The sequence below is a fragment of the Microbacterium sp. A8/3-1 genome, assembly GCF_040267695.1.
In the GTDB taxonomy this organism is placed as follows: domain Bacteria; phylum Actinomycetota; class Actinomycetes; order Actinomycetales; family Microbacteriaceae; genus Microbacterium; species Microbacterium luteolum.
This window is the reverse complement of sequence record NZ_CP158357.1, coordinates 2,767,913-2,823,281: the sequence shown is the minus strand read 5'-3', so window position 1 is coordinate 2,823,281 and position 55,369 is coordinate 2,767,913. Positions and strand designations below refer to the sequence as shown.

At 69.2% G+C, this 55,369-nt stretch carries 58 protein-coding genes and 1 pseudogene (2 of these 59 cut by a window edge); 24 read left to right on the top strand and 35 right to left on the bottom strand.

Annotation, left to right across the window (positions count from 1 at the left end):
- From ABS642_RS13840 to ABS642_RS13805, 8 genes are all read right to left on the bottom strand, one after another.
- On the bottom strand, positions 1-223 hold the 5' portion of the coding sequence (locus ABS642_RS13840; protein WP_350350552.1) for an ABC transporter ATP-binding protein. It extends 695 nt beyond the left edge of the window; the window shows 223 of its 918 coding nt (coding positions 1-223); the start codon lies at positions 221-223; its stop codon lies beyond the left edge, outside the window.
- Complete coding sequence (locus ABS642_RS13835) at positions 220-627, bottom strand: GntR family transcriptional regulator (protein WP_350350551.1); 408 nt, start codon at positions 625-627, stop codon at positions 220-222. Before ABS642_RS13835 ends, ABS642_RS13840 begins: the two co-directional genes overlap by 4 nt.
- A gap of 313 nt (positions 628-940) precedes the next feature.
- On the bottom strand, positions 941-1,651 hold the full coding sequence (locus ABS642_RS13830) for an FCD domain-containing protein (RefSeq protein ID WP_350350550.1): 711 nt from the start codon (positions 1,649-1,651) through the stop codon (positions 941-943).
- 33 nt (positions 1,652-1,684) lie between these two features.
- Positions 1,685-3,127, bottom strand: coding sequence for an APC family permease (locus tag ABS642_RS13825; protein WP_350350549.1), 1,443 nt, complete (start codon positions 3,125-3,127; stop codon positions 1,685-1,687).
- A 50-nt stretch (positions 3,128-3,177) separates the two neighbouring features.
- On the bottom strand, positions 3,178-3,957 hold the full coding sequence (locus ABS642_RS13820; RefSeq protein WP_350350548.1) for a carbon-nitrogen hydrolase family protein: 780 nt from the start codon (positions 3,955-3,957) through the stop codon (positions 3,178-3,180).
- A 115-nt stretch (positions 3,958-4,072) separates the two neighbouring features.
- Entirely contained in the window at positions 4,073-4,579 is a 507-nt protein-coding gene (locus tag ABS642_RS13815; protein ID WP_350350547.1) for a MarR family transcriptional regulator, read from the bottom strand.
- 22 nt (positions 4,580-4,601) lie between these two features.
- Entirely contained in the window at positions 4,602-6,224 is a 1,623-nt protein-coding gene (locus ABS642_RS13810; RefSeq protein ID WP_350350546.1) for a polyketide antibiotic transporter, read from the bottom strand.
- The gene (locus ABS642_RS13805) at positions 6,224-7,216 is read right to left on the bottom strand and encodes an ABC transporter ATP-binding protein (RefSeq protein WP_350350545.1); all 993 of its coding nucleotides are present in this window, start codon (positions 7,214-7,216) and stop codon (positions 6,224-6,226) included. The genes ABS642_RS13810 and ABS642_RS13805 overlap by 1 nt, the downstream gene beginning before the upstream one ends.
- Positions 7,217-7,305: 89 nt before the next feature.
- Here ABS642_RS13805 and ABS642_RS13800 point away from each other — a divergent pair, with 89 nt between their 5' ends.
- From ABS642_RS13800 to ABS642_RS13785, 4 genes are all read left to right on the top strand, one after another.
- The gene (locus ABS642_RS13800; RefSeq protein WP_350350544.1) at positions 7,306-8,604 is read left to right on the top strand and encodes a methyltransferase; all 1,299 of its coding nucleotides are present in this window, start codon (positions 7,306-7,308) and stop codon (positions 8,602-8,604) included.
- A 305-nt stretch (positions 8,605-8,909) separates the two neighbouring features.
- Entirely contained in the window at positions 8,910-10,247 is a 1,338-nt protein-coding gene (locus ABS642_RS13795; protein ID WP_350350543.1) for a glycine betaine/L-proline ABC transporter ATP-binding protein, read from the top strand.
- Positions 10,247-11,200 (top strand): ABC transporter permease subunit, encoded by a 954-nt coding sequence (locus tag ABS642_RS13790; protein WP_350350542.1) that lies wholly within the window; start codon positions 10,247-10,249, stop codon positions 11,198-11,200. Before ABS642_RS13795 ends, ABS642_RS13790 begins: the two co-directional genes overlap by 1 nt.
- Complete coding sequence (locus ABS642_RS13785; RefSeq protein ID WP_350350541.1) at positions 11,193-12,113, top strand: glycine betaine ABC transporter substrate-binding protein; 921 nt, start codon at positions 11,193-11,195, stop codon at positions 12,111-12,113. The genes ABS642_RS13790 and ABS642_RS13785 overlap by 8 nt, the downstream gene beginning before the upstream one ends.
- Positions 12,114-12,349: 236 nt before the next feature.
- On the opposite strand, the gene ABS642_RS13780 is transcribed toward ABS642_RS13785, so the two are convergent.
- Genes ABS642_RS13780 through ABS642_RS13765 form a run of 4 tightly spaced genes read right to left on the bottom strand, consistent with a single transcriptional unit; the run spans position 12,350 to position 14,602 of the window.
- Entirely contained in the window at positions 12,350-13,117 is a 768-nt protein-coding gene (locus tag ABS642_RS13780) for an ABC transporter permease (RefSeq protein WP_350350540.1), read from the bottom strand.
- Positions 13,114-13,887, bottom strand: a complete 774-nt coding sequence (locus ABS642_RS13775) for an ATP-binding cassette domain-containing protein (RefSeq protein WP_350350539.1) — start codon at positions 13,885-13,887, stop codon at positions 13,114-13,116. The genes ABS642_RS13780 and ABS642_RS13775 overlap by 4 nt, the downstream gene beginning before the upstream one ends.
- Complete coding sequence (locus ABS642_RS13770) at positions 13,884-14,255, bottom strand: DUF1048 domain-containing protein (protein WP_282215154.1); 372 nt, start codon at positions 14,253-14,255, stop codon at positions 13,884-13,886. Before ABS642_RS13770 ends, ABS642_RS13775 begins: the two co-directional genes overlap by 4 nt.
- Before the next feature lie 2 nt (positions 14,256-14,257).
- The gene (locus ABS642_RS13765; protein ID WP_350350538.1) at positions 14,258-14,602 is read right to left on the bottom strand and encodes a PadR family transcriptional regulator; all 345 of its coding nucleotides are present in this window, start codon (positions 14,600-14,602) and stop codon (positions 14,258-14,260) included.
- A gap of 138 nt (positions 14,603-14,740) precedes the next feature.
- On the opposite strand from ABS642_RS13765, the gene ABS642_RS13760 reads away from it, so the two are divergent.
- Positions 14,741-15,706: an acetylxylan esterase gene (locus tag ABS642_RS13760; RefSeq protein WP_350350537.1), complete on the top strand. Its 966-nt coding sequence runs from the start codon at positions 14,741-14,743 to the stop codon at positions 15,704-15,706.
- A gap of 7 nt (positions 15,707-15,713) precedes the next feature.
- On the opposite strand, the gene ABS642_RS13755 is transcribed toward ABS642_RS13760, so the two are convergent.
- Genes ABS642_RS13755 through ABS642_RS13745 form a run of 3 tightly spaced genes read right to left on the bottom strand, consistent with a single transcriptional unit; the run spans position 15,714 to position 18,012 of the window.
- Positions 15,714-16,106 (bottom strand): VOC family protein, encoded by a 393-nt coding sequence (locus ABS642_RS13755; protein WP_350350536.1) that lies wholly within the window; start codon positions 16,104-16,106, stop codon positions 15,714-15,716.
- A gap of 44 nt (positions 16,107-16,150) precedes the next feature.
- Positions 16,151-16,789, bottom strand: a complete 639-nt coding sequence (locus ABS642_RS13750) for a response regulator transcription factor (protein WP_350350535.1) — start codon at positions 16,787-16,789, stop codon at positions 16,151-16,153.
- On the bottom strand, positions 16,777-18,012 hold the full coding sequence (locus ABS642_RS13745; protein ID WP_350350534.1) for a sensor histidine kinase: 1,236 nt from the start codon (positions 18,010-18,012) through the stop codon (positions 16,777-16,779). Before ABS642_RS13745 ends, ABS642_RS13750 begins: the two co-directional genes overlap by 13 nt.
- A gap of 108 nt (positions 18,013-18,120) precedes the next feature.
- Here ABS642_RS13745 and ABS642_RS13740 point away from each other — a divergent pair, with 108 nt between their 5' ends.
- The 3 genes from ABS642_RS13740 to ABS642_RS13730 are packed head-to-tail and all read left to right on the top strand — an operon-like array spanning position 18,121 to position 21,933.
- A complete protein-coding gene (locus ABS642_RS13740) occupies positions 18,121-18,888 on the top strand; it encodes an ABC transporter ATP-binding protein (protein WP_350350533.1) in 768 nt (255 codons plus the stop codon).
- Positions 18,888-21,398: an FtsX-like permease family protein gene (locus tag ABS642_RS13735; protein WP_350350532.1), complete on the top strand. Its 2,511-nt coding sequence runs from the start codon at positions 18,888-18,890 to the stop codon at positions 21,396-21,398. The genes ABS642_RS13740 and ABS642_RS13735 overlap by 1 nt, the downstream gene beginning before the upstream one ends.
- Positions 21,399-21,456: 58 nt before the next feature.
- Positions 21,457-21,933, top strand: a complete 477-nt coding sequence (locus tag ABS642_RS13730) for a cytochrome C5 (protein WP_350350531.1) — start codon at positions 21,457-21,459, stop codon at positions 21,931-21,933.
- Between the two features lie 13 nt (positions 21,934-21,946).
- On the opposite strand, the gene ABS642_RS13725 is transcribed toward ABS642_RS13730, so the two are convergent.
- From ABS642_RS13725 to manD, 9 genes are all read right to left on the bottom strand, one after another.
- Positions 21,947-22,939 (bottom strand): HEAT repeat domain-containing protein, encoded by a 993-nt coding sequence (locus ABS642_RS13725; protein WP_350350530.1) that lies wholly within the window; start codon positions 22,937-22,939, stop codon positions 21,947-21,949.
- A gap of 2 nt (positions 22,940-22,941) precedes the next feature.
- Positions 22,942-23,616, bottom strand: coding sequence for a HEAT repeat domain-containing protein (locus ABS642_RS13720; RefSeq protein ID WP_350350529.1), 675 nt, complete (start codon positions 23,614-23,616; stop codon positions 22,942-22,944).
- A gap of 192 nt (positions 23,617-23,808) precedes the next feature.
- Positions 23,809-24,810: a magnesium and cobalt transport protein CorA gene (locus tag ABS642_RS13715; protein WP_282215143.1), complete on the bottom strand. Its 1,002-nt coding sequence runs from the start codon at positions 24,808-24,810 to the stop codon at positions 23,809-23,811.
- Positions 24,811-25,186: 376 nt separating this feature from the next.
- Entirely contained in the window at positions 25,187-25,981 is a 795-nt protein-coding gene (locus ABS642_RS13710) for an SDR family oxidoreductase (RefSeq protein ID WP_350350528.1), read from the bottom strand.
- Between the two features lie 66 nt (positions 25,982-26,047).
- Entirely contained in the window at positions 26,048-26,437 is a 390-nt protein-coding gene (locus ABS642_RS13705) for a hypothetical protein (protein ID WP_350350527.1), read from the bottom strand.
- Positions 26,438-26,540: 103 nt separating this feature from the next.
- Positions 26,541-27,401, bottom strand: coding sequence for an SDR family NAD(P)-dependent oxidoreductase (locus ABS642_RS13700; RefSeq protein WP_350350526.1), 861 nt, complete (start codon positions 27,399-27,401; stop codon positions 26,541-26,543).
- Positions 27,398-28,222 (bottom strand): hypothetical protein, encoded by an 825-nt coding sequence (locus ABS642_RS13695; RefSeq protein ID WP_350350525.1) that lies wholly within the window; start codon positions 28,220-28,222, stop codon positions 27,398-27,400. The genes ABS642_RS13700 and ABS642_RS13695 overlap by 4 nt, the downstream gene beginning before the upstream one ends.
- A gap of 12 nt (positions 28,223-28,234) precedes the next feature.
- Positions 28,235-28,762 carry a gluconokinase gene (locus ABS642_RS13690; protein WP_350350524.1) on the bottom strand — a complete coding sequence of 176 codons (528 nt, stop codon included), beginning with the start codon at positions 28,760-28,762 and terminating at the stop codon, positions 28,235-28,237.
- An 11-nt stretch (positions 28,763-28,773) separates the two neighbouring features.
- Positions 28,774-30,012 (bottom strand): D-mannonate dehydratase ManD, encoded by a 1,239-nt coding sequence (manD, locus tag ABS642_RS13685; protein ID WP_282215137.1) that lies wholly within the window; start codon positions 30,010-30,012, stop codon positions 28,774-28,776.
- Positions 30,013-30,109: 97 nt separating this feature from the next.
- Here manD and ABS642_RS13680 point away from each other — a divergent pair, with 97 nt between their 5' ends.
- The 4 genes from ABS642_RS13680 to ABS642_RS13665 all read left to right on the top strand — a co-directional run bounded on the left by ABS642_RS13680 (position 30,110) and on the right by ABS642_RS13665 (position 33,472).
- Positions 30,110-30,808 (top strand): GntR family transcriptional regulator, encoded by a 699-nt coding sequence (locus ABS642_RS13680; RefSeq protein ID WP_350350523.1) that lies wholly within the window; start codon positions 30,110-30,112, stop codon positions 30,806-30,808.
- A 37-nt stretch (positions 30,809-30,845) separates the two neighbouring features.
- On the top strand, positions 30,846-31,373 hold the full coding sequence (locus tag ABS642_RS13675) for a hypothetical protein (RefSeq protein ID WP_350350522.1): 528 nt from the start codon (positions 30,846-30,848) through the stop codon (positions 31,371-31,373).
- Between the two features lie 132 nt (positions 31,374-31,505).
- Positions 31,506-32,381, top strand: a complete 876-nt coding sequence (locus ABS642_RS13670) for an alpha/beta hydrolase (protein WP_350350521.1) — start codon at positions 31,506-31,508, stop codon at positions 32,379-32,381.
- Positions 32,378-33,472 (top strand): M20 family metallopeptidase, encoded by a 1,095-nt coding sequence (locus ABS642_RS13665; RefSeq protein WP_350350520.1) that lies wholly within the window; start codon positions 32,378-32,380, stop codon positions 33,470-33,472. Before ABS642_RS13670 ends, ABS642_RS13665 begins: the two co-directional genes overlap by 4 nt.
- A 449-nt stretch (positions 33,473-33,921) precedes the next feature.
- On the opposite strand, the gene ABS642_RS13660 is transcribed toward ABS642_RS13665, so the two are convergent.
- Positions 33,922-34,638, bottom strand: a complete 717-nt coding sequence (locus tag ABS642_RS13660) for a helix-turn-helix domain-containing protein (protein WP_350350519.1) — start codon at positions 34,636-34,638, stop codon at positions 33,922-33,924.
- Between the two features lie 168 nt (positions 34,639-34,806).
- On the opposite strand from ABS642_RS13660, the gene ABS642_RS13655 reads away from it, so the two are divergent.
- The 7 genes from ABS642_RS13655 to ABS642_RS13625 all read left to right on the top strand — a co-directional run bounded on the left by ABS642_RS13655 (position 34,807) and on the right by ABS642_RS13625 (position 43,641).
- Positions 34,807-36,666, top strand: a complete 1,860-nt coding sequence (locus tag ABS642_RS13655; RefSeq protein WP_350350518.1) for a prolyl oligopeptidase family serine peptidase — start codon at positions 34,807-34,809, stop codon at positions 36,664-36,666.
- A 107-nt stretch (positions 36,667-36,773) separates the two neighbouring features.
- Positions 36,774-38,486 carry an ABC transporter family substrate-binding protein gene (locus ABS642_RS13650; RefSeq protein WP_350350517.1) on the top strand — a complete coding sequence of 571 codons (1,713 nt, stop codon included), beginning with the start codon at positions 36,774-36,776 and terminating at the stop codon, positions 38,484-38,486.
- 48 nt (positions 38,487-38,534) lie between these two features.
- A complete protein-coding gene (locus tag ABS642_RS13645; RefSeq protein WP_350350516.1) occupies positions 38,535-39,500 on the top strand; it encodes an ABC transporter permease in 966 nt (321 codons plus the stop codon).
- Entirely contained in the window at positions 39,497-40,399 is a 903-nt protein-coding gene (locus ABS642_RS13640; protein WP_350350515.1) for an ABC transporter permease, read from the top strand. Before ABS642_RS13645 ends, ABS642_RS13640 begins: the two co-directional genes overlap by 4 nt.
- Positions 40,396-41,457 carry an ABC transporter ATP-binding protein gene (locus ABS642_RS13635; protein ID WP_350350514.1) on the top strand — a complete coding sequence of 354 codons (1,062 nt, stop codon included), beginning with the start codon at positions 40,396-40,398 and terminating at the stop codon, positions 41,455-41,457. The genes ABS642_RS13640 and ABS642_RS13635 overlap by 4 nt, the downstream gene beginning before the upstream one ends.
- Positions 41,454-42,431, top strand: coding sequence for an oligopeptide/dipeptide ABC transporter ATP-binding protein (locus tag ABS642_RS13630; protein WP_350350513.1), 978 nt, complete (start codon positions 41,454-41,456; stop codon positions 42,429-42,431). The genes ABS642_RS13635 and ABS642_RS13630 overlap by 4 nt, the downstream gene beginning before the upstream one ends.
- Positions 42,432-42,558: 127 nt before the next feature.
- Positions 42,559-43,641 (top strand): tartrate dehydrogenase, encoded by a 1,083-nt coding sequence (locus ABS642_RS13625; protein ID WP_350350512.1) that lies wholly within the window; start codon positions 42,559-42,561, stop codon positions 43,639-43,641.
- Between the two features lie 39 nt (positions 43,642-43,680).
- On the opposite strand, the gene ABS642_RS13620 is transcribed toward ABS642_RS13625, so the two are convergent.
- Entirely contained in the window at positions 43,681-44,304 is a 624-nt protein-coding gene (locus tag ABS642_RS13620) for a hypothetical protein (RefSeq protein ID WP_350350511.1), read from the bottom strand.
- A gap of 148 nt (positions 44,305-44,452) precedes the next feature.
- Between ABS642_RS13620 and phnD the strand changes: the two genes are divergently transcribed.
- The 4 genes from phnD to ABS642_RS13600 are packed head-to-tail and all read left to right on the top strand — an operon-like array spanning position 44,453 to position 48,483.
- Positions 44,453-45,355, top strand: a complete 903-nt coding sequence (phnD, locus tag ABS642_RS13615) for a phosphate/phosphite/phosphonate ABC transporter substrate-binding protein (protein WP_350350510.1) — start codon at positions 44,453-44,455, stop codon at positions 45,353-45,355.
- Entirely contained in the window at positions 45,352-46,263 is a 912-nt protein-coding gene (locus ABS642_RS13610; protein ID WP_350350509.1) for a phosphonate ABC transporter ATP-binding protein, read from the top strand. Before phnD ends, ABS642_RS13610 begins: the two co-directional genes overlap by 4 nt.
- Entirely contained in the window at positions 46,247-47,854 is a 1,608-nt protein-coding gene (locus ABS642_RS13605) for a tyrosine-protein phosphatase (RefSeq protein ID WP_350350508.1), read from the top strand. Before ABS642_RS13610 ends, ABS642_RS13605 begins: the two co-directional genes overlap by 17 nt.
- The gene (locus ABS642_RS13600) at positions 47,851-48,483 is read left to right on the top strand and encodes a TetR/AcrR family transcriptional regulator (RefSeq protein ID WP_350350507.1); all 633 of its coding nucleotides are present in this window, start codon (positions 47,851-47,853) and stop codon (positions 48,481-48,483) included. The genes ABS642_RS13605 and ABS642_RS13600 overlap by 4 nt, the downstream gene beginning before the upstream one ends.
- On the opposite strand, the gene ABS642_RS13595 is transcribed toward ABS642_RS13600, so the two are convergent.
- From ABS642_RS13595 to ABS642_RS13555, 9 genes and pseudogenes are all read right to left on the bottom strand, one after another.
- Entirely contained in the window at positions 48,470-48,907 is a 438-nt protein-coding gene (locus ABS642_RS13595) for a VOC family protein (RefSeq protein ID WP_350350506.1), read from the bottom strand. The genes ABS642_RS13600 and ABS642_RS13595 overlap by 14 nt on opposite strands.
- A gap of 45 nt (positions 48,908-48,952) precedes the next feature.
- Entirely contained in the window at positions 48,953-49,276 is a 324-nt protein-coding gene (locus tag ABS642_RS13590; protein WP_350350505.1) for a cupin domain-containing protein, read from the bottom strand.
- 39 nt (positions 49,277-49,315) lie between these two features.
- On the bottom strand, positions 49,316-49,666 hold the full coding sequence (locus ABS642_RS13585; protein ID WP_350350504.1) for a TraR/DksA C4-type zinc finger protein: 351 nt from the start codon (positions 49,664-49,666) through the stop codon (positions 49,316-49,318).
- Between the two features lie 71 nt (positions 49,667-49,737).
- On the bottom strand, positions 49,738-50,460 hold the full coding sequence (locus ABS642_RS13580) for a DUF2786 domain-containing protein (RefSeq protein ID WP_350350503.1): 723 nt from the start codon (positions 50,458-50,460) through the stop codon (positions 49,738-49,740).
- Positions 50,461-50,603: 143 nt separating this feature from the next.
- Entirely contained in the window at positions 50,604-50,750 is a 147-nt protein-coding gene (locus ABS642_RS13575; RefSeq protein ID WP_165808094.1) for a hypothetical protein, read from the bottom strand.
- Positions 50,747-53,076, bottom strand: a pseudogene (gene purL, locus ABS642_RS13570) (phosphoribosylformylglycinamidine synthase subunit PurL). Before purL ends, ABS642_RS13575 begins: the two are co-directional and overlap by 4 nt.
- Positions 53,077-53,157: 81 nt before the next feature.
- Positions 53,158-53,586 carry a type II toxin-antitoxin system RelE/ParE family toxin gene (locus ABS642_RS13565; protein WP_350350502.1) on the bottom strand — a complete coding sequence of 143 codons (429 nt, stop codon included), beginning with the start codon at positions 53,584-53,586 and terminating at the stop codon, positions 53,158-53,160.
- Positions 53,586-53,828, bottom strand: a complete 243-nt coding sequence (locus ABS642_RS13560) for a type II toxin-antitoxin system ParD family antitoxin (protein ID WP_350350501.1) — start codon at positions 53,826-53,828, stop codon at positions 53,586-53,588. Before ABS642_RS13560 ends, ABS642_RS13565 begins: the two co-directional genes overlap by 1 nt.
- A 123-nt stretch (positions 53,829-53,951) precedes the next feature.
- Positions 53,952-54,908 (bottom strand): YafY family protein, encoded by a 957-nt coding sequence (locus tag ABS642_RS13555; protein WP_350350500.1) that lies wholly within the window; start codon positions 54,906-54,908, stop codon positions 53,952-53,954.
- Positions 54,909-55,008: 100 nt separating this feature from the next.
- Between ABS642_RS13555 and ABS642_RS13550 the strand changes: the two genes are divergently transcribed.
- Positions 55,009-55,369, top strand: partial view of a VOC family protein gene (locus ABS642_RS13550; RefSeq protein WP_350350499.1) — the 5' portion only. The gene runs 95 nt beyond the window's last position; 361 of the gene's 456 nt are visible here — the first part of the coding sequence; it begins with the start codon at positions 55,009-55,011; the stop codon falls past the right edge of the window.

Below are 55,369 nucleotides of genomic sequence, written 5' to 3'. Positions count from 1 at the left end.
GGACGCGCGCATTCTCGTACGGGTGCTCGCCGAACACCTTGATGGAGCCGGAGGACTCGAAGTTCTGGGCGGTGAGGATCGACATGAGCGTGGTCTTGCCGGCGCCGTTGCGGCCGAGGAGGCCGTAGATGGCGTTTCCCTCGATGGTGAGCGAGACGTTGTCGAGCGCTCGCTTCTCCTTGTAGCGCTTGGTGAGGTTCTGCACCTCGATGACGGCGGTCATGCGGGGGTCTTCCCTTCTGCGATGGTGGCCGGGGTTTCTTCGGTGGTCTGTGCGGCGCGCTGTCGGAGCAGCGTCGCGAGGTCGTCAGGGCTGAGGCCGAGCGTGCGGGCCTCGGCGAGGAGCGGCTCGATGTAGCGGTCGGCGAATGCTGAGCGGCGCTCACCGAGGAGCAGGTCCCTGGCGCCCTCTGCGACGAACATGCCGATGCCTCGGCGCTTGTACAGCACTCCCTTGTCGGTGAGCATGGCGACTCCCTTCGCTGCGGTGGCGGGGTTGATCCGGTAGAACGAGGCGAGCTCGTTCGTCGACGGTGCCTGGGCTTCCTCGGCGAGGGAACCGTCGACGATCGAGTCCTCGATCTGTTCGGCGATCTGGAGGAAGAGCGGCTTGCCTTCTTCGATCACGGGTCCTCCGAGGTGGTTGGTGGGTTACTTACATGACTAACTAACCATAGAACCCGAGGGAGTGTCAACCCCTTCCGCGGCGCGCATCATGTCGTCGGCCGGGCACGACTTCGGAGTCGGCGACTGCACGACTTCGGAGCAGGCGACTGCACGACTTCGGAGATTCCCCGCGGCGCGCCGAGACGGCGACCGGGCGGTCGGCGTGTCGCGTCCGGACTCCGAAGCCGTGCACGGCCGACGGATGCCGGGGGCGAGGGACGGATGCCGCGGGGCGAGGGACGGATGACGCGGGGCGAGGGGATGCCGGAGGCCGTCAGGTGCGGGGGAGGCCGACGTACATCGAGGCGTGCAGCTCTGCGACGTGGTCGAAGGCGAGACGGCTCGCGGTGGCGGCATCCTGCGCCCGAAGGGCTGCGACCAAGCGGGCGTGCTCATCGTTCGAGGCGCGGAGGTAGTCGATCCGGTACGGGATGAAGTACGCGTAGAGCTCGTGCGACACCCGGTGGTGCAGCTCGGCTGCGCCGCTGACCCCGGATGCTTCGGCGAGGGCGGCGTGGAAGGCGCTGTCCGCGGTGCGGAAGCCGGTCCAGTCCGCCGCGCTCCGCATGTCGTCGACCAGGGCGTCCATGCGCGCCAGCGAGTCCTCATCCGGATGCGTGCTCACGAGGGCGGCGAGTCCCGCCTCGATCGTGGCGCGCTGATCGATGAGCGCGTGAACGTGCGCGGCATCTGCTCGGTACGCGTCGATCTCGACCACGGTGCCGACCGTGGGCGCGTCTGCGATGAACGTGCCGCCGGCGTGACCCGGGCGCCGCACCACGACGCCCTCGTCGCTGAGCAGTCGATAGGCCCGCCGCACGGTCATCTCGCTGACCTCGAACGCCCGGGCCGTGTCTTCCGGTCCGGGCAGGCGCTGCCCGGGGATGAGCATGCCGAGCTCGACGGCGAGCGAGATCCGCGCTCGAACCGTGTCGACAGCGGTCGTGCGGCGGATCGATCCGAGGGCGGGGGAGGCCAGGTCCATCGCACTCCCCCGTCTCGTGTCGGTCGGCGCGTCTCAGTCCGCCGTGGTCTCCTCGACCGGCTGGGTGTCGAGTCGGAAGCGCCTGCCCAACACGATACCGATGACCATGGCCGCGACGGGAATGAGTGCGAGTGCGACGCTCACTGCGACGCTCCCGCCGGTCACGAGCGTGAAGTTCGACAGCACCAGCCAGAGCGCGAAGGCGAGTCCGACGACCGAGAGGATCGGGAAGACCCTCGCGCCCAGGGAGCGTCCGGCGGCGAGCTCCGGACGGCGGACGAAGAACACCAGAACGGCGATCGACGTCGTCAGCATGAGCAGCACCATGCCGACGGTTGCGACGCCGGCCATCGAGCCGAACACGCCGACCAGCGGGTCGAGCCCGAGGAGTGCGAGGACCGCCAGCAGGATCGCAGCGGTGATCGTCTGCACGACCGACGAGAACGCCGGCGAGTGGTGCGAGGCGTGGCGGCGGCCGAGTCGCGCGGGGAGAACGGCCTTCTGCGCGAGGGTGAACTGGTAGCGGGCGATCACGTTGTGGAACGACAGCACGCATGCGAAGAGGCTCGTGATGAGCAGCACCTGCACGACGTCGCGCAGGATCGGCCCGAGGTACTGCGTCGTGGTGTCGAGCAGCAGGTTGCCCTCGCCGGCGAGCGTCTGCTGCGCGACCGCGACCGCATTGCTCGCGCCGACGCCGGTCACGAGTGCCCAGCAGGAGATGGCGTAGAACACGCCGATGATGATGACGGCGAGGTAGGTCGCGCGCGGGATCGTCTTCTCCGGGTTGCGGGCCTCGTCACGGAAGACGGCCGTGGCCTCGAAGCCGATGAACCCGGTGAGGGCGAAGAGCACGGCGACCCCGATGCCGCCCGAGAACACGTACGACGGGTCGAAGGTCTCCAGCGCGATGCCCTCGGCGCCGCCGGTCGCGAAGATGACCACATCGAGCACGACGACCACCAGGATCTCGAGCGCGAGCGCCACCCCGAGCACCTTGGCGCTCAGGTCGATGTGGCGGTAGCCGAGCACCGCCACGATCGCCATCGTCGCGAAGGAGTACAGCCACCACGGCAGGCTCGGGCCGCCGAAGAACGTGACGAGATCGTCGACCGCCCAGCCCATGTAGCCGTAGATCCCGACCTGGATCGCCGTGTAGGCGACCAGAGCGGTGAAGGCGGAGCCCAGCCCGAGTCGCGAGCCGAGACCGGCGGTCACATATGAGAAGAACGCGCCGGCCTCCTTCACGAAGGGCGTCATGGTGACGAACCCCACGGAGAAGACGAGCAGGATGACGGCGGCGAGCGCGAAGCCGATCGGCGCCCCTGGTCCGTTGCCCGCGCCGATGGCGATGGGCACGTTGCCGCCGATGACGGTGAGGGGAGCGGCCGCGGCGATGACCATGAAGACGATGGCGCCGGTGCCGAGCTGGCCGTCGAGGCGCTGGCGCGGCTCGACAAGAGGGGAGACGGTCATGGTGTCGCTTTCGCAGAGGGTCCGGTGACGGACGCGGGAGGGGAGGGCGTTCAGTAGAGCTCGGGTCGACGGTCGGCGAGGTACGGGTTCTCCTGCCGGGCGCGCCGGGTCGCTTCGGGATCGATCGTGGCGATCATGAGGCCGATGTCTGTCGCTCCGAGGGAAGCGAGCACCTCGCCGTCGGGAGCGACGATGCTGCTGCGTCCGACGTAGGTGAGATCGCCTTCGACGCCGACGCGGTTGACGTAGATCACGTGCATCTGGTTCTCCCACGCCCGCACCGGGATGAGCCGCTCGGCGATGTGCGCGTAGGGCTCCATCTGCGCGGTCGGCACGATGACGGCATCCGCTCCGTCGAGGGCGGCCCGACGCACAGTCTCGGGGAACTCGACGTCGTAGCAGATGAGCACCGACACCCGCACGCCGTCGATCTCGACGATGCCGGGGAGTGCGTCGCCCTGGGTGAACAGGCTGCGGTCGAGCGCGCCGAAGAGGTGGGTCTTGCGGTAGCGCAGCAGCTCCGCGCCGTCGCGGTCGATCATCACCAGGGAATTCGTGATGCCGCCGCCCTCGAGGGCCTCCGGGAGGCCGGCGACGATGGCGATCCCGCTGTCCTGGGCGATGCGGGCGATCCGGTCGACGAGGCCCGGTGTCGCCAGCGGTGCCAGGCGGTCGCCGATGTTGTAGCCCGTGACGAACATCTCGGGGGTGACGAGGATGCGCACCCCTTTCGCGGCCGCCTCGCCCGCCACCGCGGCGATGACCGCGAGGTTGGCATCGACATCGCCGGGCGTGCCGTGATGCTGAAGTCCGGCGATGGTCAGGGTCATGCGGATGCTCCTCGTGCGTCGATGCACCTATCAAACAGATCAAAGTGATCTATTTGATGTCCATTGTGTTTCGTTCGCGTGTCATCCGCAAGGTCCTGATCGCAGAACGGGTCGTTCAGCCCGTCGCGTCGCGACGCAGCTCGCGCCAGTCCTCGACGATCTGCAGCATCCGTTCGCTGAGATAGCGGAAGAACTCGGCGAGCTCGGTCGCCCGATCCTGAGCGCCCGGGTCGTCGTCGTGTTCGGTGGCGATCTCGTCGATGTACGCGGCCAGGCGCGTGTACACGGGGATGTTCCCGACCATCGAGCTCGAGAACGTGTCGTGCACGAACTCGTAGCGGTCGCGGCGATCGCCGGGCCAGGAACGGCGCTGGATGAAGTGGAGCTGCTGCAGGTAGCGGACGGCGCCCGAGACGGCAGCCGCTGAGACGCCGAGGCGGTCGCCGATCTGGGCAGCCGTGTATCCGCCGTCAGGGGCGGCGACCAGCGCCATCATCACGCGTGCCGGCATCCGCGGCATCCCCGCGGCGGTCAGCATGGCTGCGGCCTGCTCGGCCGCCCCTGTCGCGCGGTGCGCGACAGGGGCGGATGCCGCCGCATCCGCCTTCTCGTCGTCCGCCATCACGCTCGCCTCATCCGCACGCTCAGCCGCCCGTCGCAAGCTCGCGGCGTCGCATGAGCGAGAGGGATGCTGCGAGCCCCGCGCCCACGGCGAGCACGAGCCACCAGAGTCCGCGGACATCGACGCCGTCGCCGTCGACCACCGGGGTCACCGCGAACGGGGAGATGTTCGCGGTCCACTCCGGAAGGCCGAACAGAGGGCCGAACATCCCGAGCATGGTCGCGACGAGCACGAGAGCCCAGGCCACCCCGATCGTCGCGCGCGGCACGAGCACGAGCACCAGCGCGGTGAGCACGGTGAACACCGAGGCGGCGACCGCCTGCCCGAGCCCCGCGACCGCGACGATCCGGTAGAGCGAGTCGTCGGCATCCGTCGACCGGATCCCCGCCCACCCGGCCAGCACGGCCGCCGCGACGACGATCAGCACCGCGGCCGTCCCGACGATCACGTAGTCGGCGAGCCAGCGCACGCGGCCGACCGGTGAGGCCAGAACGGCCTCCACGGTGCCGCGCGCCTCTTCCTGTCGGGCGCGTACGACCGTCTGCACGGCGCAGCACGCGGCGAGGATGCCGAGGAGTGTGAAGAACACCGTGATCACGACCTCGTCGAGGCCACCGGTCGCGCCGCCGATCTTCTTCAGGATGTCGGCGACGGCCGGGTTCTCGCCCGAGATCTGGTCGACGAGTCCGCTCAGCGTGGTGGCGAGGATGCCGGTGACCGCTCCGCCCACCGCCCATCCGACGATCGCGCCCGAGGTGAGCCGCCAGACCAGTGCGTGGGGAGACGCGAGGGCGGGCCGCGCCGACACCCGGCCGGGGCGCTCGGCCACGAAGCTCGCGTCGATGTCGCGCAACGATTGCAGAGCGACGGATGCCGTGGCGAGCACGAGACCGAGAGCGAGTCCCAGGAACACCGGTCCGAGGAGGTCGGCGTCGTACGGCCGGGTCTGCTCCGCCCAGGCGAAGGGCGAGAGCCACGCGAACCATGCGCTCTTCATCCCGGAGAGGTCGTCGTTCGGCGTGCCGGCCGCGTTCCCGATGCCGCGGATCAGGAAGGTCGCCACGAGCACCCACACGGTCAGCGAGTTCGCGCCGCGCGCGGTGCGCATCAGCTGCGCGGCCAGCAGCCCGATGCCGAGGAACGCGATGCCGGTTGCGCCGGCCGCGGTTCCGGAGAGCACCGATCCCGCTGCCGGCAGGCCGGTCGCGAGCAGCGCCAGAGCGGTGAGCGCGGCGAGCACGAGGTTGGCGAGGATGCCGTGCACGATGGTCACGATCGTCGGCATCCGTCTCCCCGCCGGAGTCGCCCAGACGAGTTCCGAGCGTCCGGCCTCCTCATCGCCGCGGGTGTGGCGGACGGCGAGGAAGGTGCTCATGAGGGCAGCGAGCAGCGCGAGCCAGGGGAGGATCTCGAAGGCCAGGAACGCCCCCTCCGACGTGCCGGACGGCAGGCCGCGGAACATCAGGATCACCGGGTTCGCGAGCGCCGCGGCCAGGATGTTCTGCCGGTCCTCGAGCGTCGAGTAGGACTGGGTGACGCCCGCGTAACCCGCGAAGGCCATCCCCGCGGTACCGGCGATCCACAGGGTCAGCTGCAGCCAGTCGCGCCGGATGCGCTGCCGCAGCAGCACGGTGAAGGTCGACATCACGCCTGCTCCTTCGCGCGGCGGCCCCGACGGGTCTGCGGCTTCGCGGCATCGTCGGGCCGGCCGTCCTCGGCGGCTTCGAGCGTCGCGAGGTCGTCGCCGTAGTGGCGGAGGAACAGCTCCTCCAGAGACGGCGGCGCGACGCGCAGATCGCTGATCCCGAGCGCCGCGAGGGCCGGCAGCACGGCGGCCGTGCGGTCGCTGTCGACGGCGAGACGGAAGCGGTCGTCGTGCTGTGCGGCGTCGTGCACGTCGGGGATGCGCTCGACCTGGTCGAGCGAGATGCCGGATGCCGTGAACGACACGTCGCTGCGGGTGAGGTGCCGCAGCTCGGCGAGGGTGCCGCTCTCGACGATCTGACCCGCGCGAATGATCGACACCCGGTCGCAGAGCTGCTCGACCTCGCTCATGATGTGGCTCGACAGCAGCACGGTCGCACCGTTCGCGTGGGCGCGGGCGACCTCGCGCTGGAAGATCACGGCCATGAGCGGATCCAGTCCGCTGGTCGGCTCGTCGAGGATGTAGAGGTCGGCGGGCACCGCGAAGGCCGCGATCAGCGCGACCTTCTGCCGGTTCCCCTTGGAGTACGCGCGGCCCTTCTTTCGCGGGTCGAACTGGAACGCGTCCATGAGCCGCGTCTTCTCGTGCTGGTAGGCGGCCTCCTTCGTGCGGGCGCCGCGGAGGCGGGCGAGCAGATCGACGGCCTCGCCGCCGGACAGCGTGGGCCACACGCTGACGTCGCCGGGAACGTAGGCGATGCGACGATGCAGGTCGACGGCGCTGCTCCACGGGTCTTCGCCGAAGACGGACGCGCTGCCTCCCGTGCGTCGTGCGAGGCCGAGGAGGATGCGGATCGTGGTCGACTTCCCCGCGCCGTTCGGGCCGAGGAAGCCGTGCACCTGACCGTGTTCGACGGAGAGGTCGAGCCCGTCGAGGGCATGGACGTGGCCGTAGTGCTTGGTGAGACTCTGCGTGCTGATGACGGTGGTCATGGCGGGGACGCTACGCCCGTTTCACGATTTTGTGAATACTGCGAAAGAACGCATGCGGAATCCTTACGGCGCCCGCGTACAGTGGGCTGGTGCCGGAGTTTCCCTACAGTCGCCTGCGCCGCTGGCCCGACGTCGAGGCGGACAACCTCCAGGCGTACGACGCCACCGACGTGCTGCTGGTCGAGCGGGCGCTCGCGCTCGGGTTTCCCGGCGAGGAGATCGCCGTGATCGGCGACGAATACGGCGCGATCACCCTGGCATTGACGGATGCCGGGCTGCGCGGCATCCGCGTGCACCAGGACCTGGCGACCGGACGGCGCGCGCTCGCGCGCAACGCTGCAGAGCAGGGTCTCGGCGGGTCGGTCTCGGGATACCCGGATGAAGACGCAGAGCCGCGGGGTGTCGGGGGCGGACACGCCGCCGCGGGTCCGGATCGTCTGGGTTCTCCCACGCCCTTCGTCGCGCACGAGCTCGACGGCGACCTGCTCACGGGCGCGCGGCTCGTGCTGCTGCAGCTGCCGAAGTCGCTCGCCGAGCTCGAGGAGATCGCGGATGCCGTCGCCCGCTGGGCCGCACCCGACGCGGTGCTCGTGGCAGGAGGCCGCGTGAAGCACATGACCCTGGGCCAGAACGAGGTGCTCGGGCGGAGCTTCGGTCGCGTGCAGGCCGAACGGGCGGAGCGGAAGTCGCGGCTCGTCGTGGCATCCGAGCCCCTTCCCGCGCCGACCGAGCCGCCATTCCCGGTGACCGCGGAGCACGACGGGCTGACCCTCGTCGCCCACGGCGGGGCGTTCGCGGGCTCGCGCCTCGACATCGGAACCAGGGTTCTGCTCGAGGTGCTCGGGGTCGCGCCGGAGGCCCTTCGACAAGCTCAGGGACCCAGGGGTGGTTGGGTCGCTGAGCCTGTCGAAGCGGCGGGAGACGGTGGATGGGTCGCTGAGCTTGTCGAAGCGTCCCGGACCGTGATCGACCTCGGCTGCGGCACCGGCGCGCTCGCCGCGTCGTGGGCGCTTGCCCATCCGGATGCCCGCGTGATCGCGACCGACCGGTCCGCGGCAGCCGCGGCATCCGCTCGGGCGACGGCTGCGGCGAACGGGCTGGCCGGCCGGATCACCGTCACGCACGACGATGCCGGATCCGAGCTGGCGGATGCGAGCGCCGACGTCGTCCTGCTCAACCCGCCCTTCCACCTCGGCACCAGCGTCCACACCGGCGCTGCGACCCGTCTGTTCGAGGCCGCCGCCCGTCTGCTCCGACCCGGTGGCGAGCTCTTCACGGTCTTCAATTCGTCGCTCGGCTACCGTGCCGAACTCACCCGGATCGTCGGAGCGACCGAGCAGCTGCACCGCACGTCGAAGTTCACCGTGACGCGCAGCATCCGTCGATGAACATATGACCAATCCCCCGGTCAGCGGGGGAAACCCGGGCGCGTTCGGGATTGCGGATTTGCCCCTGATCAGCCATTTCGTTACGTTGGTCTGTGGGCCTGACGGCCCGAAGACCAGTCCGCGACCACGTCCTTCTTTCGATGAGCTGTGCTGCGAAGAGGCGTGGACGTACGGTCGATGCTCTCTGCGGCGGATCCGAAATCCGCTGCCCGCGCCGCCACAGCAGTCATGTCGAACGGCCTCGTGAGGATCACCCGGGCGTAACCGAAGCAGGCTCAGCCGCCGAGGCGAGCCGCGGGGGAAACGTGTCCGAAATCGCTCTTGAAGCGCGCAATCTGTTCAAGGTGTTCGGGAAGAATCCGAGCCAGGCTGTCCGTCGTCTGAAGGCCGGTGAGAGCCGCACCGCCGTCGATGACGCGGGCACGGCAGCCGTCATCGACGCGAGCTTCACCGTCAACCGCGGTGAGATCTTCGTCATCATGGGCCTGTCCGGATCGGGCAAGTCCACCATCATCCGCATGCTCAACGGTCTGCACGACGCCACGTCCGGCACCGTGACCGTCAACGGCGATCCGATCACCGGCATCCCGAACGGCCAGCTGCGGGAGATACGCCGCGACCGCATCTCGATGGTGTTCCAGCACTTCGCGCTGCTGCCTCATCGATCGGTCGCCGCGAACGTCGCCTACCCGCTCGAGCTGAAGGGCGTCGCCAAGGCGGAGCGCCTCGCCAAGGCCGCGGAGATCCTCTCGCTCGTCGGCCTCGAGGGACTGGGCGACAAGATGCCGTCCGAGCTCTCCGGCGGCATGCAGCAGCGCGTCGGCATCGCCCGCGCCCTCGCCGCCGACAGCGACATCCTGCTGATGGACGAGGCGTTCAGCGCGCTCGACCCGCTCATCCGTCGCGAGATGCAGGAGCAGCTGCTCGAACTGCAGGAGAAGCTGCAGAAGACCATCGTCTTCATCACCCACGACCTGAACGAGGCCATGTTCCTCGGCGACCGCATCGCCGTGATGCGCGACGGCCGCATCGTGCAGATCGGCACGCCGGAGGACATCCTCATGGACCCGGCGAACGACTACGTCGAGCAGTTCGTGCAGGATGTCGACCGCGCCCGCGTGCTCACCGCCGCGAACGTCATGGAGCGCCCGCGTCCCGTCGTACCCGAGACCGCCGGTCCCCGCACGGCTCTCCGCCAGATGCGCGACGCCTACATGTCGGCGACCTACGTCGTCGGCCGCGACCGGCAGCTGCTCGGCGTCGTGACCGACCGGGATGCCGTGAAGCTCGTGCGCTCCGGTGCCACGACGCTCGACTCCGTGCTCAAGCCCGTGCTGCAGAGCGTCCGCGAGGACGAGGTCCTGATGAACCTGTTCGTGCCAGCGGTCGAGTCGCCGCTGCCGCTGGCGGTGACGGATGCCGAGGGGCGTCTCGTCGGCGTCATCCCGCGTGTGACCCTGCTCGCCGCCCTCGGCCCCGGACCGGGCGCCACGGAGGAGATCATCCTCCCGCTGATGCCGATGCCGCAGGCCGAGATCGACGCCGTGCTCGATGACGGATGGACGGACCCCGGCCCTTCGACGAGCTCAGGGACCCAAGATGCGTTCGGCTCAGGAACCGAACTGACAGAGGAGGTGCGCTGATGGATGGTTTCCGCATCCCCCTCGGCAGCTGGGTCGAAGCCGGTGTCGACTGGGTCAAGGTCAACCTCGACGGCCTGCTCGACGTCGTCTCGTTCGTGGTGACGTTCCTCGTCGACGGACTCACCTCACTGCTCCTGCTGCCCTACTTCTTCGTCGTGATCGCCATCGCCGCGCTCATCGCCTGGCTGGTGCGCTCGTGGCAGCTGGCGATCGGCACGGTCGTGTCGTTCACGCTGATCGTCGCGATGGGCCTGTGGGTCCCCGCGATGCAGACGCTCGGCCTCGTGCTGGTCGCCGCGCTCGTCGCGGTCGTGATCGCCGTGCCGCTCGGCATCTGGTCGGCGCGCAACGCCACGGTCCGCGCGGTGCTCAAGCCCGTGCTCGACTTCATGCAGACGATGCCCGCGTTCGTGTACCTGATCCCCGCGATCGTGTTCTTCAGCATCGGCGTCGTGCCAGGACTCGTCGCCACGGTCATCTTCGCGCTGCCTCCGGGCGTGCGACTGACCGAGCTCGGCATCCGCGGGGTCGACTCCGAGACCGTCGAGGCCGGCCAGGCCTTCGGCGCGAAGCCGGGGCAGATCCTGCGCGGCATCCAGCTTCCGCTCGCGATGCCGACGATCCTCGCCGGCATCAACCAGGTCATCATGCTCGCCCTGTCCATGGCGGTCATCGCCGGAATGGCGGGAGCAGACGGCCTCGGGAAGATGGTCGTCGAAGCCATCTCCACCGTGAACATCGCCAAGGGTGTGGAGGCCGGCCTCGGCGTCGTGCTGATCGCCGTCTTCCTCGACCGCGTCACCGCGGCGCTCGGCACGCTGGGCCAGAACCCGGCGTCGCTGCTGGCGGTCATCCGTCGTCGCGGCGCGCAGCGCCAGGCGACCGCCGCAGCCGCGGCATCCGCCCCGATCGTCGAGACGACCGTCGAAGAGAAGGAGCTCCAGAATGCGTAATCGCAGGATCATGACCATCGCGGCCATCGGCGCCGCAGGAGCCCTCGCCCTCTCCGGATGCGCGAGCGACGGCGCGGGCGGCACCATCGAGCTCGGCGGCGGTGGCAGCGCCGGCGGCGGAGGGGACAAGGGCACCATCACGCTCGGGTTCCTCCCGTCGTGGACCGACGGACTCAGCACCGCGTACCTGCTGCAGGACCAGCTCGAGAAGATCGGCTACGACGTCGAGCTGAAGACGCTGACCGAGGCGGGCCCGCTGTACACCGGGCTCGCGCAGGGCGACGTCGACGTCTTCCCTTCGGCATGGCCCGAGGTGACGCACGCCGAGTACATGAAGACGTACGGCGACTCGATCGATGACCTCGGCACGTACTACGACAACGCCCGGCTGACGATCGCGGTGCCGGAGTACTCCGACCTCGAGACGATCGACGACCTCGCGGGCGCCGATCTCGGCGGGAAGATCTACGGCATCGAACCCGGTGCCGGTCTGACCGCGCAGACGCAGAAGATGCTCCCCGCCTATGGCCTCGACAGCCAGTACGAGCTCGTCACCTCCTCGACCGCGGCCATGCTCACCGAGCTGAAGTCCGCGACCGAGAAGAAGCAGGACATCGCCGTGACGCTATGGCGTCCGTTCTGGGCCAACGATGCCTTCCCGGTGAAGGATCTCGAAGACCCCAAGGGCGCGATGGGCGAGGCTGAGGGGCTGCACTTCCTCGGCACCAAGGGCTTCGCGGACGAGTTCCCCGAGGCGGCCGAGCTCATCGAGCAGATCGTCCTCGACGATGAGCAGTACGGCTCGCTCGAGGACCTCGTGGTGAACGAGTACGGCGAGGGTCGCGAGTCCGAAGCCGTGGATGCCTGGCTCGAGGAGTACGGCGACCAGTTCGACTGGGTCGTCAGCAGCTGACCTGAGCTGCGGCATCCGTCTCCCGCTCTGAAGGAGATCTCGCACGATGAAGGGCCCCTTTCGCCAGGGGCTCCTTCATACGGCGAGATCTCCTTCATTCCGTGCGGGGTGAGAAAGTCAGCCCAAGCCCGCGGGATCCTCGTCCCTGGCGAAACGCGCGCAGCACCCCGAGCGCAGCGAAACGCCCCGGCCGGAGTGTGAACCCCGGACGGAGCGTCCCGTCCCGCTCGGAGAGGTCAACTGACCTTCTTCCGGTAGGAGATGATCGCGAACACGTAGGCGACCACGAGGATGCCGACGCACCAGGCGAGGGCGACCCAGATGTCGTCGCCGACGGGCTTCTCGGCGAACAGCGCCTGGATGGTGTTGACGATCGAGGTGACCGGCTGGTTGTCGGCGAACCACTGCACCGGACCGGGCATCGTGTCGGTCGGCACGAAGGCCGAGCTGATGAACGGCAGGAAGATCAGCGGGTACGAGAAGGCGCTCGCGCCGTCGACCGTCTTGGCGTTCAGGCCGGCGATGATCGCCAGCCAGGTGAGGGCCAGCGTGAACAGCATCAGGATGCCGATCACGGCGAGCCATGCCCCGACGCTCGCTCCGGTGCGGAAGCCCATCAGGAATCCGACGCCGAAGATGATCGCGAGGGTGATCGCGTTCGCGGTGAGCGACGTGAGCACGTGGGCCCACAGCACACTCGAGCGGGCGATCGGCATGGAGTGGAACCGCTCGAAGATGCCGCTCTGCATGTCGGTGAACAGTCGGAACGCCGTGTAGGCGATGCCGGATGCGATGGCGATGAGCAGGATGCCGGGAAGCAGGTAGTTCACATAGTTCTCGGCACCGGTGCTCGTCTGCAGAGCGCCCCCGAAGACGTACACGAACAGGAGCATCAGGGCGATCGGGGTGACCGCCGTGGTGATGATCGTGTCGGGACTGCGGAAGATGTGCCGCATGGAGCGGCCGGTGAGTGTCGCGGTGTCCGCCGCGAAATGCGTGGTCATGCTGCGTTCTCCTTCTTGGAAGACGGGCCGATGAGGGTGAGGAAGATCTCCTCGAGGGTGGGCTGCTTCTCGACGTACTCGACCTTGGCGGCCGGGAGCAGCTTCTTCAGCCCGGCGAGGGTGTCGTTGGCGATGATGCGTCCCTCGTGCAGGATCGCGATGCGGTCGGCCAGCTGCTCCGCCTCGTCGAGGTACTGCGTGGTGAGCAGCACGGTGGTGCCGGTGTTCGCGAGCTCCTTGATGACGTCCCACACCTCGATGCGGGCTTCGGGGTCGAGGCCCGTGGTCGGCTCGTCGAGGTAGATGACCTCGGGGTGTCCGACCAGGCTCATCGCGATGTCGAGCCGACGGCGCATGCCGCCCGAGTAGGTGCCGACCTTGCGGCCACCGGCATCCGTCAGGCGGAACTTCGCCAGCAGATCGTCGGCGACCTTCCCGGCGTCGGGGAGGTGCCGAAGCTTCGCGACCAGCACCAGGTTCTCGCGTCCGGAGAGGATCTCGTCGACCGCGGCGAACTGCCCGGTGAGACTGATCTTCTCGCGGACGCCGACCGGATCGGTCGCGACGTCCACGCCCTGCACGGTGGCCGTGCCGGCATCCGCCTTCAGCAGGGTGGAGAGGATGCGCACCACGGTGGTCTTGCCCGCGCCGTTCGACCCGAGAAGGGCGAAGATGCTGCCCTTCTGCACCTCGAAGTCGACGCCGCGCAGCACATGCAGGTCCTTGTAGGACTTCTGCAGGCCCTTGACGCTGATGGCTGCGGTGCTCATGATCCGTTCTCCTTCTTCTTCGCGTCGTCGAACGCCTTGATGAGGCGCGTGCGCTCCTTGTCGATCCACTGCCGTCCGCCGTATGCGGCCGCGTAGTTCTCGGCGAACTCGACGGGGTCATCGCCGACGATGGCGCTGACCGGGGTGCCGTCGATCGCGGCGCGCTCCCACAGATCCGCGATGTCGAGGAACATCTTCACGATCGTGTCGCCGTCGGTGACGCCGCCGTAGTACATGTTGTAACGCTGCTGCGCTTTGGCGACCTCGCGGTACGGCTCGGGGAGGGCGTTGATGCGGGCCTGGGCCTGCTTGTACTGCTTCTTCTCTTCGAGCGATCCGGTGATCGCTTCGATCCACTTCGCGGCCATGCTCAGTTCTCCTTGTTCTCGGTGTTGTTCTTGTTCAGCTGTTCGATGTGCTTCCTGAGGAAGCTCCAGGTGTTCCAGAAATCCTCGAGTTCCTGCGTGCCCGCGGCGTTGAGGCTGTAGACCTTGCGCGGCGGGCCCTTCTCGCTCGGGACCTTCTCGACGTCGACGAGGCTCTTCTGCTCGATGCGCACGAGGAGTGCGTAGATCGTGCCCTCGGCGATGTCGGTGAACCCGTGGTCGCGGATCCGTGTGGTGATCTCGTACCCGTACGCCGGCTGCTCGGCGAGGAGGGCCAGAACGATGCCCTCCAGAGTGCCCTTGAGCATCTCGGTCATCTGCTTGCCCATCAGGTCCTCCTTTCGTTTCTGTCGGTACTCAGTGTTGCTGGGTACCGGTACAAAGTAACACTGAGTACCGGTACTTAGCAACACCGAATACTGAAATCTTTTTGGTCGGCTCCGGAGGGCCCCGCTAACCTTTCGCCGATGGCTCTCACCGATCTCCCCCTGGACCAGCTCCGCTCCTTCCGGCCCGACGTGGCCGAACCCGCGGACTTCGACGACTTCTGGGCGCGTACGCTCGCCGAGTCACGCGCGCTCGCCGCGGCGCCCGTGGTCGAGTCGGTCGCCACCCCGATCACGCAGCTGATCGTCGAGGATCTGACATTCAGCGGATTCGGCGGCGAGCCGATCCGCGCGTGGATCACCCGCCCGCAGGTCGAGGGCCCGCTGCCGACCGTCGTCGAGTACATCGGCTACAACGGCGGGCGCGGCATCCCCGGCGAGCGGCTGCAGTGGGCGGCCGCCGGCTACGTGCACGTCCTGATGGACACCCGCGGTCAGGGCAGCGGATGGGGATCGGGCGGCGACACCCCCGACCCGCACGGGTCGGAGGGATCGATCCCCGGCTTCATGACCCGCGGCATCCAGCATCCCGACACGTACTTCTACCGTCGCGTGTTCACGGATGCGGTGCTGCTGATCGATGCCGTGAAGCAGCTGGATGCCGTCGACAGCGGTCGCATCAGCGTGACCGGCGGCAGCCAGGGCGGCGGCATCAGCCTGGCGGCCGCGGCCCTGCACCCCGACGTCTCCGCGGCCATGCCGGACGTGCCGTTCCTGTGTCACTTCCGACGGTCGGTGCAGCTCACCCCCGAGCTGCCGTTCACCGAGATCGGGCGCTACCTCGGCGTGCACCGAGGACGGGTCGAGGACATCTTCGAGACCCTGTCGTACTTCGACGGCGTGAACTTCGCACGCCGCATCACTGCGCCGGTGCTGTTCTCGGTCGCCCTGATGGATGCCGTCGTGCTGCCGTCGAGCGTGTTCGCGGCGTTCAACCACTGCGGCTCCGCGGATGCCGAGATCGCCGTCTACGAGTTCAACGGCCACGAGGGCGGGCAGATCGTGCAGTGGCACCGGCAGACCGCGTGGCTCGCGGACCGGCTCTGACCCCGCGTCAGCCGGCGAGCACCGAGAGCACGTTCCCCGCGGGGTCCGTGAACCAGGCGATGTCCGGTCCCTTGCCCGGGGCGCCGTGCGAGATGCCCTTCGCGTCGGTGCCGAGATCGGGGTCGGTGTAGATCTTCGTCACGACGCCCTTCGCGTTGAGCTCGTCGACGGCGGCCTCGACGTCGTCGACCGGGAAGTTCAGGATCGTGTAGCTCGCCGGCGTGTGATCGGGCTTGCCGTAGACGAGGATCGAGCCGCCCTGCGGAAGGGCGATCTCGAGGAAGCCCATGGCGTTGTCGTTGACGTCCATGCCGAGCGTGTCGCGGTAGAAGGAGCGAGCCGCGTCGATGTCGTCGACGCTGAACCCGCTGAACGCGTGTGTGGTCTGGAAGGCGGTCATGGTCTCAGCATGCGCTCGTCCGGCCGACGTGTCCAGAGGCCGGTTCAGTCGCGGAGGTACGCGAGCACAGCGAGTACCCGGCGGTGCCCGCTGTCGCTCGTCGCGAGCCCGAGCTTGGCGAAGATGTTGCCGATGTGCTTGCTCACCGCGGTCTCCGTCACGAAGAGCCGGGCGGCGATCGTGGCGTTGTCGAGGCCTTCGGCCATGAGGCCGAGCACCTCGCGCTCTCGCGGCGTGAGCGACTGCACCGGGTCATCGACTCGACGCCTGCTCATGAGCTGTGAGATGACCTCGGGGTCCATGACCGTGCCGCCCGCTGCCACGCGGTGGAGGGCGTCGATGAACGAGGCGACCTTGCCGACGCGCTCCTTGAGCAGATACCCGAGCCCGTCGGCGCCCGCGGCGAGCAGCTCCCCGGCGTAGCGGTCCTCGACGTAGGCGGACAGCACCAGCACCGGGAAGCCCGGGCGACGCGCGCGTGCTTCGGCCGCGGCCTTCAGCCCTTCGCTCGTGAACGTCGGCGGCATCCGCACATCGACGACCGCGGCATCCGCTTCGTCGAGCCGGAGCAGGAAGTCGTCGGCGTTGTCGACCGCGGCGACGACATCGAAGCCCTCGCTGCGCAGCAGCAGCGCGAGCCCCTCCCGCAGCAGGGTGTCGTCCTCGGCGATCACGATCCGCATGGCAGCTCCGCTCTCAGGGTGGTCGGTCCGCCGACCGGGCTGGTCAGCTCCGTCGTGCCCTCGAAGGCCTCGACGCGGCGGCGGATGCCGGCGAGTCCGCCGCCCGGACGCTCCACCGCGCCGCCCGCGCCATCGTCTTCGACGGTGATGATCAGGCGCTCGCTCTCGCGGCTCACCTGCACGGTCGCGTGCGCAGCGCCGCTGTACTTGTTCACGTTGGTGAGAGCCTCGGCGACGACGAAGTAGCTGGCGGACTCGACCGCGGCGGGCACGCGTCCGACGTCGGCGGCCTCGATCGTGCAGGGCACCGCACTGCGGCCGGCGAGCGAGGCCAGCGCCCCCTCCAGGCCGAGCTCGTCGAGGATCGGCGGATAGATGTCGTGCACCGTGCGGCGCAGTCCCGCGAGGGCGTCGGTCGCGGCATCCTGCGCGCGGCGGAGCGGCTCGAGCACTCCGCTCGGATCGGTCTCGAGCGCCCGCTCCGCGATCCCGAGCATCATCACGACGTTCACGAGGCGGTTCTGCGCGCCGTCGTGCAGGTCGCGCTCGATGCGGCGGAGCTCCGCACCGTGCGCGTCGAGGGCGGCGGCGCGGCTGAGCGTCAGAGCATCCACGCGCGCGGCGAGTCGCGACTTCTCGGGCGTCGCGAGCAGTCGCGCCGACGTCCAGGACACCAGCCGCGCGACGGCGGGCATGAGCCACCAGGAGATCAGCGCGTACGCGACGGCGACCAGCGGCATCGTCGCCGCGAGCTCCCACGAGGTCACGGGGTAGGGGGATCCGACCGGATCATCGGCGGGCGCGAACTGCCAGTAGTACGTCGCAGCGAGGGCGTTGACCGCAGCCACGGGAAGCACGGCCGCGAGCAACGACACCGAGAACACGGGCAGGGCGTGCACGGCGAGCCAGAGTGCGTCGCGGCCGGTCGATCGCGAGAAGGCGAAGCGCAGACGATCGTCGATCGTGGCCCCCGGGGGGAGCGGGCGCGAGATCGGAGGCAGGTCCACCCCGCGGAAGGCGCCGATGCGCCGGCGGTTGAGGTCGCTCCACGCGTGCAGCACGCGTACGGCCTGCGGCAGGATCAGCACGCCGCCGGTGATGATCATCAGCGGCAGCAGCAGCATCCCGACGCAGAAGAGCACCAGCGAGACGACGGATGCCGCGAACTCGACCGCCACGTACCGCCAGTCCCGCAGCCAGCGTCGCATCCGTCCGTCCTTCACTCTGCAAGTCTGCCGGAGTGCGGATGCCGGCGCGGTATAGCCAGCACCACCATCGTTCCGGTGGACAGCGGGATGGGATGCCGTCGCCGGCGTTCGTAGCGTCGAAGCATGACCTCCACACCACTCGCATCCGCCGTCGACGCTCGTCCGGCCGAGGCGCTGCGCCTCCAATCCGTCGTCAAGACCTACGGCTCCGGCGCCAACGCGGTGTCGGCGCTCCGTGGCGTCGACCTCGTCCTGGCGAAGGGCTCGTTCACCGCGATCATGGGCCCGTCCGGCTCGGGCAAGAGCACGCTGCTGCACAGCGCGGCCGGCCTCGATAAGCCCACCAGCGGCACCGTGCAGCTCGGCGGCACCGAGATCTCCGGGCTGCGCGCTGCGAAGCTCACGGCGTTCCGGCGTGACCACGTCGGCTTCGTCTTCCAGGCGTACAACCTGCTCCCCGCCCTGAACGTCGAGGAGAACATCACGCTCCCGCTGCGCCTGTCCGGACGCCGGCTCGACCCGGGGTGGCTCGACTTCCTGCTCGACGCGGTCGGGCTCCGTGATCGGCGGCTCCGCCGTCCGGCCGAGCTCTCCGGCGGCCAGCAGCAGCGCGTCGCGATCGCCCGCGCGCTGATCACCCGGCCGTACGTGGTCTTCGGCGACGAGCCGACGGGCGCGCTGGACTCGCGCTCCGGCAAGCAGGTGCTCGATCTGCTCGCGCACACGGCGAAGGAGCTCGACCAGACCGTCGTCGTCGTGACGCACGACCCAGTCGTGGCCTCGCATGCCGACCGGGTGATCTTCCTCGCCGACGGGTCGTTCGCCGGGTACCTCGACGGTGGGACGCCGGCGCAGATCACCGACCGCATGAGCGCGCTCGGGGAGTGGTGATGACCGGTCAGCGTCTGAGCTTCGGCCGCCTCGTGCGTGCCGACCTGCGTCACAACCGTGCCAGCTTCGCCGGGGTGGCGGTGGCGATCTTCGTCGCGAGCATTCTGGTCACCGGGCTCGGTGTGCTCGTCGAGTCCGGCATCCGCGGGGGCCTCGCCCCCGAGCGCTACACCCAGGTCGACGTGGTCGTCGGCTCGCCGCAGTATGTCGACGTCCCGGAGGACATGCCGCTCCCGCTGCGCGAGCGCGCCCCGCTTCCTGCGGATGCCGCGCAGGAGATCGCCGCGATCCCCGGCGTCGAGAGCGTCGTCGCCGACGTCACGGTCCCCCTCGTCACGGGACAGGATGCGGCACCCGTCGAGGCGCACCCGTGGGCCTCAACGGCCCTGACCGGATTCGTCCTGCGCGAGGGTCGCGAACCCGCCTCCGCCGACGAGGTCGTCGTCACGGCCGTCACCGGCGAGGCCGTGGGCGATGCCGTGACCCTCTCGCACGGCGGGGTTGTGGCGGAGTACCGCGTCGTCGGCGTCGTCGACGGTCCGGTCGTGCCCGAACGCGCGAACCACGTCTTCCTCACCGAGGGGCGCATCGCGCAGCTCGACCCGCACGGCGGCGCCGCGCAGGTGCTGGGCGTGTTCACCGCACCCGGCGAGGCGGACCGCACCGCCGCCGCGATCCGCGATGCGCTTCCCGGCGTGGTCGCGCAGGCCGGAGACGGCCGTGGCGACATCGAGTTCCTCGACTCGGGCGCGGCCCGGGCGACGCTCATCGCGATCGGCAGCGCGTTCGTCGGCACCTGCATCCTCGTCGCGATGTTCATCGTCGCAGGCACCCTCTCGCTGTCGGTGCAGTCGCGTCGCCGGGACTACGCGCTGCTCCGCGCGGTCGGTGCGAGTCCGAAGCAGGTCCATGCCCTGGTCGCCCGGGAGGTGCTGTCGATCGCGGTGATCGCCGCGCTCGCCGGCATCGCTCCCGGATACGCGCTCTCGACCGTGCTGCAGGGCGCGTTCGTGTCGGGCGGCGTGATCCCGGGTGACTTCGCTCTGGCGGTCGGTCCGATCCCCGCGGTCGGCGCGGTGCTGCTCGTGCTCGGCGCCGCGTGGGGCGCGGCGCGCATCGCGGCTCGGCGGCCGGCGAAGCTCGACCCGATCGAGGCGCTGCGGGAATCGGCCACCGGTCCCGCCGCGAGCGGACTGCCGCGGATCATCGCCGGCATCGTCTTCGCGACCGCGGGGATCTCGGTGTCGACCGTTCCGCTGGTCGTGCGCGGCGAGAACGCGGCCGGCGCCTCGGCCGGAGCCGTGATTATGCTGATCGTCGCGCTCGCGCTGCTGGGACCGTGGCTGGTGTCGCTCAGCGTGCGCCTGATCGGCTCCGTGCTGCGGCGGATGTCGGCCGCCGGGTTCCTCGCGGCCGCGAATGCCGCGGCGAACAGCCGTCGGCTGGCGAGCGCGATTCTCCCGATCGCGCTGGGTATCGGCCTGGGGCTGGTGCAGATCGGCGCCCCCGCGATCATGGCGAGCGAGGCCGCCGCGCAGGCGCAGGCCGGTGTCACGGCCGACCTCCGTGTCACGGCATCCGCGGGACTCTCTCCGGCGGCCACGGAGGCGATCAGTTCGATCCCCGGGGTCTCGGACGCGTCCGGCATCGCCATCACCAGCGCGATCATCGACTCCCGCGATTTCGAGGGCAAGGTGCAGCGCGGAGAGCACGTTCTGCAGGGCGTCGACCCGGCAACGGTCGACACAGCGCTCGACCTGCAGGTGCAGGAGGGCACGCTGGCCGCGCTCGACGGCGGAGCGACCGTGGCAGTGAGCACGGATGCCGTGCAGACCCTCGGCGTCGGCATCGGCGACACGGTCGCCGGCCGTTTCGGCGACGGGACGCCGCTCGAGGCGACCGTCGTGGCGATCTACGAGCGCGGTCTGGGTTTCGGCGACCTCACGATGGACGTCGAGGCGGTGCGCGAGCACACCACAGCCGGCTTGGACGCGTTCGCACTCGTGGCCGTCGACGACGGCTCTCTCGACCAGGTGCGCACCGCGCTGACCGAGGCGGGACTGACACCGACGGATGCCGGGGGCCAGAAGGCGGCCGGCGCCGACGCGCAGTCGCAGCAGGGCTGGGTGGGCGTGATCGGTCTGATCGTCATCCTCGGCTACATCGCCATCGCCGTCATCAACACGCTCGTCATGGCGACCGGTGAGCGGTCGCGTGAGCTCGCGCTGCTGCAGCTGATCGGCTCGTCGCGGCGCCAGGTGCGGGCGATGATGCGCGTCGAGGCGGTGCTGGTGGCTGCCATCTCGGTGGTGTTCGGCGTCGTCGTCGCCGTTCCGTCGCTGATCGGCCTGAGCATGGGGATCTCCGGCCAGCCGATCCCGGCACTGCCTGTGCTGCCCTCGCTGGCGATCGTCGGGTCGATGGGCGCTCTCGCCCTGCTGTCGATCTGGGCGGCGACGATCGCCGCGATGCGCACGCGGCCGATCGAGGAGATCGGCTCGCGGCAGTAACCCGATCGTCGACGCATCCGGCCGCCCGTGCGGCGGCCGGATGCGAAAGACTGGTCTCATGACCTCCCCGCTTCTCGACAACCTCCTCGCCCGCATCGTCGACAGTGGGCTGCTCGATGAACCGGTCGTCGAGAACGGCCTGATCTACGGGCGCGCGAGCATCGACGCCGCCGGCACGGTCGTGACCGTGAACGTCGACCCCGAGCTGGAGGACGACGACGATGTGCTCGACGACGACGCGCTGATCGCCGCCGTCACGCGCATCCTCTCCGTGAACGAGACGCGCTGGCGGGCCGTGATCGACGAGGTCGCCGACGACATCGACGAGGCGGTCGACGACGAGCCGGTGATCGAGCAGGTCGACCTGCGCGACGACCTGGAGGCGACCTCGGTCGTCGTCTTCGCGGATGCCGTGCTCCTCGCCTTCGACGCACCGAAGCAGTTCCCCGACTCGCGGATCCTGGTGCAGCTCGACGACGAACTCGAGATCGCCAACATCGAGGTCAGGGATCGGGACAGCTCCACGCCGCAGTGATACCGGCGCGCGCTCACTCGTGCGCGCGCAGCAGGGCCTTCGCGGTCAGGGCGACCGACGGCTCGGGATCCTCGGCGAGGTCGCGGAGCGCGGTGACCGCTTCATCGCCGGGAATCGATCCGAGCGCGCAGGCGAGACGGCGCCGAGCCGCCGGGTCGGTGGATGCCGAGGCGGCCGCCAGGGCCCGCGCGACCCGTGGTGCGAGATCATCCGAGCGCGCCAGACCCTCGAGGACCTCGACGCCCTCGATGTCTGCAGTGCCGAGGACGATCAGCTCGACGATCGCGTCGATGGACTCGTCGTCGCCCGTGCGCCCGCGGGCCAGGTGCGCGCGGGCACGGAGGAGCGGATCGCGGTGGTCGGCGAGATCCGTCAGCGCGCTCAGGGCGGCGGGGGATCCGATCTTCTCGAGCGCTCGGAGGGCGCGATGCCGTCGATCCTCCGCCGGCGAGTCGAGAGCGGCGGCGAGCAGCGGAATCGCCGCGTCGCCCGCGCGCGCCACGGCCCAGGCGATCGCTCCGCTCGCATTGACATCCTCTTCACGGAGGAGGGCCTCGACGAGCACCCCGACATCGCGCTCGTCTGCGTCCGGCAGCGAGAGCGCCTGTCGCTGCCGGGCAGAAGCGTCGTGCGCGTCGAATCCCCGCATGAGCCCGATCGTCCGCATCACGTCCGGCCAGGCCTCGGGTTCGGACGCCTGTACCTGCTCCAGCCGCGACACCAGTTCCTGCGCCAGGGCGAGCTGGTCGCGGGAGCGCTCGAGGAGCTGATCGATCATGCCGCGTGTGGTGAACCGCTCGTCGGTGAGCGCCGCGGGTATCTCGGCGAGGCCGAGCCCCAGTGACCGCAGACCCTCCACCCGGAACAGCCGCTGCACGTCGGCATCCGAGTAGCGACGGTACCCCGCGGCCGAGCGCTCCGACGGCGAGACCAGGCCGATGCGGTCGTAGTGGCGCAGCATCCGTGCACTGATGCCGGTCTGCTGCGCCACCTCGCCGATCAGCATGGTCACTCCTCGATGCGCGGCGCCGCGCGCAGGGCGACCACGCGCTGTGCCTCGGCGACGGCGGCCTCGAATCCGTCGTCGGGATTCTCCATCACATGCGCGGTCGCGATCGCGTGGATGCGCACCTCGGGGCCGGGATAGGTCGACGCCTTCTCGACGGCTGCCGTCGCCGGCGCGCCGAGCATCGCGAAGGCGCGACTCAGGCTGCGCTGCAGGTCGTGGTCGCCCCGCGCGAACTGTGTGGCCAGAACCTCGGCGAGCCTGCCCTTCTCCTCGTCGGGGGCAAGCCCGGCCGCCGTGCGCCAGGCGGCTCGGGCCACCTCCGCGTCGTCGTCGGTGAGCAAGGAGGTCGTGATCGCCGGCCACGCGCGCGGGTCGCGGATCTTCGACAGCGAGTGCAGCGCCTGGCTGCGGGCTTGGGGCGTGGCCGAACCGAGCTCCGGCAGCAGCAGATCGACGGTCGCCTCGCGATCGTGACGGGTGAGCGCCCAGGTGAGCATGTCGCGCACGGAGAAGTCCGGCTCGATGCGGCATTGGGCGATGACCACCCGGATGTACTCGGGGCGCGGGTGCGTGCCCGCCGTCAGGGCCGCCTGCAAGCGCGTCGATGCGGACTCCGCCTGCAGAGCGGTGTCGAGCCGTCGCGCGGCGTCGGTTTCGATGTTCGTGTCGGTCATGAGACCACCTCCACCAGCCATCTCACACCTTGTCACCGTGACAAGGTCAAGTTTTCTCGCATGCCGATGTCGATTCCGGCGCCCAGCATCCGATCCCGACTTCTGCGGCCGATCCGAACTTCCGCGGCCGCATCAGCCCGGATGGGCCGCAGAAGTTCGAGATGGCCGCAGAAGTCGGCAGGATGCCCCGGCTCAGAGCCACTTCTTGTACTTGAACACCCCGTAGAGCGCCACGGCGAACGCGGCCATCGCGCCGATCGCCATCGGGTAGCCGAAGGCCCAGTGCAGTTCGGGCATGACCTCGAAGTTCATGCCGTAGACCGTGCCGACGAGCGTGGGGGCGAAGATGATCGCGGCCCACGAGGAGATCTTCTTGATCTCGTCGTTCTGGGCGAGTCCCGCCTCGGTCTGCCGGCGGGCGACGAGCGCGGAGTGCACGGTCAGCGCGTTCTCGAGGATCGCGCGGAACGAGTCGACCCGCTCGTTCACCCGGATCGTGTGGTCGAGCACATCGCGCAGCGACCGCTGGAGCTCCTCGTCGATGCGGTACTTCTCCGACCCGCGGCGCAGCCACTCCAGCATCCCGCTGAGCGGATGCACCGCCCGCTGGAAGTTGATGACCTCGCGCGAGAGCTCGTAGATGCGCCGGGAGAGCTGGTCGTCGTCGCTGTCGCCGAAGAGCTGGTCCTCGATCTCGTCGATGTCGTTCAGCAGACCGGCCACGATCGGCTCGTACCCGTCGACGACCTCGTCGAGGATCGCGTAGAGCACGGCCTCGGGGCCCATCGCGAGCAGGTCGGGGTTGGCCTCCATGCGCCGGCGTACCGCGGCGAGGTCCGGCGACTCGGCGTGCCGGATCGTCACCACGAAGTCGGGTCCGACGAACAGGTGCAGCTCGCCGAACTCGATCGACTCCTCCTTGTCGCGGTAGCGCGCAGGGCGCAGCACCGCGAACAGGGTGTCCCCGTAGCGCTCCACCTTCGATCGCTGGTGACCGGACAGGGCGTCTTCGACGGCGAGCGGATGCAGATCGAACTCGCGCGCGACCGACGCGACCTCTTCCGGGCTCGGGCGGTAGAGGCCGATCCAGGCGGTGCCGCCCGCGGCATCCAGCATCCGGTAGGTCTCGTCCAGGTTCTTCGGGGTCTCCACGCGACGTCCGTGGACGTACACGCCGTTGTCGATGAGCGCCATGATGCGCATCCGTTCTCGCAGGCGCACGGGAGCAGAAGGCTCCGTGCGCAGATCAGTCAGAGGGCGGGAGACGCCGCCGATGCTGCGGAAGGACGTGCGAGATCGTGGAGCGGATGCTCAACGCGAAAGCGCAGGGAGTCTCGACGCAGCGGTGGCGGCGTCGTAACTATCACCGGACATCGCCATCACCGCCTTTCGGACTCTCCTCGGGTCGGACGACCCGAGGGGCCATGTTACTCCTCGAAACCGGGAGCACGACGTGGTCGGTCATTTCACCACGTGTTCGGGCTATCTCCTTTTCTCCGCCTCGTGCGGAGTACGTGACTTTTCTGAACATCTCTAGTACGTCCGACTTTCGGATGCGGCGGCTTAACCGCTACGGCACGATCGAGTCGATGTACCCGCCGTCGACGCGCACCGCCGCGCCCGTCGTCGCCGATGCCAGCGGTGAGGAGAGGTACGCGACCATGTTCGCGATCTCCTCCGGCTCGATCAGTCGGTGCAGTAGCGACTGCGGCCGATGACGCTTCATGAACTCGCGCTGCGCCTCGTCCCACGGAAGCGCTTTGTCGACCAGCTCGTAGACGAAGTCCTCGACGCCCCCGGTGTGCGTCGGGCCGGCGAGGACCGAGTTGACGGTGACTCCCGTGCCCGCTGCATCCTTCGCGAACCCGCGCGAGACGGCCAGCAGCGCGGTCTTCGACATGCCGTAGTGGATCATCTCGGCCGGGATCACGATCGCCGAGTCGCTCGCGATGTTGAGCACCCGCCCCCAGCCGCGCTCCTTCATGCCGGGCAGGGTCGAGCGGATCAGGCGCACCGCCGCGAGCACGTTCACGTCGAAGTAGCGGCGCCATTCGTCATCGGTGATGTTGAGCGCGGATGTCGCGCCGAAGATGCCGAGGTTGTTGACCAGGATGTCGACGTCGCTGGCGGCGGCGAGCACGGAGTCTGCACCGGCCTCGTCGGTGACGTCGCCGGGAGCGGCGACCAGATCGCGCTCGGGCCGCTCTCCCTGGAGCTCGGAGATCACGGATGCCACGGTGTCGCTGTTGCGTCCGTTGACGGCGACGCGGGCTCCGGCATCCGCCAGTGCCGTGGCGATCGCCCGGCCGATGCCCTGGGTGGAGCCGGTGACGAGAGCGGTCTTGCCGGTGAGGTCGATGCGCATGATGTCTCCTCCGTGGGTGGTGCTGCCGTGGTGGACGCTGACAGGTGGTGCGACAGAAGACGTCGTCTACGGAGTCGCGGGTGCCGCCGAGTACCAGACCACACGATCGTCGTCGCACAACGACATCCCGAAGCGATACCAGACGATATCGCTGAATTTCGGATGGTAGGGGCCGATGACGACCGAGCCGTCTTCGCTGGTGATCGTGATGTTCAGTTTTCGATCGGCCGACCATTCGGCTGTTCCCGTGAAGGGCTTCGCGCTGTCCCAGTCGATGCAGTTGTCGACGACATCGACATCACCGACGGGAAAGTCTGTGAGCTGGGCGACGCCGTCCGGTTCGAGCCGCATCTCGCCGACGCCTACGGGATCGCTGTACGTCTCCGGGATCAGGAGGAGGGGGAGGCCCGCTTCGGCTTCCACGCGTGCTTGGCCCTGTTTCCGCACCGGGAACATGAGGGCCAGGGTCGCGACGACAGCTACGACGACGACCGAGAGAATCGTGATGAGCAGCCAGCGGTACCTTCGCACTCGCCCTCCGGGTGTACGCGTCATCGCGTCAGATCGTTGGGATGCCGACGAGCTCGGCGCTCTTCTGCCAGAGCGCCTCGGCGAGATCGGCGTCGTCGACCTGCGGATTCACGCGGGTGCTCAGCGTGCGCTCGTCGTAGTACGCGCCGGAGAACCAGGTCTCATCGGGGGTGCCCTCGATGAACCAGCGCAGCGTTTCGCCGCCTTTGTCGGTGCTGATCGCCAGGACATGCTTCAGGGGTGTGCGGTAGATCAGTCGCATCACGCTCGACGACTCGGCCGCGAAGTTCGTGCGCACGACGCCGGGATGGAATGCCACCGCGCTCAGGCCGCCGGGGTGGAACTTCGTGTGCAGGCTCTTCGTGAACAGGACGTTGGCGAGCTTTGCATCGCCGTAGGCCTTGTTGGCGCTGTACTTCTTCCGGTTGTCGAGGTCGTCGACGTCGATGTGTCCGAACAGGCGATGGCCGACGCTCGACGTGTTGATGACGGCGGCATCCGCCTTCCGCAGCTGAGGCAGCAGCAGGTTCGTCAGCAGGAACGGGGACAGATGATTCACCTGGATGGTCTTCTCGAAGCCGTCGACAGTCGGCGTCTGATCGCCGAAGATCCCGCCGGCGTTGTTCGCCAGCACGTCGATGCCGTCGTCGCCGACCAGGTCGGCGATCTGCTCCGCGAGCGCGCGGACGTCGTCGAGACGGGCGAAGTCGGCGGTGAGGTGCTCGGCGCCCGTCTCCCGCGCGATCGCGGCGGTCTTCTCCGGCGATCGGCCGACGAGCAGCAGGCGATCATCGGATGCCGCGAGCTGTCGCGCGGCAGCGGCTCCGATCCCGTCGGATGCCCCGGTGATGACGATCGTCCGGCGGCGCGCAGCGCCGTCGGGTGTCATGCGCCCTCTCGGTGCGCGGGCGGGGCGGGGCGCAGCGGCTCGGCGACCGGCATCCGCTCGGGCTCCGGCACGGGCGCAGGCGCCGGTTGCGCGACCGGCGCGGCGATCTCCCGCGCGACCTGCTTCTCGAGCACCGTGACGGCGTCGTCGGAGAGCAGGATGAGCCCGTCGAGCTCTTCGCGCACCCGCTTGTAGGCGACGTTGCGTTCGGCCTGCGTGGCCGACTCGTCGACCGCGACCTTGAGCAGCTGCTGTGCGCGGTCGAGTCGCTTGCGCTCCGGCTCGGTGAAGGTCGAGTCGCGCAGGCGTCGGGCGTCCTTCTCCGCGATCTCGAACGCGACCGCGTAGTCGCCGACGGCCTGCAGGTATTCGGCGACCTGATGCTCGGTGACCTTGCCTTCGGCGGATGCCGGGCGCAGAGCATCCGCTGTCTTCTTGGCCCGCAGGAATGCGGCCGTCAGCGGTTGACGGCCATCGCTCATCGCGGGGAACGCGATCAGCTTCGCGACGTCGAGCTCGTAGTCCAGCCAGCGCGCGGTGATCTCGTCGTGCTCGGCGAACAGGCGCACGAGCAGATCGTTCGGAGCGACAGATGCCGTGGTGTCGACGATCGACGGCCCGCGGCGCTTGGCCTGCTGGGTCAGGGCGCGGGCTTCGATCTCGGCCGTCTTCAGCTGGGCCTTGATCTTGAGGGTCTCGAGGCGCCGCTCATGACGGCGTCGAGCGCTCCGCTCCCACGCCTTGGCGACGCCGCCGGCCATCCCGAAGAGGGGGAAGATGAGCCACCAGTAGTTGCCCGCCCACTGCCAGAACTCTTGCATGATGGGATCAGCCTACTTCTCGGATCGCTCCCGCTCACCTGCCAGAAGAGCCAGGATGCGATCGACGAGGTCATCGGGGCCGGCATCCACGATGACGGTGATGCCCGGCTCGTCCTCGTCGAGCGGCTCGAGCGTGGCGATCTGCGACCGCAGCAGCGCCGGTGGCATGAAGTGGTCCTCGCGTGCGGCCGCCTGTGCCGCCACTCTCTCGGGCGCAGCGGCGAGGTGCACGAACACGGTCGCGGGCGCGTTCGCCCGCAGGCGGTCGCGGTACACGCGTCGCAGCGCCGAGCACGCCATCACGACCCCGGGCTCCGCCGCGAGCACAGCGCCGACGCGATCCAGCCAGGGCCAGCGATCGTCGTCGACCAGCGGGATGCCCGCGCTCATCTTGGCGATGTTCTCCGGTCCGTGGAGGTCGTCGGCGTCGACGAAGCGAGTACCCTGCCGACGAGCCAGCTCCTGGCCGATGGTCGTCTTGCCGACGCCGGAGACGCCCATCACGACGAGGGGCGGTGCGGAGTGGGATGCGGCGTTCACCCCTCCATCCTTCACCAGTCGTGGACCGTGCCGTCGAGGAGACGGTTGTAGGGCAGGTACGCCTGCTCGTACGGGTACCTGCCGGCTTCGTCGACGTCGAGCTCGACACCGAGGCCGGGCTTGTCGCCGGGGTGCAGGTAGCCGTCAGTCCAGGTGAACGACTGCTGGAAGACCTGGTCGGTGCGGGAGCCATGCTGCATGTACTCCTGGATGCCGAAGTTGTGGATCGCGAGACCGAGGTGCATCGCGGCGGCCATGCCGACCGGGGAGATGTCGGTCGGCCCGTGCATGCCCGACTTGATCTGGTACATCGCGGCGTAGTCGAGGGTCTTCTTCAGCGCGCTGATGCCGCCCATGTGGGTGACGGCCCCGCGGACGTAGTCGATGAGCTGGTCGCGGATGATGTCCTTGAAGTCCCAGACCGTGTTGAAGATCTCCCCGATCGCGAGCGGGGTGGTGGTGTGCTGGCGCACAAGTCGCAGCGCCTCCTGGTTCTCGGCCGGGGTGCAGTCCTCCAGCCAGAACAGGTCGTACGGCTCGAGGTCCTTGCCCAGGCGTGCGGCCTGGATGGGCGTCATCCGGTGGTGGCCGTCGTGGAGCAGGGGGATGTCGGGGCCGAACTCGTTGCGCACCGCCTCGAAGACACCGGGGAGGTGGTTCAGATACGCGCGGGTGTCCCAGTCCTCCTCCACCGGCTTCGCCCCACGGCGGGCCGGCTCGTGGTCGTAGCGGGCCTCGCCGCCCCCGGTGTCGGCGGACTGCGACGCGATGCCGTAGATCGCCTTCAGGGTCGGGACGCCGGTCTGCACCCGGATCGCCCGGTACCCCTGCGCCTGGTGGGCGCGGATCGAGTCGAACAGCTCGGGCAGCTCCTTGCCCGACGCGTGCCCGTACGCCATCAGTCCGTTCCGGGACGCGCCGCCGAGCAGCTGATACACCGGGAGACCCGCGACCTTGCCCTTGATGTCCCACAGCGCCATGTCGACCGCGGCGATCGCCGCCATCGTGACCGGACCCCGCCGCCAGTACGCCGACCGGTACAGGAACTGCCACGTGTCCTCGATGCGCGACTCGTCCGCCCCGATCAGCAGCGGCACCACGTGCTCGGACAGATACGCGACCACGGCGAGCTCGCGCCCGTTGAGGGTCGCATCCCCCAAACCGGTCACGCCGTCGGCCGTCGTGATCTTCAGGGTGACGAAGTTGCGATCGGGACTGGTCACGATGACCTCTGCCCTGTCGATGGTCATCGGATGCTCCTCGGGTGCAGGGCGACAGTGAGGATCACCGCGCCGACACCTCCATGGAATCACTGCCATACAAGTTGTGTCAAGCTATCGTGACGGTATGCCCGCCCCCGTCGCCCGCACCTCCGCGCGTGAACTCGCGTACGGACGCGTGCGCGACGACATCATCGGCGGTCGGTTCGCCCCGGGCGCACTGCTCTCCGAGAACGAGCTCGCCGTGGCGCTCGGGCTCAGCCGGCAGCCGGTGCGCGAGGCACTGCTGCTCATCGCGCAGGAGGGACTCGTCGAGGTGAGGCCGCAGAGCGGAACCTACGTCACGCGCATCGATCCCGACCGCGTGCGCGAGGCGCAGTTCATCCGCGAGGCCATCGAGCTCGCGTCCCTCGGGGCCTGCGCGCAGCCGTCCGCTGACGAGGAGCGGATGCTGCGCGACCTCATCCGCCGACAGCGTGGCGCCCGTGACCGCGACGCCTTCTATCCGCTGGACGAGGAGTTCCACCGCGCGCTCCTCGGCCTGGCCGGACACGCGAACGCCTGGGCGGCGGTGAGCGCCGCGAAGGGGCACCTCGATCGGGCGCGCTACGTCGGCATGAGCGCCACGCGGGCCGTGCAGGACTACGTCGACGACCACGAGCGCGTGGTCGATGCGCTCGCCCACGGAGATGCGGATGCCGCCATCGCCGCGCTCCGCGCGCACCTCCGGTTCGTCTTCGCCGATCTCGAGGCCGTGCAGGCGCAGCATCCGGAGCTCTTCGCGGGTCCGGCGCCGGCGCGCACCGGGCGGGCATCCCGGCGTTGAGCGCCGTCGTGGCCCCGGCGCTTGATACCGTCGGAACATGATCCCCGCCTTCGTGCTGAAGATCGTCCTCTTCGCCGCGGCGCTGGTCTTCGTGGTGGTGCTCGTGCGCTCGTTCTTCGGCCGCTCGAACCGCGCGAAGACCCGGGATCCCCGTGTCCGCCTGCCGCGGTCCGTCGCCATCGCCGCCGCGGTGCTGCTCGTCCTCGCTGTCGTGGCGTCGCTCCTGGGGTTCGGCAGCGGTGACATGCGCGACCCGGTGCCGTTCCGCATCGCGTCGGCGGTGCTGCTCGTGGTTGGCCTGCTCGTCCTGCTCGCCTATCGCAATCGGTACGTGCTGCCCGGTGCCGACGCGGTCGTGTTCCGGACGATCTTCGGCGCGGAGCGCAGCATCCGCTATCGCGACATCGTCTCGCATCGCACGATCGATCGGCGCGGGAGACGGATGCTGGTGGTGCGCTCGTCCGACGGCACGACGCTGCGCGTGCACACGTCGGCGCCCGGGATGTCGGGGTTGGTCGCTGCCGCGGCTGCATCTTCCGCGACCGCTGTTCGGGCGCCCGACTAGCCTGCGCCGCCGCGGGGTTCGCCGCACTCTGACGCCGGGTTCGTCGGATCCCGGGCTATCCCGGCGCGTTGGTCATTGCTATAGTCAACGAGATTGACTTGTTGACTGGACTTCTTCGAGAGTGGGACGACGATGACCACACCCCGCACGCAGGTAGCGGTGGACTGCGACGGCATCAGGATCGCGGCCGAGGTGCGCGGATCCGGATCCCCGGTGCTGCTGCTCCACGGGTATCCCGAGACCAAGGCCATGTGGGACGACGTCGCCGAGGCGCTCGCCGCGGACCACACGGTCGTCGCAGCCGACCTGCGCGGCTACGGCGACTCGGCGAAGCCGCGCGGTGACCACTACGCCAAGCGCGAGATGGCGCGCGACCAGGTGACGCTGATGCGCGAGCTCGGCTTCCCCCGCTTCGCCGTGGCCGGCCACGATCGCGGCGGGCGCGTCGCTCATCGGATGGCGCTGGATCATGCGGATGCCGTGTCGGCGCTGGCCGTGCTCGACATCGTGCCCACTCTGCACATGTTCGAGAACGTCGACCGGGCGATGGCGACCGCGTACTTCCACTGGTTCTTCCTCGCACGGGACGACGGGATGCCGGAGGCGCTGATCGGCGCGGATCGGGAGGCCTGGCTGCGCAGCAGGTTCACCGGCCGGCGCCATGACGGCGATCGACTGCCGGATGCGTACGACGAGTACCGGCGCTGCTTCGACATCGACACCGTGTTCGCCTCGGGGGCCGACTACCGCGCCGCGGCGACCGTCGACCTCGATCATGATCGCGCGGACCGGGAGGCCGGACGCACGGTCGCCTGCCCGACCGTCGCGCTCTGGGGTGCGCACAGCTACGTGGGCCGCAACTTCGATGTGCTCGCGACGTGGGCGCCGTACGCCCCGGGCGTCACGGGGGCGCCGATCGAGGCGGATCACTACCTGGCGGAAGAGGCGCCGGAGTCGACCGCCGCCGCGCTGCGGGAATTCTTCGCGGTGACCGAGGTCGCCGCATGAGCGCGCGGACGCTCGCGGTCGAGCGACTCGCCGAACTCGTGTCCATCGAGACGCCCACGGGTGACGCCGTCGGTCTCGAGGCCGCGCAGCAGCTGGTGCGGTCGTGGCTCGAACCGATCATCGGCGAGCCGGGGATCATCGAGATCGTCGACGGCATCGAGCATCTGCGCTGGTCCGGCGGCGATACGCCGGCCGTGCTCCTGATCGGCCACCTCGACACGGTCTTCCCGAAGGGCACGATCGTCGACCGGCCCTTCCGCATCGACGGCGACAGGGCGACGGGCCCCGGGGTCTTCGACATGAAGGCCGGCATCGTGATCATGGCGGCAGCCCTCGCCCGCATCGCGCGGCCCGGTGAGGTCGCCGTGCTGCTGACCAGCGACGAGGAGGTCGGCTCACTGACCTCACGCGCGCTCATCGAGCGGGAGGCTAGGCGCGCCGGCACCGTGCTGGTGCTCGAGCCGAGCCTCGACGGAGCGCTCAAGATCGCCCGCCGCGGGGGCAGCATCTATCGGATCGCCTTCACCGGGCGCGCGGCGCACGCGGGCCTCGAGCCGTGGAAGGGGCGCAGCGCCCTGGCCGAGCTCGCGCATCACGTGCTCGCGCTGCCCGAGCTCGCCGACGACGAGGCCGGCACGACGGTGAGCCCGACCGTCGCGCAGGCGGGGACCGTGACCAACGTGATCCCCGAGCATGCGGAGGTGCGCGTCGACGTGCGCGCCTGGACGCTCGGCGAGCTCGAACGCGTCGACGAGCGGATGCAGAGGCTGGAGGCTCACACCGAAGGAGTCTCCGTCGACGTCACCGGCGGTATCAACCGCCCGCCGATGGAGGAGAGCTCCTCCGCCGAACTTCTCGACTGCGCCCGTCGGGTGGCCGCGCGCCTCCGGCATCCGGAGATCGAGGCGGTGTCCGCCGGCGGAGCATCCGATGGCAACTTCACGGCGGCGGTCGGCGCCCGCACGCTCGACGGCCTCGGGCCGCGTGGCGCGGGCGCGCACGCCGACCACGAGTGGGTGTCGATCGACTCGATGATGGAGCGGATCGACCTGCTCGCAGGGATGCTCGACGACCTCACGGCGCGCGGCTGATCGCGGCGCACGTTCGGGAGGAGATCTCACGCAATGAAGGAGGTTCGAGGCCGGATGCTCCTTCGAAGCGTGAGATCTCCTTCATAGTTGGTGCCCCCGCACGGCGGCATCCGGAGCGCAGAAGCCTGCCGCGGCGGCATCCCGAACGTGCGTGCTCCGCGCGGCGGCGAGGCCCGGGGCGCGGAGTGAAGGAGTTCTCGCGCAATGAAGGAGGTTTGGGAGCGGATGCTCCTTCGAAGCGTGAGATCTCCTTCGTAGTGGGTGCTCTCCGCACGGCGGCATCCGAAGCGCACGTTGTGAAGGAGTTCTCGCGCAATGAAGGAGGTTTGGGAGCGGATGCTCCTTCGAAGCGAGAGATCTCCTTCGTAGTGCGTGCTCACAACGACCGCCTGCTAAGAACGGGGTGCCCGACCGCGACGCTGCCCGGCCTGAGGCCAGCCCCGCAAGCCTCAGGCGCCGGGCGCGTGCCGCTCGATGCTCTCCAGCAGCAGGTCGAGCGCGGACTCCCAGGCCCGCGGGTCGCGCACGCCGGGAAGGCTGTCGCCGGCCCAGACGATGTTCGGGAACTCGTCGGGGTCGAGCCGTCGGTAGTCCATCTGCCAGGTGAGCTCGTCGGAGTCCTGCACGTCGGCGGGCAGCGCCGTGAGCGCGGCCTGGATGCTGGATGCCGAGCGGATCAGCTGCCCGAGCGCGCGGGCGTACAGCGCCGCCTGCTCCTTGTCGTAGCCTCCGCGTCGGAGGGCGCCGATCGAGAACTCCATCGAGGAGAAGTCAGTGGGGCGGCGCAGCGCCATCTGCAGTGCGAACTCGGGATAGCGCATGTAGTGGTCATGGATCAGGTGCGCCTGGGTGCGCAGGTCGGCGAGCCAGTCGTCGGTCGCGACCATGCCGCCGCTGTAGGAGCGGGCGCGGAGCGTGTCGATCAGGGCGAGGAGCAGCTCGTCCTTGTCGCGGAAGTGCCGGTAGATCGATGTCGGGTGTGCGCCGAGTTCCTCGCCGATGGCCTGGAACGTCAGCCGGTCGAGCCCGTCGCGCTCCACGACGCGGTCTGCGGCGGCGACGATGATGTCGCGGCTGAGCGAGTCGCGTGCGCGGCGAGGGCGTGCGGTGTTCCCGCTCGAGCGGGCCGGCGCCTTCGCCTGACCTGCGGCCTTCCGAGTCGCCATCGAGTCACTCCTTCGCTGTCGTCACCGTGCGTCGGTCACGCAGAGATCACGGTACCCCACCATGATCACGGCTCCTGTCATGCCCGTCGACAATGCCGGAATCCCTGGCCCGATCAGCATAGCCAATGCTATAGTCAACGACATTGGCGACGACGAGGAGAAGCAAGGATGCTGCACACCCCGGAAGACGCGACGACAGCGATGATCGACCAGCGCTTCGCCGTTCCGTACCTCATGACCGTGCGCCCCGCCGCGGGTGCGGCCGATCGCGCGCTCGTGATCGAGAACCACCCCGAGGGTGCGCGTGGACGCCTGTGGCAGGCGCCGAACGCCCCGGAGGGTCTGCTCCCGTTCGATGTGAGCACGGGCGCGATCGTCACGCCCGACGGCCGCTGGATCGTCGACCTCGACGACGGCGGCGGCTCCGAGGTGGGCGCCCTCGCCGCGATCTCCCTCGACGGCTCCGAGCGTGTAGCCCTCACGCCCGGCCGCGAGCCCTACGTCCTGCGCGGGCTGGTGTTCTCGTTCGACGGCTCCACGCTCATCGCCACGGTCGTCGACGAGGAGGGCTTCCACGTGCTGGCGATCCCCGCAGCGCCCTGGGGCGCGCCGAGAGTCGTGTACTCGAACCCGATCGAGGCCTGGTTCGGCATGCCGTCGGCCGACGCGACGCTGGTCTCGATCGACACGACCGACCACAATCCCGGCATCCGTCGTCCTCGCATCACGGTCGTGGATGCCGCGACCGGCGCGACCGTCGCGACGCTCGACGACCTCCCCGACGGTCCGGTCCGTGCCGTGCAGTTCTCGTCCGTCGTGGGGGACGACCGCCTGTTCCTCAACACCGAGCGCAGCGGATTCTCGCGCCCGGCGATCTGGCACCCGCGTACTGGGGAGCGGCACGACTTCGACCTGCCCGACCTCGCCGGAGAGGTGATCGCGCTCGACTGGCACGCCCCGAGCGGCCGCATCCTCGCGCTGCACGTCGACGGCGGCATCCATCGTCTGCTCGAGATCGATGAGACAGACGGCGGTGTGCGGACCGTGCTCGAGGGCGGCAGCTTCGCCGAGCCCGACATCGCGAACCTGCATCCGTTCTACTGGACGTCGTACTACGCGCCGGACGGTGCTGTGCGGGCGATGCGCTCGAGCTGGGACGTTCCCCTCCGTGTCACGGAGGTCGCCGCCGACGGCGCCGAGAAGACGCTGATCGCCCCCGCAGCTGTGCCGCCGGGGCAGCCGCTGACCTCGACCCTCGTCACGAGCGCCGACGGCACCAGGGTGCAGCTGTGGTCGGGCCGCCCGGCCGGTCGCGAGCCGCTCGGCACGATCCTCGAGATCCACGGCGGGCCGATGCTCGTGGCGGTGGATCACTACAACCCCTCCGCCCAGTCCTGGCTCGATGCCGGGTTCGCGTACGCCTCCCTGAACTACCGGGGGTCTGTGACGTTCGGACGCGCGTTCCGCGAGGGCTTCTGGAACGCCGGCGGCGACCGCGAGATCGAAGACGTCTCCGCGGCGATCGCCTGGCTGCGCGCGCAGGGCCTCGCCGACCCGGCATCCACCTTCGTCACCGGAGCGTCGTACGGCGGGCACATGACCCTGCTCAGCGTGGGGCGACTCCCTGAGCTGTTCGCCGGCGGCTTCGCGCACGTCGCCGTGGCGGACTGGTCGGTGACGATCGACGCGATGAACCCGGCGGTCCGGAGCGTCTGGAGCTCGTGGGTTCCGCCCGAGCTCGTCGAGCGCTTCTCGGCCATCTCCTACCTCGACGACGTCACGGCATCCGTCTGGATCAATCAGGGCTCGATCGACACCCGCACACCGGTCGTCGGTGTGCAGGGCTACGTCGACCGGCTGCGCGCTCGCGGCGGCGACGCCGTGCTCGAGATCTTCGAGGGCGGACACGAGCCCACGGGCCTCCGAGGGGCCGCTCACGACCAGCGTCGCATGCAGGAACTGGCCCTCCGAACGCTCGCAGGAGAGCGCTGGGACGCCCCCGGCATCGTCCCTAGTCAGGAACATTGACTAAAACACTTGCTATCTCTTCCACTCAGTTCTAGAGTCGGACCACCACCCGCACCACAGCACCTCTTGCACTGTTCCTTCGTCGCACGCTCACTGGAGATCCGTCCATGTCGAAATCACTGCTTCGCACCGCTGTACCCTCTTCCCGACTGTCCCGACGCGGCATCCTCGCGGCTCTCACCGCCGCCGCGCTCATCGGCTCGCTCGCGGCCTGCACCCCGTCGCCCACCACCGCGGAGACGAACGAGGAGGTCGCCGTCGTCGACGGCGGCGAGCTCGTCATCGGCGCCGAGCAGGAGCCGGACTGCGCCGACTGGATCGCCACCTGCGGCGGATCGATCTGGGGCACCTACGTGATGCAGATCCCCACCATGCCGAGCGTGTTCCAGACCCGCCTCGTCGATGACGAGTGGGTGCCCGTGGCCTCGGATCTCGTCACCGAGGAGCCGACCACCGATGTCGCCGCCGATGGCACGCAGACCATCACCTACGAGATCAACCCCGACGCGGTGTGGTCGGACGGCGAGCCCATCACCTCGGCCGACTTCGCCTACACCGCCCTGCAGATCCGCGACGGCGACGACATCTTCGACAAGTCCGGCTACGACCGGGTCACCGCCGTCGACACCAGCGATCCGAAGACCGCCGTCGTCACCCTCGATTCCGCGTACGCCGGATGGCGCTCGCTGTTCAGCGTCTACGGCATCCTGCCCGCACACATCCTCGAGGGGCAGGACCGCAACGCGCTGATGGCCGACGGCTACGAGTTCAGCGGCGGGCCCTGGAAGATCGAGAAGTGGACCCGCGGCACCTCGGTCACGCTCGTGCCGAACGAGAACTACTGGGGCGAGAAGCCGCATCTCGACAAGGTGACGTTCCTGTTCCTGCCCGACACCACCGCGGCGTTCCAGGCGCTCAAGAGCGGCCAGGTCAGCGTGCTCGCTCCCACACCGCAGCTCGACGCTCTCACGCAGATCGAGGCGGGGCTCCCCGGCATCAAGTCGCAGGTCGATGCCCGCAGCGGCAACCTCGAGGCCATCTGGCTGAACAACTCCGTCGCTCCCTTCGACTCGGTCGCGGTGCGCCAGGCGCTCGCCTACTCGATCGATCGCGACGCCATCGTGAAGCGCCTCTTCGGCAGCCTCGGCATCGACAAGGCGCAGCAGAGTTTCAACTCGCCGATGGTCGCCCCCTACGCGACCGACGACTTCGCGCAGTACTCGCTCGACCTCGACAAGGTAGACGAACTGATGGAGGGCGACGGCTGGAAGAAGAACGGCGACGGCGTCTGGGCCAAGGGCGGCGAGACGGCGACGTTCTCGATCAAGACGCTCGCCGGAAACAAGCGCCGCGACCTCACGGTGCAGGTGCTGCAGTCGCAGCTGGCGGATGCCGGATTCGAGATGACGATCGACCAGGTCACCCCCGCCGACCTGTTCGGCACGATCGCGCCGGAGGGCGACTTCCAGGCCGGCCTCTGGGCCATCGTCGACACGTTCCCGGACCCGTCGCTGAACGCGACCTTCTCGTCGGTGAACATCCCGAGCGACGCGAACGGCTTCTCCGGCATCAACTTCTACCGGACGAACATCCCCGGGCTCGACGACCTCCTCGGTCAGATCGGCGACGAGGTCGACGTCGATGCCCGCATCGCGGCGTCGCACGAGGCCGACGCGCTGATCGCCGAGAACGTGCCGTCGCTCCCACTCGACACCGTGCCGAACGTGCTGCTGTGGAGCGAGAAGGTCGGCGGTCCGCTGCAGATCAACCCGATGGAGGGTCCGTTCTGGAACCTCGCCGAGTGGGGTCTCGCGGGCTGATCCCGCAGACCGGCACGCCAGGAATTCGCAGAGGAAGGAGGCGACGTCATGATCACGTTCATCACACGACGCGTGCTCTACTCGATCCCGGTGATCCTCGTCGCCTCCTTCGTGCTGTTCTGGGCGGTGCGTGCGACGTTCGATCCGCTCGCGAAGCTCCGGCTGGCGCAGGACCCGACGGCGCTCGCCCGCGAGGTCGAGCGGCTCGGCCTCGATCGCTCGATCCCGGAGCAGTACTTCCTCTGGCTGCGCTCCATGGTGGTCGGCGACTGGGGCCTGAGCACCCGCACCGGCACCCCGGTGCTGCCGCTGATCGGCGAGGCGCTGTGGCCCACGCTGCAGCTGGCGTTCTGGGGGCTGCTGATCGCGGTCCTCATCGCCGGCGGCATCAGCGTCTACTCGGCCGTGCGGCAGTACTCCCTGGGCGACAACCTGCTCACGGGCGCCTCATACCTCGGGATCGCGATGCCGGCGTTCTGGTTCGGCCTCATCCTCATCCAGACTTTCGCGGTGTGGCCGAAGGAGGCGTTCGGACTCAGCGAGCCGCCGCTGTACTTCATCGGGCTCAACTCGCCGGGGCAGACGGGCGTGCTCGACTACATCCGCCACCTGATCCTGCCGGTCGCCGCGCTCATGATCGCCCTCATCGCGTCCTGGAGCAGGTTCGGCCGTGCCGCGATGCTCGACGCGCTGTCGAGCGACTACGTGCGCACCGCCCGGGCGAAGGGCGTGCCGCGCCGGCAGGTCATCTGGCGGCACGCGGTGCGCAACTCGCTCGCGCCGTTCGTCACGGTCGTCGCACTGGACGCGGCGATCCTCATCGGCGGGCTCGTGGTCACCGAGCAGATCTTCGCGATCCCCGGCATGGGGCGTCTGTTCCTGCAGTCGCTCGTCGCCGGCGACGTGTTCGTGCTGCTGCCCTGGATGATCGTGGTCGCCGTCGCGGTCGTGATCTGCAACCTGATCGCCGACATCGCCTACGCGGTGCTCGACCCGAGAGTGAGACTGTCATGAGCGGTGCCGGCATCGCGGGGCGCGAGGAGCTGCTCGCCGAGCAGGAGCCGCATAAGGCGCCCACCCGTCAGCTGCTGAAGGGGTTCCTGCGGCACCGACTGGGCGTGGTGAGCCTGATCGTGCTGGTGATCCTGCTGATCGCCTGCTTCGGCGCCGGCTGGATCGCGCCGTATCCGCAGGGGCAGCAGGACCTCCTCACCGGGCCCACCCCGCCCTCGGGGGCGCACTGGCTCGGCACCGACGAGCTGGGTCGCGACTACCTCAGCGAGATCCTCTTCTCCGGACAGATCTCGCTCGCGATCGGACTCGCCGTCGCCGTGCTCGCGACGGTCGTCGGCACCGCCCTCGGCGCGATCTCGGGCTACGTCGGCGGCTGGATCGGCGAGCTCATCATGCGCATCACCGACCTCTTCCTCATCGTGCCGGCGATCGCGCTGCTGGCCGTGATCCTGCAGGGCCTCGGGCCGTCGCCGACCACGATCGTCCTGGCGCTCACCGCCCTCGGCTGGACCTACATCGCCCGGGTCGTGCGGGCGCAGGTGCTGTCGCTCCGCGAGAAGGACTTCATCGACGCGGCGCGCGGGATCGGAGCATCCGGATTCCGCATCGTCGTCTCGCACCTGCTGCCGAACCTCGCGGGCGTGATCGTGGTCGCGATGAGCCTGGCCGTGGCCTCTTCGATCATCGCCGAGTCGACGCTGAGCTTCCTCGGGTTCGGGGTGCAGCCGCCGCAGACCAGCTGGGGCTCGATGCTCAGCCAGGCCGCCGGCTACGTCGGCACTCCGCAGGTGTACCTGCTGTACTTCCCCGGACTGTTCATCCTCGTCACGGTGCTGTGCGTGAACTTCATCGGCGACGGCCTGCGCGACGCGCTCGACCCGCAGGGGAAGAACCTGTGAGCGGCGCGGTGCTTCTCGAGGTCTCGGATCTGTCGGTCAGCTTCCCGACGGATGCCGGACTCGCCCGGGCGATCGAGGGCGTCTCGTTCGTGCTGCGCGAGGGGGAGACGGTCGGGATCGTCGGGGAGTCGGGCTCGGGCAAGTCGATGACCGCGATGGCGATCATGGGGCTGCTGCCGAAGAAGGCCGTCGTCACCGGCTCGATCAGGTTCCGCGGCCAGGAGCTCGTCGGGATGTCGGATGCCGCGCTGCGCGAGATCCGCGGCAAGGACATCGCCGTGGTCTTCCAGGACGCGTTGACCGCCCTCAACCCGGTGATGCGCGTCGGCGAGCAGCTGATCGAGGCCGTGCGCGTGCACCGCCCGGACACCACGACGGCCGAGCGGAAAGCGCGAGCGATTGAGCTGCTCGACGTGGTCGGCATCCCCTCGCCCGAACTGCGCGTGGACCGCTATCCGCACGAGTTCTCGGGAGGCATGCGCCAGCGCGTGATGATCGCGATGAGCATCGCCAACGAGCCCGACCTGCTGATCGCCGACGAGCCGACGACCGCGCTCGACGTGACCGTGCAGGCGCAAGTGCTCGAGGTGCTGCGCGAGGTGCAGCGCCGCACCGGTACGACCGTGCTGCTCATCACGCACGACCTCGGCGTGGTCGCCGGCACCGCCGACCGCGTCCTGGTGATGTACGCGGGCGGGGTGGTCGAGACGGCCGACGTCGATCCGCTCTTCTACGAGACCGCGCACCCCTACACGGCAGGGCTCCTGGCCTCGCTGCCGCGGATCGACCGGCGGGCGTCGCGCGACGCCCGGCTGTACCAGATCGCGGGTCAGCCGCCGGTGGCGACCGCGTGGCCGAGCGGATGCCGGTTCGCCCCGCGCTGCGCGCACGCGGTCGCCGGGCTGTGCGATGCGGCGGTTCCGCCCGCGGTGCCGGTGGGGGCCGGGGCCGGTGCCGCAGATGGCGGTGCTGCGGATGTCGATGGGCCGATGGCATCCGGCATCCACACCGCCGCGTGCGTGCGGATCGACGAATGGCAGAAGGAGGCGGCGTCATGAGCACGAGCCTGACCGTGCAGAACCTCGTCAAGGAGTACAAGGTCGGCGGCGGTCTCTTCGGCCGGACCCGCGACGTCGTGCAGGCCGTGTCGGACGTCAGCCTTTCGATCGAGGGCGGACAGACCTTCGGGCTGGTGGGCGAGAGCGGATGCGGCAAGTCGTCGCTCGGCCGCAGCGTCGCCCGACTGCAGTCCAGTGACGGCGGCTCGATCCGGCTGGACGGCGACGACATCACCGGCGTCGAGGGCGGCCGGCTGCGGGCGCTGCGCCGGCGGGTGCAGTTCGTGTTCCAGGACCCCTACGCCTCGCTCAATCCGCGCAAGTCCGTGCGGGCGACGCTGACCGAACCCCTCGTGATCCACGGGCTGCATCGGGGGAACCACGAGCGCCGGGTCGAAGAGCTGCTCGCCCAGGTCGGGCTGAACCCCGCGCACGCCGACCGCTTCCCGCACGAGTTCTCCGGCGGTCAGCGCCAGCGTCTCGGCATCGCGCGGGCGCTCGCCGTGGAGCCCGAGGTCATCGTGCTCGACGAACCGGTCAGTGCTCTCGATGTGAGCGTGCAGGCCGGGGTGCTGAACCTGCTCGACGACCTGCAGCGCGACCTCGGTCTCACGTACCTGTTCATCGCGCACGACCTGTCCGTCGTGCGGCACCTGAGCGATCGCGTCGGGGTGATGTACCTCGGCAAGCTCGTCGAGGAAGGGCCCGTCGACGAGCTGTACGAGCGGCCACGGCATCCGTACACCCAAGCGCTGCTGTCGGCGATCCCGGTGCCCGACCCGCGAGCCGAGCGGGCGCGCGAGCGCATCGTGCTCACCGGCGACGTGCCGAGTCCCGTCTCGCCGCCGAGCGGATGCCGTTTCCGCACGCGCTGCTGGAAGGCCACCGAGATCTGCGCCGAGGTGGTTCCCGAGCTCGAAGACCACGGCGCCGCGCATCGCGTCGCCTGCCACCACCCCGTCGAGCTCGACTGACCGCCGCCCGCGTTCCGGTCGCACTTTCGGCCGCTGGAGCGCGCGGCAGGCGGCAGATACTGCGACCGGAACGGCCACGAACGACACGAAGTGCGACCGGAACGCCCACCGTAACGGAAGGAACCCCATGACGACCACCCACCGCATCGCCGTGATCGCCGGAGACGGCATCGGCACCGAGGTCATGCCCGAGGGGCTGCGCGTGCTGCGCGCCGCGGCATCCCGCTTCGACATCTCGCTCGAGTTCACCGAGTTCGACTTCGCGAGCGCGACGTACTGGCAGCAGCACGGGCGGATGCTGCCGGACGACTGGTTCGAGACGCTGCGCGGGTTCGACGCGATCTACTTCGGAGCGGTCGGCTGGCCCGACGTCGTGCCCGACCACGTGAGTCTGTGGGGGAGCCTCATCCAGTTCCGGCGGGCGTTCGACCAGTACGTGAACCTGCGGCCGGTGCGGTTGATGCCCGGCGTGGTCTCACCGCTCGCTGGTCGTGAGCCGGGCGACATCGACTTCTACGTCGTGCGCGAGAACACCGAGGGCGAGTACTCCTCGATCGGCGGCCGGATGTTCGAGGGCACCGATCGCGAGTTCGTGCTGCAGGAGACCGTGATGACCCGCACGGGCGTCGACCGGGTGCTGCGCTACGCGTACGACCTGGCGCAGCGCCGCGGGGCCAAGCACCTCACGTCGGCGACCAAGAGCAACGGCATCTCGATCTCGATGCCCTACTGGGACGAGCGGGTCGCGGCCGTCGGCGTCGACTACCCCGACGTGCGGCAGGACCAGTTCCACATCGACATCCTCACCGCGAACTTCGTGCTGCACCCCGACTGGTTCGACGTGGTCGTGGCGAGCAACCTGTTCGGCGACATCCTCTCCGACCTGGGCCCGGCCTGCACCGGCACGATCGGCATCGCGCCCAGTGCCAACATCAACCCCGAGGGGGCGTTCCCCAGTCTGTTCGAGCCCGTGCACGGCTCCGCGCCCGACATCGCCGGCCGCGGCATCGCGAACCCGATCGGCCAGATCTGGTGCGGGGCCATGATGCTCGAGCACCTCGGACACCCGGATGCCGGAGCCGCCGTCCTCACCGCGATCGAGGACGTGCTCGCCCGAGGAGCGGATGCCGCGCCCTTCACGCCCGACCTCGGGGGCACGGCCACGACGGTCGAGCTCGGTGCCGCGATCGCGGAGGCCGTCGCGGGGTAGGGATCGACTCCTCCCGACGGTGCGTACGGCCGAAGGCGATCAGCGCAGCTGAGGCACCGCCGTGCTCGGGTCGTTCACGATCGCCTCGAGGTCCGCGCGCAGAGCGGTCGCGCGCTCGGGCACGCTCGGAAGGGCGACCTCGGCGCAGCGACGGGCGAGCTCGAGATCATCGGCCAGCGCCGCGACCCGCGCCCAGGTGAGCAGGTGGGCCGGATGCGGAGGATCGACCACTGCCGCGCGAGCCGCCTCGTGGAAGTCCTGCGGCCAGGTGGCGAGCCGGCCGAAGAACGCGCTCGACTGCCGGTCCCACTCCGAGACGAGGAACGACACCGACTCCTGTGCTTCCTCGGTGGTCGAGCCGTAGACGAAATCGGGGTCGTGGTCGTTGCGGAACCCGGGGATGATCGACGACCGCCAGGCGCAGTCCGCTTCGCGGATCTTCGTCGGATCGATGACGTGGCCAGAGACGTCGCCCAGCAGAGTCAGATGCACGCCGAGGTCGATGCGGAAGACGCCGCGCCGTGGCTGGTGCACGACCTCGACGACGTGCACGACCGTGTCGTCAGCGCGTCTCAGCACATCACCGTTGCGCGTGAACCCCTGCGCCTTCAGGAGCGGGAAGAAGTGCTCGCGGAGGAGCGCGGTCGTCGTCTGCTTGTCCACACGGGAATCGTAGCCAGACCGCGGCGTCATCCGCCGTTCATGAAGCGTTCCATTCGGAGTACGGCGGTCTCGTAATTGCCCGTCACCTTCGGGAGTTGGAATACCGGTGTTCTCGGAATTCGGGGACATCTCCTCCCGAAAGGTCATCATGCGCCGCTTCACCCTGCCCGTCGTCGGCCTCCTGGGCGTCGCCGCCCTCGCACTCACCGGCTGCCAGAGCCCCTCCGCCGAGGCGGCACCCGCTGACCCCGACGCTCCGATCACGATCGCCACCCTGCCGGTCGGGGACGACCCCACGGCCGAGAACCCGATCGACGTCTTCGCCGAGCTCTTCGAGGAGGCCACCGGTCGAAAGGTCGAGGTCACCGACGTTCCCGACTACCTCAGCGTGGTCGAGGCGATCCGTGCCGACCACGTCGACATCGGCATCATGAGCGGCTTCCCCTCGGCGCTCGCCGTGAACACCGGCGAGGTCGATGCACTCGTCGCCTTCCAGGGTGACGGCAAGCCGGTCTCCACGTGCGTGGTGCTCGCGGACTCGCCCGTGCAGACCGTCGAAGACCTCGAGGGCAAGACGGTCGCGTTCGCCGATCAGGCGTCGAGCTCGGGCTACTTCATGCCGGTGTACATGCTGCACGAGGCGGGCCTCGAGCAGGGCACCGACTACGAGGCGATCTTCGCCGGTGGTCACGAAGGCAGTTTCGCCGCCCTCCAGCAGGGGCAGGTGGATGCCGCGTGCACGGCGGTCATGCTCACCGAGCTCGGCGCCCCGATGTTCCCCTTCGCCGACGGCGAGTGGCGCGCGGTCGGCGAGAGCCCGGCGATGAGCATCCAGGGCGCGGTCCTCGGCCGTCAGTCCCTCGACGACGACACGCGCAAGCTCATCCAAGAGGGCATCGCGGCGGTCTTCTCGCCCGAGAACGCCGAGAAGCTCGGGGCCTTCGGCGCTTTCGCCGCCGCCGAGCAGTCGGTCGACCCGAAGGGCGCAGACTTCGAGTCCTTCGCCGAGATCGCCGCGGTCGCAGGTGTCGAGCTGAAGGATCTCAAGTGACGAAGGCGTCGGAGGTCGCCGGCACGGCGCTCGCGGCGAGGGAGAACCCAGAGCAGACGGATTCTGCCCGGCGTGCCGCCGGCGGACGCACCGCGTCCGCGCAGGATGGTCTGGGTTTCCCCGCCACATCCGAGATCCGGCAGGCGCTGCCCCTGGTCACCGTGCGCGGCCTGCAGGTCGCCTACGACGGCCAGAACGTGCTCGACGGAGTCGATCTCGATCTGTTCCCCGGCGAGATGGTCGCGCTGCTCGGTGCGTCGGGATCCGGAAAGTCGACGCTGATGCGCAGCCTCACGGGGTTCGCGCCGATCTCGGCGGGATCCGTCCGGGTCGCCGGACATGATGTGACGAACCTCGGTCGCGGCGAGCTGCGCACGCTGCGATCGGAGGTCGGGCAGGTGTTCCAGCAGTTCAACCTGATCCCTCGGCTCAGCGTGATGACCAACGTCCTCACCGGGGCGCTGCATGGTGCCGGTCCCCTCAACCTCGCCGGCGGCTTCTCCCGAGCGCATCGGCGTCGGGCACTCGAGCTCCTCGACCGCGTCGGCATCGCGCACAAGGCATCCGCGCCGGCCCGGTCGCTCTCGGGAGGACAGCAGCAGCGGGTGGCGATCGCCCGGGCGCTGATGCAGCAGCCCAAGGTGATCCTCGCCGACGAGCCGGTCGCCTCGCTCGATCCGAAACTGGCCGACTCCGTGCTCGAACTCCTGCGGGGGATCGCCACGGATGACGGCATCCCGGTGCTGGTGAGCCTGCATGTTCTTCCGCTCGCGCTCGCGCACAGCGATCGCGTCGTCGGCCTGCGGCATGGCGAGATGCTCGTCTCCGGTGCGACATCGCGGCTGGATGCCGCGGCGCTGGCGCCCCTCTACGACGATGAGGAGCACGGTGATGACGACCACCGCTGAGTCCCGCACCGACCGAGTGACTCGCCCCGCGCTGGACCCTGCGGAGCGGTCTCGACTCGAGAGCGCGTTCCGTGTGCCGCGCGCCCGCTTCCTGATCGGGCTGCCGATCGCCGTCCTGGTGCTGATCTGGTCGTTCAACGGCGCAGAGTTCAACTTCGTCAAGCTCGGCGACGGAGCCGTGAACATGGGGGAGTTCCTCTCCCGCCTGTTCCCGCCGGACTTCTCGAAGATCGGCACGATCCTCGCGCTGCTGCTCGAGACCTTCCAGATGGCGGTCGTCGGCACCGTGCTCGGGGCGGTGCTCTCGCTGATCGTCGCGTTCGGAGCCTCGTCGACCATCGCGCCGACCTGGCTGTACTACCCGACGCGCTGGGTGATGAACGTCATCCGCTCCGTCCCCGATCTGGTGTTCGCGCTGATGTTCGTGTCGGCAGTCGGACTCGGTCCGTTCGCCGGCATCCTTGCCATGACGCTGGGCTCCATCGGCTCGATCGGCAAGATCTTCGCCGAGGCGATGGAGCAGGTGGACCGCGGTCCGGTCGTCGCCATGGAGGCCGTGGGCGCGTCGAAGCGGCAGGTCATCCAGTACGGCATCCTGCCGCAGGCCGCGCCCCTTCTCACCTCGTACACGCTGCTGCTGTTCGAGGGCAACGTGCGCGGCGCCGACCATCCTGGGGCTCGTCGGCGCCGGCGGCATCGGCCTGGAGCTGACGACCGCGATGCGCATGTACGACTACGGCCACCTCAGCGCCATCATCATCTGCATCATCGTGCTCGTCACGGCGATCGACCAGGGCAGCGCCCTCATCCGAAGGAGAATCACATGACCATCATCGACACCGACCTCGTGCTCAGCGCGCCGGTGAACCTGCGCGACCTCGGCGGTATCGCGATCGACGGCGGTGTGCTCCGGTCAGGGCTCGCCATCCGCACAGACGACCTCGCCTACGTGACCGAGGACGTCGCCGCGCGGCTCGTCGCCGACGGTCTCACGGCGGTGATCGATCTGCGCTCGCCGGTCGAGGTCTCGCTCACCGGTCGCGGGCCGCTCGCCGAGCATCCGATCGCGTACCACCATCTGCCGCTCATCGCGGACGTCGGGGAGTCGATGGATCGCGATGCTCCGGGGCTCAGCCACGAGGGCATGGCGCGGATGTACCTGCGGATGGTCGAAGGTGCCGCCCCGCAGCTGGTCACCGCGCTGAACGTGATCGCCCACACGCCGGGAGCGTCTGCCTTCCACTGCGCAGCGGGCCGTGATCGCACCGGCGTGCTGGCGGCCATGCTGCTGCTCGCACTCGGCGCGGACGACGACGACATCGTCACCGACTACGCCCTCACCGGTGCCAACATGGTCGCGATCATGAAGCGCACGGCGCCGGTCATGGGTGCGATGTGGAAGGCCCTCGGGTTCGACGCCGATGCTCTCGCGGCCTCATCCGCCCTGCTCGAGGGATCCATGGACGTGTCGATGCGCAACCTTCTCGCCACGCTGCGTGAGCAGTACGGCGACCCGCTGACGCCGCTGCGCACGGCAGGGCTGTCGGATGCCACGATCGCGCGGCTGCGCGAGCGAGCGCTCGCCGTATGACGTCGGCGACATCGGATGCCGGGGCGGCGCTGCGCCGTCGTCCCGGCCGTCCGCGTGACGAGGAGATCGATGGGCAGATCGTCGCGGCGACGCTGGAGGTCATCGACGCGGGAGAGGAGGTCACGGTCTCGCGAGTGGTGGCGCGCAGCGGAGTGAGCAGAGCGGCGCTGTACCGGCGCTGGCCGTCGCTCACGATGTTGATCGCCGCGGCGCTCGATGTCGGCAGGGACGTGCCCCCGGAGTATCCCGCGGATGCCGATCTGCACGAGATCCTGCTGACGGGCCTCGGTCTCGGCGCCGACGCGGTCGCGCCTTCGGCGCCGGGGTACTCGGAGGAGCGGTTCCGGCAGCGCATCCGACTGGTCATGTCCGACCGGGCGCTCCAGAAGGCGTACTGGGAGTCGCACGTCTCCCGGCGCCGGGTGCCGATGGAGAACGCGCTGCTCGCGGGCATCGCTCGGGGCGAGCTTCGGGATGACCTCGACGTCGGGGCGTGCTTCGACGCGATCGCGGGGACGGCGTATTACCAGCTGGTCGTGCGCGGGGATCGGATCAGCGACCCGGTCGTGGTCGCCCGCCTGCGAGCCGCGATCGAGGTGATCTGGCGCGGGATGGTCAGCTCTTCGTGAGGTCCTGCGCGAACATCACGAGGATGCCGCTGGGCCCGCGGAGGTACGTGAGCTTGTAGACGCCCTGGTAGTCCGCGACGCCGCGCAGCGGGTGGCAGCCGTGTCGCGCGGCGATCGCCAACGACTCCTCGATGTCGTCGACGGCGAAGGCGATGCGGTGCATCCCGATCTCGTTGGGGAGTGTGGGCTCGGTCTCGATCGCGTCGGGGTGGATGTATTCGAAGAGCTCGATCTGGCCCTGGCCGTCGGGCGTCTGGAGCACCGCGATCTTGGCGTGGTTCCCGTCGAGACCCACCGCCGTGTCCGCCCATTCGCCGCTGACCTCATCGCGTCCGAGCACGGTGAGCCCGAGGTCGGAGAAGAAGGAGATCGTCGCTTCCAGGTCGCGCACCGCGATGCCGACGTTCTCGAGTCTGATAGCCATGAGGGGGATGCTACTCGCAGGCGCCGACGTCGGGTTCGGGCCGAGCTACTCGAGCCACTCCGTGATGAAGCGGTCGCTCGCATGCACGTGGGTCGCCTCGTAGGTGCCGCCGTCGAGAACCTCGAAGCGATGGCTGACGAGCGAGGGGACGACGAGGATCTGCCCTCCGACGCCCACGACCTGCTCCTCCCCGACCGTGAACAGCGCCCGGCCGTGGTGGATCACGAACGTCTCGGCGTACGGATGCCGGTGCAGCCGGGGCCCGCGCCCCGGAGTGGTGATGTACTCGCGCATGATGCTCACGGGCGACCCGAGCAGACGACCCTCGATGTCTTCGTCCCGGCTGACGTCTCTGGGCAGGATGGTCATGATTCCTCCGTTCTCGCCCTCAGGGTACGCCGACCGGATTCAGCGACCGAGCTTCTCGGCGCAGCTCACACAGTGGACGGCGAACGGGCGCACCTCGAGACGGCCGGCGGGGATCGGTCGACCGCAGTTCGCGCAGATGCCGTAGGTGCCGGCAGCCATCCGGGCGATCGCCTCGTCGACCTGTCGGAGTTCGGATGCCGCTGCCTCGGCGAGTCCGGTCAGGCGTGACCATTCGGATGACAGCGTCACCCCCTCGGGGTCGTGTTCGTCGTCGTCGTTCGACCCCTCCCGGTCATGAGTGAGCTGGTCGAGGGTCGCGGCCGTGGCGTCCACGCGCGCGGCCGCCTGCGCGCGCAGGTCTTCCAGGAGGGCGCGCAGGTCGGTGGCCATGCCCTCACACTAGACAGCAGCCCCGACATCACGGAGACGCCGCGGTCACTCCCGGCTGCGGAGGACGGCAGTCATCGCGCGACGCCGCTGCCCGGGGTCACGGGACGTTCACCGGTTCGCGCTTCGCGACCCGAGCGATGCCCATGGACGTAGGCCCCGGCATCCGCCCTCTGACGCCCACGGGCTCTGCGCGTCGCCATCCGGTCGATCACGGCGTCCACGCGGTCGCGGCGCGACGCCAGTACGAGGTCGGTTCCGCTCGCGGCCTCCTCGATGATCCGGCGCCGGCTGTCGTCGATGCGCTCGGCCGCGCCGGCGGCGAACCCACGGATGAATCCGCTGCGCGCCCGCCGGCGGTCTCCCTCCGTGCACCACCGGTAGCTGTCGCGCTGAGCGGCCCACCACGCCCGCATGGCCACCATCGCCTGCACCTCGAGGCTCGCGGTGAGCACGCGAGCCTGCTGCGCGTCGGACGCGTAGCCCACGAAGTACAGGAGCGAACCGGCCGCATGGTCGGCGTGCAGCGGACGCACCGTGTCGAGCGCCAGCGCCACCCGTGTGCCGAGCTCACGCATGTCGCGCGCGTAAACGCCGGTGAAGATGATCCGCTCCTGGACGATCTCCTCGCCGGCCCGTCCTGATCGCGCCCGGCGCTCGTCGAGGCGCGCCTGCTCGATGCCGCATTTCACCATCAGCCGCTCGGCATGCTCGGTGAGCGCCTCGGCCTCTTCGGGCGTCGTGCTCTCCGCCTTCGCCAGCAGCTTGGCGATCAGGTCCAGCTTCGCTTCGGTCATGGAATCCCCTTTGCTCGTGATGCTCTGCATCCTCCGAGGGGGTCTCCCATTCCGACGCCCTTCTCCGGGGTCGGTGGAGAAGGTCGTTCAGCGGTTCGCTGTGCACGACAAGTCGCAGGCTTTCGCGACCCGGCAGCCCGGTCCTAGCCGAAGATCAGCGTCAGCACAGTCGCGCCGCCGCCGCCGAGGATCAGCGCGACGATGACCGTCCAGGCGATGATCCGGATGCGGCGGTTGCGGGGCTCGCCCAGGTCGCCGTAGTCGTCGTCGGGCTTGCTCAGTTCGCTCATGCGTCAGCCGGCTCCGTGACGGTCGGGCCGAAGTACGACGGCAGGGTGGCGTTCGAGCGCTCGCGCAGCTCGGCGACCGAGACCGTGAAGACGTCCTGCACCTCGAGCTGCGGTTCGCTGTCGGTCACGCCGATGCGCAGCACCGGGTAGTTGCGACCCTCGCACAGGCCGCGGAACTTCACGTCGTCCTCGCGCGGCACGGTCACGATGACGCGACCGGTCGACTCCGAGAACAGAGCGGATGCCGCATCCACGCCGTCGCGCTCGATGATCTCGTTCAGCCACACGCGAGCGCCGACGCCGAAGCGCGAGACGCCCTCGGCGAGTGCCTGGCCCAGGCCGCCCTCGGACAGGTCGTGCGCCGAGGAGATCAGCCACTCGTCGCGTGCCGCCGAGAGCAGACCCGCGAGGCGCTTCTCGCCGGCGAGGTCGACCTTGGGGGGAGTCCGCCGAGGTGCTGGTGCACGACGTCGGCCCACGCCGAGCCGGAGAGCTCGGTGGAGGTGGTGCCGAGCAGATAGATGTTCTGGCCGATGTCCTGCCATCCCGAGGGGATGCGTCGCGAGACGTCGTCGATGATGCCGAGCACGCCGACGAGCGGGGTCGGGTGGATCGGCACGTCGCCGGTCTGGTTGTAGAACGAGACGTTGCCGCCGGTGACCGGGGTGCCCAGTTCGTAGCATCCGTCGGCCAGGCCGTCGACCGTCTGCCCGAACTGCCACATGACCTCGGGGTTCTCGGGAGAGCCGAAGTTCAGGCAGTCGGTGATCGCGGTGGGCACAGCACCCGTGACGGCGACGTTGCGGTACGCCTCGGCCAGGGCGAGCTGCGCACCTGCGTAGGGGTCGAGCTGGCAGTAGCGGCCGTTGGCGTCGGTGGAGATCGCGAAGCCGAGGCCGGACTCCTCGTCGACGCGGATCATGCCGGCGTCGTCGGGGAAGCTCAGTGCGGTGTTGCCGAGCACGTAGTAGTCGTACTGGTTCGTGATCCAGCTCGTGTCGGCCAGGTTCGGCGAGGCGACCAGGTCGAGGAACTGATCGCGCAGCACGTCGGGCTCGTTGGAGCGGGGCAGCTTCTCGGCGGCATCCGCCTGCAGGGCGTCGATCCACGTCGGGTACGCGACCGGGCGGTCGTAGACCGGGCCGTCGACCGCGACGGTCGAGGGGTCGACGTCGACGATGCGCTCGCCCTGCCAGTCGATGATGAGGCGTCCGTCGCCGGTGACCTCGCCGAGCACGGAGGTCTCGACCTCCCACTTGTTGACGACGGCCAGGAACGCGTCGAGCTTCTCGGGAGCGACGATCGCCATCATGCGCTCCTGCGACTCCGACATGAGGATCTCCTCAGCCGTCAGCGTGGGATCGCGCAGCAGCACGTTGTCGAGCGAGACCTTCATGCCGCTGTTGCCGTTGGCCGCGAGCTCGCTCGTCGCACAGGAGATGCCGGCGGCACCGAGGTCCTGGATCGCCTCGACGAGCTCGCCGCGGTACAGCTCGAGGCAGCACTCGATGAGCACCTTCTCGGCGAAGGGGTCGCCGACCTGCACGGCCGGGCGCTTGGTCGGGCCGGTCGAGTCGAAGGAATCGGATGCCAGGATGCTGGCGCCGCCGATACCGTCGCCGCCCGTGCGCGCTCCGAAGAGCACGACCTTGTTGCCGACGCCGGTCGCGTTGGCGAGCTTGAGGTCTTCGTGGCGCAGCACGCCCACCGCGAGCGCGTTCACGAGCGGGTTCGCCTGGTAGACGGAGTCGAAGACGGTCTCGCCGCCGATGTTCGGCAGGCCGAGGCAGTTGCCGTAGAAGCTGATGCCGCTGGTCACGCCGTGCACGACGCGGGCGGTGTCGGGGTGGTCGATCGCGCCGAAACGCAGGGCGTCCATGACCGCGACCGGGCGAGCGCCCATCGAGATGATGTCGCGGACGATCCCGCCGACGCCGGTCGCCGCACCCTGGAAGGGCTCGATGAAGCTGGGGTGGTTGTGCGATTCGGCCTTGAAGGTGACGGCCCAGCCCTCGCCGACGTCGATCACGCCCGCGTTCTGGCCCATGCCGACCATGAGGCGTTCCTTCATCTCGTCGGAGACCTTCTGGCCGAAGCGGCGCAGGTAGTTCTTCGACGACTTGTAGGAGCAGTGCTCCGACCACATGACGGAGTACATCGCCAGCTCGCCCGAGGTGGGGCGGCGGCCGAGGATCTCCTTGATGCGCGCGTACTCGTCGTCCTTGAGGCCGAGGGCGCCGTACGGCTGCTCCTTCTCGGGCGTCGCGGTCGCGTTCTCGACGGAGTCGGGGACGTGCTTGTGGACAGGTGCAGGGGCGGTGGTCACGCGCACTCCAAAGGAAGGGGCCGGCGGGGCGCTTCCAGTCTACCGGCGGTCGCGTGAGCGCGGATTCGGGGTGTGTGGCCTTCAGAGCCGGTCTCGCCGGAGATCGTCCAGGATGTCGGTAGTCGACTCGATCTCGGTCACCGGCGGGTACTTGAGGGCTCCGATGCGCGCAGGCGGCGAGATTCGGCTGGCAGCGGTGGCGGCGAGCTCAGCCGGAATGTCTCTGCTCGTATGCAGGAATCGGTGGATGCGGGCGGCATCCGGATCATCGGTGTAGATCAGTACATAGGGGTGGTGTCGCAAGGGGAGGGTTCGGAGGTCAGGGATGCCGATGAGCGCCTCCCATCGTGCGGAACCGATAGACGGATGCCCGACAAGGAGCTTGAGTGCGGCGGCGAGTGCATCGACGATCGCTTCAGCGACCGCATGTTCCCCGGCCAGTAGGTAGTACTCGACCGCGAGATCGATGTCTTCATCCGCTCGTCGGGTGGTGACGACGCGTCTCGTCATCAGGCGTCCGGAGCCGCAGCTCGGATACGGTCGCGAAGGCGCTCGAAGTAGTGCTCGTCGACCTCGGAGCCTTGACCCGATGTCATCCCATCCACGATCATCGCGCGCAGCTGCGAGCGCGATTGCTCATGGCGGATCAGATCGCGAACGAACTCACTGCTGTTGCCGTAACCCCGTTCGGACACCTGCGTCTCAACGAATTCCTTCAGGGCATCGGGAAGGGAGATGTTCATGGTCGCCATCTCCTCACGGTAACGCTATTGGCAAAGTTTGTCATCGGTCCAGACAACCACGATCGCCGTCCCGGCTCTGTTCGATGCGAGGATCCGCCCGGAAACTGGGGACAACTCGTGGGGTAGGCCCGATCAGGAGGAGGAGTCATCCACGGCCGCGGCGAAGCGCCCGGCCAACATCCCCACCGCCTCCCGCAACTCCTCCGGCCCGACGACCTCGAACGGTGCATCGAACCGCGCGACCGAGGCCACCACACCGACCCAGGACCACGAGCCCACCGTGATCCGGCACGACTGCTCGTCGAGCTCCTCGACCGTGCCGTCGCCGAGGAAGGGCGCGACCTCCCGCGCCGGCATCCGGCTGATCACCTCTCCCACGCACGGCCAGCGGTCCTCCGAGACGGAACCCTTCGACCGCGCCGCGAGGTACGTCGCGGCATCCTTCGCCGGCAACTCGCGCGGCGTGAACGTCGGACCGGTCGGGATGCGCGGCTGCATCCGGTCGAGCCGGAACGTCCGCCAGTCATCGACCTCGAGGTCCCACGCGATCAGGTACCACCGCCCCTCGCGGGCGACGACGGCATGCGGCTCGGTCCGGCGGGCCGGCCGATCCGCAGAAGAGCCGTAGTCGAAGCGCAGCATCCGCTTCTCCCGCACCGCAGCGCTCACCGCCTCGAGCACGGCCGGATCGACCCTCGTCGTGCTCTCCGTGCCCGAGAAGCGGATGCCGTCCACGCGGTGCCGCAGCCGCGACGGCATCACCTGCCGGACTGTGGCGAGGGCCCGGCTCGCGGCCTCCTCGATGTCGATGCCGCTCGAAGCGACACTCTGCAGGGCGACCGCGATCGCCACGGCCTGGTCGTCGTCGAACAGGAGAGGTGGCAGCTCCGATCCGGCGGCGAGGCGGTAGCCGCCATCCGGTCCCTTGATCGCGCCGATGCGATAGCCGAGCTCCCGCAGCCGGTCGACGTCGCGCCGCACGGTACGTGGGCTCACCTCGAGGCGCTCGGCGAGCACGTGGCCGGGCCAGTCGCGCGGGGTCTGCAGCAGCGACAGGAGTGCGAGCATGCGCGAGGAGCTTCCGGACATGCCTCCATTGTGCGCCGAGAAGAGGACTGAAGCTGACCTCTTCTGCTGTGATCGTTGGTCCCGACGGCGTCATCGGGCGCCGGGAATCCAGGAGAACGACATGACCCTCACGACCACCACGCACCTCAACTTCCGCGGGACCGCACGCCATGCGCTCGACTTCTACCGGTCGGTCTTCGGCGGCGAGGTCACGCTCTCGACCTACAGCGACTTCGGTATGCCGGCCGGCGTCCCCGGCGCCGACAAGGTCGTGTTCGGACGGATCGAGAGTCCCGCCGGCATCCGCCTGATGGCCTACGACATCCCCGGTCAGGACGACCCGGATGCCGCCGCCACCGCCGGCTCGACCCGCCGCGAGAACGGCACCACGGTCACCGATCGCTCGTTCTTCCAGTCGCTTCAGGCGCAGTCGCTCGACGAGCTCACGCGCTACTGGGACGGCCTCGCCGCTGGCGCCGAGA

Coding starts and splice junctions, on each gene's coding strand:
- manD (WP_282215137.1), bottom strand. CDS start 30,012: ATGACCATCGACAGGGCAGAGGTCATCGTGACCAGTCCCGATCGCAAC.
- ABS642_RS13715 (WP_282215143.1), bottom strand. CDS start 24,810: ATGGCGCTCATCGACAACGGCGTGTACGTCCACGGACGTCGCGTGGAG.
- ABS642_RS13740 (WP_350350533.1), top strand. CDS start 18,121: ATGACCTCCACACCACTCGCATCCGCCGTCGACGCTCGTCCGGCCGAG.
- ABS642_RS13780 (WP_350350540.1), bottom strand. CDS start 13,117: ATGACCACGCATTTCGCGGCGGACACCGCGACACTCACCGGCCGCTCC.
- ABS642_RS13725 (WP_350350530.1), bottom strand. CDS start 22,939: ATGCTGATCGGCGAGGTGGCGCAGCAGACCGGCATCAGTGCACGGATG.
- ABS642_RS13805 (WP_350350545.1), bottom strand. CDS start 7,216: ATGACCACCGTCATCAGCACGCAGAGTCTCACCAAGCACTACGGCCAC.
- ABS642_RS13565 (WP_350350502.1), bottom strand. CDS start 53,586: ATGACGAGACGCGTCGTCACCACCCGACGAGCGGATGAAGACATCGAT.
- ABS642_RS13820 (WP_350350548.1), bottom strand. CDS start 3,957: ATGACCCTGACCATCGCCGGACTTCAGCATCACGGCACGCCCGGCGAT.
- ABS642_RS13650 (WP_350350517.1), top strand. CDS start 36,774: ATGTCGAAATCACTGCTTCGCACCGCTGTACCCTCTTCCCGACTGTCC.
- ABS642_RS13730 (WP_350350531.1), top strand. CDS start 21,457: ATGACCTCCCCGCTTCTCGACAACCTCCTCGCCCGCATCGTCGACAGT.
- ABS642_RS13705 (WP_350350527.1), bottom strand. CDS start 26,437: ATGTTCCCGGTGCGGAAACAGGGCCAAGCACGCGTGGAAGCCGAAGCG.
- ABS642_RS13700 (WP_350350526.1), bottom strand. CDS start 27,401: ATGACACCCGACGGCGCTGCGCGCCGCCGGACGATCGTCATCACCGGG.
- ABS642_RS13765 (WP_350350538.1), bottom strand. CDS start 14,602: ATGGGCAAGCAGATGACCGAGATGCTCAAGGGCACTCTGGAGGGCATC.
- ABS642_RS13670 (WP_350350521.1), top strand. CDS start 31,506: ATGACCACACCCCGCACGCAGGTAGCGGTGGACTGCGACGGCATCAGG.
- ABS642_RS13665 (WP_350350520.1), top strand. CDS start 32,378: ATGAGCGCGCGGACGCTCGCGGTCGAGCGACTCGCCGAACTCGTGTCC.
- ABS642_RS13590 (WP_350350505.1), bottom strand. CDS start 49,276: ATGACCATCCTGCCCAGAGACGTCAGCCGGGACGAAGACATCGAGGGT.
- ABS642_RS13560 (WP_350350501.1), bottom strand. CDS start 53,828: ATGGCGACCATGAACATCTCCCTTCCCGATGCCCTGAAGGAATTCGTT.
- ABS642_RS13720 (WP_350350529.1), bottom strand. CDS start 23,616: ATGACCGACACGAACATCGAAACCGACGCCGCGCGACGGCTCGACACC.
- ABS642_RS13585 (WP_350350504.1), bottom strand. CDS start 49,666: ATGGCCACCGACCTGCGCGCCCTCCTGGAAGACCTGCGCGCGCAGGCG.
- ABS642_RS13815 (WP_350350547.1), bottom strand. CDS start 4,579: ATGGCGGACGACGAGAAGGCGGATGCGGCGGCATCCGCCCCTGTCGCG.
- ABS642_RS13595 (WP_350350506.1), bottom strand. CDS start 48,907: ATGGCTATCAGACTCGAGAACGTCGGCATCGCGGTGCGCGACCTGGAA.
- ABS642_RS13580 (WP_350350503.1), bottom strand. CDS start 50,460: ATGACCGAAGCGAAGCTGGACCTGATCGCCAAGCTGCTGGCGAAGGCG.
- ABS642_RS13645 (WP_350350516.1), top strand. CDS start 38,535: ATGATCACGTTCATCACACGACGCGTGCTCTACTCGATCCCGGTGATC.
- ABS642_RS13695 (WP_350350525.1), bottom strand. CDS start 28,222: ATGCAAGAGTTCTGGCAGTGGGCGGGCAACTACTGGTGGCTCATCTTC.
- ABS642_RS13770 (WP_282215154.1), bottom strand. CDS start 14,255: ATGGCCGCGAAGTGGATCGAAGCGATCACCGGATCGCTCGAAGAGAAG.
- ABS642_RS13760 (WP_350350537.1), top strand. CDS start 14,741: ATGGCTCTCACCGATCTCCCCCTGGACCAGCTCCGCTCCTTCCGGCCC.
- ABS642_RS13625 (WP_350350512.1), top strand. CDS start 42,559: ATGACGACCACCCACCGCATCGCCGTGATCGCCGGAGACGGCATCGGC.
- ABS642_RS13790 (WP_350350542.1), top strand. CDS start 10,247: ATGGATGGTTTCCGCATCCCCCTCGGCAGCTGGGTCGAAGCCGGTGTC.
- ABS642_RS13605 (WP_350350508.1), top strand. CDS start 46,247: ATGACGACCACCGCTGAGTCCCGCACCGACCGAGTGACTCGCCCCGCG.
- ABS642_RS13810 (WP_350350546.1), bottom strand. CDS start 6,224: ATGTCGACCTTCACCGTGCTGCTGCGGCAGCGCATCCGGCGCGACTGG.
- ABS642_RS13660 (WP_350350519.1), bottom strand. CDS start 34,638: ATGGCGACTCGGAAGGCCGCAGGTCAGGCGAAGGCGCCGGCCCGCTCG.
- ABS642_RS13680 (WP_350350523.1), top strand. CDS start 30,110: ATGCCCGCCCCCGTCGCCCGCACCTCCGCGCGTGAACTCGCGTACGGA.
- ABS642_RS13640 (WP_350350515.1), top strand. CDS start 39,497: ATGAGCGGTGCCGGCATCGCGGGGCGCGAGGAGCTGCTCGCCGAGCAG.
- ABS642_RS13735 (WP_350350532.1), top strand. CDS start 18,888: ATGACCGGTCAGCGTCTGAGCTTCGGCCGCCTCGTGCGTGCCGACCTG.
- ABS642_RS13785 (WP_350350541.1), top strand. CDS start 11,193: ATGCGTAATCGCAGGATCATGACCATCGCGGCCATCGGCGCCGCAGGA.
- phnD (WP_350350510.1), top strand. CDS start 44,453: ATGCGCCGCTTCACCCTGCCCGTCGTCGGCCTCCTGGGCGTCGCCGCC.
- ABS642_RS13575 (WP_165808094.1), bottom strand. CDS start 50,750: ATGAGCGAACTGAGCAAGCCCGACGACGACTACGGCGACCTGGGCGAG.
- ABS642_RS13750 (WP_350350535.1), bottom strand. CDS start 16,789: ATGCGGATCGTGATCGCCGAGGACGACACCCTGCTGCGGGAGGGGCTC.
- ABS642_RS13600 (WP_350350507.1), top strand. CDS start 47,851: ATGACGTCGGCGACATCGGATGCCGGGGCGGCGCTGCGCCGTCGTCCC.
- ABS642_RS13555 (WP_350350500.1), bottom strand. CDS start 54,908: ATGTCCGGAAGCTCCTCGCGCATGCTCGCACTCCTGTCGCTGCTGCAG.
- ABS642_RS13630 (WP_350350513.1), top strand. CDS start 41,454: ATGAGCACGAGCCTGACCGTGCAGAACCTCGTCAAGGAGTACAAGGTC.
- ABS642_RS13825 (WP_350350549.1), bottom strand. CDS start 3,127: ATGACCGTCTCCCCTCTTGTCGAGCCGCGCCAGCGCCTCGACGGCCAG.
- ABS642_RS13710 (WP_350350528.1), bottom strand. CDS start 25,981: ATGCGCATCGACCTCACCGGCAAGACCGCTCTCGTCACCGGCTCCACC.
- ABS642_RS13655 (WP_350350518.1), top strand. CDS start 34,807: ATGCTGCACACCCCGGAAGACGCGACGACAGCGATGATCGACCAGCGC.
- ABS642_RS13775 (WP_350350539.1), bottom strand. CDS start 13,887: ATGAGCACCGCAGCCATCAGCGTCAAGGGCCTGCAGAAGTCCTACAAG.
- ABS642_RS13830 (WP_350350550.1), bottom strand. CDS start 1,651: ATGGACCTGGCCTCCCCCGCCCTCGGATCGATCCGCCGCACGACCGCT.
- ABS642_RS13675 (WP_350350522.1), top strand. CDS start 30,846: ATGATCCCCGCCTTCGTGCTGAAGATCGTCCTCTTCGCCGCGGCGCTG.
- ABS642_RS13755 (WP_350350536.1), bottom strand. CDS start 16,106: ATGACCGCCTTCCAGACCACACACGCGTTCAGCGGGTTCAGCGTCGAC.